The 56,407-nt window shown below is 64.5% G+C and carries 53 protein-coding genes and 1 tRNA gene (2 of these 54 cut by a window edge); 29 read left to right on the top strand and 25 right to left on the bottom strand.

What is annotated here, in order from left to right; translation table 11 throughout:
• Together ACX17K_RS01605 and ACX17K_RS01600 are read left to right on the top strand one after the other, a co-directional pair.
• Positions 1-1,007, top strand: the 3' portion of a protein-coding gene (locus ACX17K_RS01605; RefSeq protein ID WP_493773405.1) for a protein-disulfide reductase DsbD. The gene continues 784 nt to the left of window position 1, outside the view; only the last 1,007 of its 1,791 coding nucleotides appear in the window; its start codon lies off the left edge, out of view; its stop codon occupies positions 1,005-1,007.
• Between the two features lie 65 nt (positions 1,008-1,072).
• Positions 1,073-2,167, top strand: a complete 1,095-nt coding sequence (locus tag ACX17K_RS01600) for an AI-2E family transporter (RefSeq protein ID WP_493773404.1) — start codon at positions 1,073-1,075, stop codon at positions 2,165-2,167.
• A gap of 75 nt (positions 2,168-2,242) precedes the next feature.
• Here ACX17K_RS01600 and ACX17K_RS01595 read toward each other — a convergent pair whose 3' ends face one another.
• The 6 genes from ACX17K_RS01595 to ACX17K_RS01570 form a co-directional block, all read right to left on the bottom strand.
• A complete protein-coding gene (locus ACX17K_RS01595) occupies positions 2,243-2,578 on the bottom strand; it encodes a 2Fe-2S iron-sulfur cluster-binding protein (RefSeq protein WP_493773403.1) in 336 nt (111 codons plus the stop codon).
• A complete protein-coding gene (locus ACX17K_RS01590; RefSeq protein WP_493773402.1) occupies positions 2,575-3,750 on the bottom strand; it encodes a molybdopterin molybdotransferase MoeA in 1,176 nt (391 codons plus the stop codon). The genes ACX17K_RS01595 and ACX17K_RS01590 overlap by 4 nt, the downstream gene beginning before the upstream one ends.
• A 128-nt stretch (positions 3,751-3,878) precedes the next feature.
• Entirely contained in the window at positions 3,879-4,844 is a 966-nt protein-coding gene (locus ACX17K_RS01585) for an ABC transporter permease (protein ID WP_493773401.1), read from the bottom strand.
• Between the two features lies 1 nt (position 4,845).
• A complete protein-coding gene (locus tag ACX17K_RS01580) occupies positions 4,846-5,937 on the bottom strand; it encodes an ABC transporter permease (protein WP_231155192.1) in 1,092 nt (363 codons plus the stop codon).
• Positions 5,934-7,463 carry an ABC transporter ATP-binding protein gene (locus tag ACX17K_RS01575; RefSeq protein WP_493773400.1) on the bottom strand — a complete coding sequence of 510 codons (1,530 nt, stop codon included), beginning with the start codon at positions 7,461-7,463 and terminating at the stop codon, positions 5,934-5,936. Before ACX17K_RS01575 ends, ACX17K_RS01580 begins: the two co-directional genes overlap by 4 nt.
• Before the next feature lie 112 nt (positions 7,464-7,575).
• Positions 7,576-8,580 (bottom strand): BMP family lipoprotein, encoded by a 1,005-nt coding sequence (locus tag ACX17K_RS01570; RefSeq protein WP_021476813.1) that lies wholly within the window; start codon positions 8,578-8,580, stop codon positions 7,576-7,578.
• A 462-nt stretch (positions 8,581-9,042) separates the two neighbouring features.
• Here ACX17K_RS01570 and ACX17K_RS01565 point away from each other — a divergent pair, with 462 nt between their 5' ends.
• From ACX17K_RS01565 to ACX17K_RS01555, 3 genes are all read left to right on the top strand, one after another.
• Complete coding sequence (locus ACX17K_RS01565) at positions 9,043-9,792, top strand: tRNA pseudouridine(65) synthase TruC (protein ID WP_493773399.1); 750 nt, start codon at positions 9,043-9,045, stop codon at positions 9,790-9,792.
• Positions 9,793-9,804: 12 nt separating this feature from the next.
• Positions 9,805-10,653: a 23S rRNA (adenine(2030)-N(6))-methyltransferase RlmJ gene (locus ACX17K_RS01560; RefSeq protein ID WP_493773398.1), complete on the top strand. Its 849-nt coding sequence runs from the start codon at positions 9,805-9,807 to the stop codon at positions 10,651-10,653.
• Positions 10,654-10,967: 314 nt separating this feature from the next.
• Positions 10,968-11,657: a nitroreductase family protein gene (locus ACX17K_RS01555; RefSeq protein ID WP_493773397.1), complete on the top strand. Its 690-nt coding sequence runs from the start codon at positions 10,968-10,970 to the stop codon at positions 11,655-11,657.
• Positions 11,658-11,722: 65 nt separating this feature from the next.
• Here ACX17K_RS01555 and ACX17K_RS01550 read toward each other — a convergent pair whose 3' ends face one another.
• Positions 11,723-12,922, bottom strand: a complete 1,200-nt coding sequence (locus tag ACX17K_RS01550; RefSeq protein WP_493773396.1) for a dienelactone hydrolase family protein — start codon at positions 12,920-12,922, stop codon at positions 11,723-11,725.
• A gap of 42 nt (positions 12,923-12,964) precedes the next feature.
• Between ACX17K_RS01550 and ACX17K_RS01545 the strand changes: the two genes are divergently transcribed.
• Positions 12,965-13,561, top strand: coding sequence for a thymidine kinase (locus ACX17K_RS01545; RefSeq protein WP_493773395.1), 597 nt, complete (start codon positions 12,965-12,967; stop codon positions 13,559-13,561).
• A 48-nt stretch (positions 13,562-13,609) separates the two neighbouring features.
• Here the strand turns inward: ACX17K_RS01545 and ACX17K_RS01540 are convergent, their stop codons facing one another.
• Positions 13,610-13,978 carry a VOC family protein gene (locus tag ACX17K_RS01540; RefSeq protein WP_493773394.1) on the bottom strand — a complete coding sequence of 123 codons (369 nt, stop codon included), beginning with the start codon at positions 13,976-13,978 and terminating at the stop codon, positions 13,610-13,612.
• 353 nt (positions 13,979-14,331) lie between these two features.
• Between ACX17K_RS01540 and ACX17K_RS01535 the strand changes: the two genes are divergently transcribed.
• The 4 genes from ACX17K_RS01535 to ACX17K_RS01520 all read left to right on the top strand — a co-directional run bounded on the left by ACX17K_RS01535 (position 14,332) and on the right by ACX17K_RS01520 (position 16,575).
• On the top strand, positions 14,332-14,862 hold the full coding sequence (locus tag ACX17K_RS01535) for a GNAT family N-acetyltransferase (RefSeq protein WP_493773393.1): 531 nt from the start codon (positions 14,332-14,334) through the stop codon (positions 14,860-14,862).
• Between the two features lie 9 nt (positions 14,863-14,871).
• The gene (locus ACX17K_RS01530) at positions 14,872-15,297 is read left to right on the top strand and encodes a GNAT family N-acetyltransferase (RefSeq protein WP_493773392.1); all 426 of its coding nucleotides are present in this window, start codon (positions 14,872-14,874) and stop codon (positions 15,295-15,297) included.
• The gene (locus ACX17K_RS01525) at positions 15,290-15,853 is read left to right on the top strand and encodes a GrpB family protein (protein WP_493773391.1); all 564 of its coding nucleotides are present in this window, start codon (positions 15,290-15,292) and stop codon (positions 15,851-15,853) included. The genes ACX17K_RS01530 and ACX17K_RS01525 overlap by 8 nt, the downstream gene beginning before the upstream one ends.
• A 152-nt stretch (positions 15,854-16,005) precedes the next feature.
• The gene (locus ACX17K_RS01520) at positions 16,006-16,575 is read left to right on the top strand and encodes a type 1 glutamine amidotransferase family protein (RefSeq protein WP_493773390.1); all 570 of its coding nucleotides are present in this window, start codon (positions 16,006-16,008) and stop codon (positions 16,573-16,575) included.
• A 10-nt stretch (positions 16,576-16,585) separates the two neighbouring features.
• On the opposite strand, the gene ACX17K_RS01515 is transcribed toward ACX17K_RS01520, so the two are convergent.
• Genes ACX17K_RS01515 through ACX17K_RS01505 form a run of 3 tightly spaced genes read right to left on the bottom strand, consistent with a single transcriptional unit; the run spans position 16,586 to position 18,294 of the window.
• A complete protein-coding gene (locus ACX17K_RS01515) occupies positions 16,586-17,278 on the bottom strand; it encodes a helix-turn-helix transcriptional regulator (protein WP_493773389.1) in 693 nt (230 codons plus the stop codon).
• 3 nt (positions 17,279-17,281) lie between these two features.
• A complete protein-coding gene (gene map, locus ACX17K_RS01510) occupies positions 17,282-18,073 on the bottom strand; it encodes a type I methionyl aminopeptidase (RefSeq protein ID WP_493773388.1) in 792 nt (263 codons plus the stop codon).
• A complete protein-coding gene (locus tag ACX17K_RS01505; RefSeq protein ID WP_493773387.1) occupies positions 18,070-18,294 on the bottom strand; it encodes a ParD-like family protein in 225 nt (74 codons plus the stop codon). The genes map and ACX17K_RS01505 overlap by 4 nt, the downstream gene beginning before the upstream one ends.
• A 194-nt stretch (positions 18,295-18,488) precedes the next feature.
• On the opposite strand from ACX17K_RS01505, the gene ACX17K_RS01500 reads away from it, so the two are divergent.
• Genes ACX17K_RS01500 through ACX17K_RS01490 form a run of 3 tightly spaced genes read left to right on the top strand, consistent with a single transcriptional unit; the run spans position 18,489 to position 20,924 of the window.
• Positions 18,489-20,126 carry an ATP-binding cassette domain-containing protein gene (locus ACX17K_RS01500; protein ID WP_493773386.1) on the top strand — a complete coding sequence of 546 codons (1,638 nt, stop codon included), beginning with the start codon at positions 18,489-18,491 and terminating at the stop codon, positions 20,124-20,126.
• Between the two features lie 38 nt (positions 20,127-20,164).
• The gene (locus ACX17K_RS01495; protein WP_493773385.1) at positions 20,165-20,761 is read left to right on the top strand and encodes a LexA family protein; all 597 of its coding nucleotides are present in this window, start codon (positions 20,165-20,167) and stop codon (positions 20,759-20,761) included.
• A gap of 16 nt (positions 20,762-20,777) precedes the next feature.
• A complete protein-coding gene (locus tag ACX17K_RS01490) occupies positions 20,778-20,924 on the top strand; it encodes a hypothetical protein (RefSeq protein WP_493773384.1) in 147 nt (48 codons plus the stop codon).
• A gap of 209 nt (positions 20,925-21,133) precedes the next feature.
• Here the strand turns inward: ACX17K_RS01490 and ACX17K_RS01485 are convergent, their stop codons facing one another.
• A complete protein-coding gene (locus ACX17K_RS01485) occupies positions 21,134-22,666 on the bottom strand; it encodes a cyclic nucleotide-binding domain-containing protein (RefSeq protein WP_493773383.1) in 1,533 nt (510 codons plus the stop codon).
• Positions 22,667-22,869: 203 nt separating this feature from the next.
• A complete protein-coding gene (locus ACX17K_RS01480; RefSeq protein ID WP_493773382.1) occupies positions 22,870-23,817 on the bottom strand; it encodes a tRNA dihydrouridine synthase in 948 nt (315 codons plus the stop codon).
• 66 nt (positions 23,818-23,883) lie between these two features.
• Here ACX17K_RS01480 and ACX17K_RS01475 point away from each other — a divergent pair, with 66 nt between their 5' ends.
• The 10 genes from ACX17K_RS01475 (at position 23,884) to ACX17K_RS01430 (ending at position 33,870) form a co-directional block, all read left to right on the top strand.
• On the top strand, positions 23,884-24,339 hold the full coding sequence (locus tag ACX17K_RS01475; protein ID WP_493773381.1) for a GNAT family N-acetyltransferase: 456 nt from the start codon (positions 23,884-23,886) through the stop codon (positions 24,337-24,339).
• A 60-nt stretch (positions 24,340-24,399) separates the two neighbouring features.
• Positions 24,400-24,615: a DUF1653 domain-containing protein gene (locus tag ACX17K_RS01470; protein ID WP_021476789.1), complete on the top strand. Its 216-nt coding sequence runs from the start codon at positions 24,400-24,402 to the stop codon at positions 24,613-24,615.
• Between the two features lie 9 nt (positions 24,616-24,624).
• Positions 24,625-25,533 (top strand): histone deacetylase family protein, encoded by a 909-nt coding sequence (locus ACX17K_RS01465; protein ID WP_493773380.1) that lies wholly within the window; start codon positions 24,625-24,627, stop codon positions 25,531-25,533.
• A gap of 102 nt (positions 25,534-25,635) precedes the next feature.
• A complete protein-coding gene (gene msrA, locus ACX17K_RS01460; RefSeq protein WP_347372067.1) occupies positions 25,636-26,166 on the top strand; it encodes a peptide-methionine (S)-S-oxide reductase MsrA in 531 nt (176 codons plus the stop codon).
• An 84-nt stretch (positions 26,167-26,250) separates the two neighbouring features.
• The gene (locus ACX17K_RS01455; RefSeq protein WP_493773379.1) at positions 26,251-28,539 is read left to right on the top strand and encodes an ATP-binding protein; all 2,289 of its coding nucleotides are present in this window, start codon (positions 26,251-26,253) and stop codon (positions 28,537-28,539) included.
• The gene (locus ACX17K_RS01450; protein ID WP_021476785.1) at positions 28,539-29,213 is read left to right on the top strand and encodes a response regulator transcription factor; all 675 of its coding nucleotides are present in this window, start codon (positions 28,539-28,541) and stop codon (positions 29,211-29,213) included. Before ACX17K_RS01455 ends, ACX17K_RS01450 begins: the two co-directional genes overlap by 1 nt.
• A 9-nt stretch (positions 29,214-29,222) precedes the next feature.
• Positions 29,223-30,098, top strand: coding sequence for an NAD kinase (locus ACX17K_RS01445; RefSeq protein WP_021476784.1), 876 nt, complete (start codon positions 29,223-29,225; stop codon positions 30,096-30,098).
• Positions 30,099-30,117: 19 nt separating this feature from the next.
• Entirely contained in the window at positions 30,118-31,788 is a 1,671-nt protein-coding gene (gene recN, locus ACX17K_RS01440; RefSeq protein WP_343478770.1) for a DNA repair protein RecN, read from the top strand.
• A gap of 46 nt (positions 31,789-31,834) precedes the next feature.
• Positions 31,835-31,924 (top strand) — tRNA-Ser (locus tag ACX17K_RS01435).
• Positions 31,897-33,870 carry a peptidoglycan D,D-transpeptidase FtsI family protein gene (locus ACX17K_RS01430; RefSeq protein WP_493773378.1) on the top strand — a complete coding sequence of 658 codons (1,974 nt, stop codon included), beginning with the start codon at positions 31,897-31,899 and terminating at the stop codon, positions 33,868-33,870. The genes ACX17K_RS01435 and ACX17K_RS01430 overlap by 28 nt, the downstream gene beginning before the upstream one ends.
• A 37-nt stretch (positions 33,871-33,907) precedes the next feature.
• Here ACX17K_RS01430 and ACX17K_RS01425 read toward each other — a convergent pair whose 3' ends face one another.
• From ACX17K_RS01425 to ACX17K_RS01405, 5 genes are read right to left on the bottom strand one after another with little or no spacing between them, the layout of a single operon-like run.
• On the bottom strand, positions 33,908-34,726 hold the full coding sequence (locus tag ACX17K_RS01425) for a helix-turn-helix transcriptional regulator (protein ID WP_493773377.1): 819 nt from the start codon (positions 34,724-34,726) through the stop codon (positions 33,908-33,910).
• A 38-nt stretch (positions 34,727-34,764) separates the two neighbouring features.
• A complete protein-coding gene (gene manA, locus ACX17K_RS01420) occupies positions 34,765-35,958 on the bottom strand; it encodes a mannose-6-phosphate isomerase, class I (protein ID WP_493773376.1) in 1,194 nt (397 codons plus the stop codon).
• On the bottom strand, positions 35,955-38,447 hold the full coding sequence (gene ptsP, locus ACX17K_RS01415) for a phosphoenolpyruvate--protein phosphotransferase (protein ID WP_493773375.1): 2,493 nt from the start codon (positions 38,445-38,447) through the stop codon (positions 35,955-35,957). The genes manA and ptsP overlap by 4 nt, the downstream gene beginning before the upstream one ends.
• Positions 38,448-38,491: 44 nt before the next feature.
• Positions 38,492-38,785: a PTS fructose transporter subunit IIB gene (locus ACX17K_RS01410; protein WP_493773374.1), complete on the bottom strand. Its 294-nt coding sequence runs from the start codon at positions 38,783-38,785 to the stop codon at positions 38,492-38,494.
• Between the two features lie 33 nt (positions 38,786-38,818).
• Positions 38,819-39,856 carry a PTS fructose transporter subunit IIC gene (locus ACX17K_RS01405; RefSeq protein ID WP_493773373.1) on the bottom strand — a complete coding sequence of 346 codons (1,038 nt, stop codon included), beginning with the start codon at positions 39,854-39,856 and terminating at the stop codon, positions 38,819-38,821.
• Positions 39,857-40,071: 215 nt separating this feature from the next.
• On the opposite strand from ACX17K_RS01405, the gene ACX17K_RS01400 reads away from it, so the two are divergent.
• The gene (locus ACX17K_RS01400) at positions 40,072-42,192 is read left to right on the top strand and encodes a putative bifunctional diguanylate cyclase/phosphodiesterase (RefSeq protein WP_493773372.1); all 2,121 of its coding nucleotides are present in this window, start codon (positions 40,072-40,074) and stop codon (positions 42,190-42,192) included.
• 60 nt (positions 42,193-42,252) lie between these two features.
• On the opposite strand, the gene cysN is transcribed toward ACX17K_RS01400, so the two are convergent.
• On the bottom strand, positions 42,253-43,686 hold the full coding sequence (gene cysN / locus ACX17K_RS01395) for a sulfate adenylyltransferase subunit CysN (protein WP_493773371.1): 1,434 nt from the start codon (positions 43,684-43,686) through the stop codon (positions 42,253-42,255).
• A complete protein-coding gene (cysD, locus tag ACX17K_RS01390) occupies positions 43,686-44,612 on the bottom strand; it encodes a sulfate adenylyltransferase subunit CysD (RefSeq protein WP_493773370.1) in 927 nt (308 codons plus the stop codon). The genes cysN and cysD overlap by 1 nt, the downstream gene beginning before the upstream one ends.
• A gap of 346 nt (positions 44,613-44,958) precedes the next feature.
• On the opposite strand from cysD, the gene fliD reads away from it, so the two are divergent.
• From fliD to ACX17K_RS01365, 5 genes are all read left to right on the top strand, one after another.
• Positions 44,959-46,341: a flagellar filament capping protein FliD gene (gene fliD, locus ACX17K_RS01385; protein WP_493773369.1), complete on the top strand. Its 1,383-nt coding sequence runs from the start codon at positions 44,959-44,961 to the stop codon at positions 46,339-46,341.
• A 135-nt stretch (positions 46,342-46,476) separates the two neighbouring features.
• A complete protein-coding gene (locus tag ACX17K_RS01380) occupies positions 46,477-47,550 on the top strand; it encodes an LD-carboxypeptidase (protein ID WP_493773368.1) in 1,074 nt (357 codons plus the stop codon).
• Between the two features lie 86 nt (positions 47,551-47,636).
• Positions 47,637-50,084 (top strand): S9 family peptidase, encoded by a 2,448-nt coding sequence (locus tag ACX17K_RS01375; protein ID WP_493773367.1) that lies wholly within the window; start codon positions 47,637-47,639, stop codon positions 50,082-50,084.
• 35 nt (positions 50,085-50,119) lie between these two features.
• On the top strand, positions 50,120-50,335 hold the full coding sequence (locus tag ACX17K_RS01370; protein WP_493773366.1) for a hypothetical protein: 216 nt from the start codon (positions 50,120-50,122) through the stop codon (positions 50,333-50,335).
• Between the two features lie 56 nt (positions 50,336-50,391).
• On the top strand, positions 50,392-50,799 hold the full coding sequence (locus ACX17K_RS01365) for a hypothetical protein (RefSeq protein WP_493773365.1): 408 nt from the start codon (positions 50,392-50,394) through the stop codon (positions 50,797-50,799).
• Between the two features lie 120 nt (positions 50,800-50,919).
• Here the strand turns inward: ACX17K_RS01365 and serC are convergent, their stop codons facing one another.
• From serC to ACX17K_RS01340, 5 genes are all read right to left on the bottom strand, one after another.
• Entirely contained in the window at positions 50,920-52,008 is a 1,089-nt protein-coding gene (gene serC / locus ACX17K_RS01360; RefSeq protein ID WP_493773364.1) for a 3-phosphoserine/phosphohydroxythreonine transaminase, read from the bottom strand.
• Positions 52,009-52,138: 130 nt separating this feature from the next.
• Positions 52,139-52,579, bottom strand: a complete 441-nt coding sequence (locus ACX17K_RS01355; protein WP_166439266.1) for a PaaI family thioesterase — start codon at positions 52,577-52,579, stop codon at positions 52,139-52,141.
• Complete coding sequence (locus ACX17K_RS01350) at positions 52,576-53,043, bottom strand: PaaI family thioesterase (protein WP_231155159.1); 468 nt, start codon at positions 53,041-53,043, stop codon at positions 52,576-52,578. The genes ACX17K_RS01355 and ACX17K_RS01350 overlap by 4 nt, the downstream gene beginning before the upstream one ends.
• The gene (gene gyrA, locus ACX17K_RS01345) at positions 53,043-55,748 is read right to left on the bottom strand and encodes a DNA gyrase subunit A (protein WP_493773363.1); all 2,706 of its coding nucleotides are present in this window, start codon (positions 55,746-55,748) and stop codon (positions 53,043-53,045) included. The genes ACX17K_RS01350 and gyrA overlap by 1 nt, the downstream gene beginning before the upstream one ends.
• Positions 55,749-56,027: 279 nt before the next feature.
• Positions 56,028-56,407, bottom strand: the 3' end of a protein-coding gene (locus tag ACX17K_RS01340) for a MetQ/NlpA family ABC transporter substrate-binding protein (protein ID WP_347752645.1). 430 nt of this gene lie beyond the right edge of the window; only the last 380 of its 810 coding nucleotides appear in the window; the start codon falls outside the window, past its right edge; the stop codon is at positions 56,028-56,030.

Genomic DNA, 56,407 nt, shown 5'->3' with positions numbered 1-56,407 from the left:
TGGTGCTGTCCGCCAGCGCGCTGATGGTGCTGTTCGCGCTGTCGATGTTCGACCTGTTCACCATCCAGCTGCCGAACGCGCTGCAATCCCGGCTGGCCGACACCTCCAACCGTCTGAGCGGCGGCAAGGCCGTCACCGTGTTCCTGATGGGCGCGCTGTCGGCCTTGATCATCGGCCCCTGCGTGGCCCCCCCGCTGGCGCTGGCGCTGGGCTATATCGGCAGCACCGGCGACGCGCTGCTCGGCGGCGCGGCCTTGTATGCGATGGCCATGGGCCTGGGCCTGCCGCTGATCGCCATCGGCACCTTCGGCGGCCAAGTGCTGCCGCGCGCCGGCAATTGGATGAAGGCGGTAAAGTCCGCGTTCGGCGTGGTGATGCTGGGTCTGGCCATCTGGCTGGCGTCCCCGTTCCTGCCCGCCGCGCTGGTGATGCTGCTATGGGCGGCGCTGCTGATCGGCGCAGCCGTCTTCCTTGGCGCTTTCGACAGCCTGTCCAACACAACCAAAGCCAGCGCGCGCCTGGGCAAGGCGCTTGGGCTGCTGCTGTTCCTGCTGGGCGGCGCCCAGCTGGTCGGCCTGCTGTCCGGCGCAGATAATCCGCGCTATCCGCTGAAGCTGATCGCCGCCAGCAGCGCCGAGGGCGCCGCGCAGCAGCACTTCCAGCCGATTGGATCCATCGCGGAGCTCGACGCCAAGCTGGCCGAGGCCAAGGCCGCCGGCAAGCCGCTGCTGCTGGATTTCTACGCGGACTGGTGCGTGGCCTGCAAGGAAATGGAGGCGGATGTCTTCCCGCAGCCGCAGGTGGCGGCGCAGATGCAGCGTTTTGTCTTGCTGCGCGCCGACGTCACCGCCAACAGCCCCGAGCACCAGGCGCTGCTCAAGCGCTTCGGCCTGTTCGGCCCGCCGGGCATCATCCTGTTCGATAGCCAGTCCCGCGAGAGCAACCGGGTAGTCGGCTACACCCCCGCCGACGCATTTGCCGGCGAGCTGGGCAAGGTGGCAAACTAGCGCCGTATCCGGCCGGCGCCATCATGCGCCGGCCGCCATTTCCGCCACCTAGAACGGATGCCTTCATGCCTCCCCTGCCCAACGCTTTTCCCAATGTCAGCATCCTAGGCGCGTTCCGCGTCGCCATATTGGCCTTGTTGGTGGTCGCCTGCCTGAAAGTGCTGCAACCCTTCCTCGGCGCGCTGACCTGGGCCGCCATCATCGCCATTTCCGCCTGGCCGCTGTACAGCCGGTTGAAGCTGCGGCTGCGCGGCCGCCACAAGCTGGCGGCGCTGCTGATCGTGCTGGCGTTGTCCGCGGCGCTGGCCATCCCCATCGGGCTGATGGCGCTGACGCTGGCCGACACGCTGCCGCACCTGGCCAATCTGGCGCACGATCTGACCAGTTTCCGGCTGCCCGACGCGCCGGCCTGGCTGGTGAACCTGCCCGTGGTCGGCGACAGCCTGCAAAAGTTGTGGCAAAGCACTCAGGCCGATCTGCCCGGCTTTTTCGAAAAGATCCGCCCCGCGATCAACCAGGCGGCGCTGTGGCTGCTGTCCGGCGGCGCCAATCTGGGCCTGAGCCTGCTGGAGATCGTGCTGGCGATAGCCGTCGCCGGCCTGTTGCTGATCAACGGCGACAAACTGTGGGACCTGGTGGAGCGCATCGTGGTCAAGCTGGGCGGCGAGACCGCCAGCGACCTGCCTGAGGTGATCGCCCGCACCATACGCAGCGTCACCACCGGCGTGGTCGGCACCGCGCTGGCGCAGACCATCTTGTGCGTGATCGGCCTGCTGATCGCCGGCGTGCCCGGCGCGCTGGTGTTGGGCTTCCTGTGCTTCATCGTCGCGGTGGCGCAGATGCCGACGCTGGTCGTCTGGCTGCCGGCCGCCGCCTGGGTGTTCTACACCGGCCACACCGGTCTGGGCGTGTTCCTGCTGATCTGGGGCTTCCTGCTGATCAACACCATAGACAACATCCTGAAGCCGCTGTTGATCAGCCAGGGCGCGCAGATGCCGCTGTCGGTTATTTTCCTCGGCGTGATCGGCGGCCTGATCGCCTGGGGGGTGATCGGCCTGTTCATCGGCCCCACCCTGCTGGCGGTGGGCCTGACCATGCTGCGCCACTGGCTGCAGCGCGAGGACAACGAGGAACTGGCCTGCGAGGGCGAGCAAGGCTGAGCCTCGCCTCCAATGAAAAACGGCGCGATATCCGAAACAGGATGTCGCGCCGTTTTCGTTTCCGCCAACCGCCGCTCAATAATCCGGACAGCTCACCACCCAGTCACAGTCCTCCACCGCCAGATGGCAGGCCAGACGCCACGGTTCCGCTTCGTCCCATTCCTCGCTCGCCGCCAGCTCGGCTCCGATCGCGCCGGCGCGCAGCAATACATTGCGCTCCTTGCGGCCAAGCCGCTGCGGCGAGGCCATGCCGGCGATCCTGACCTTGCAGGTGCCGCAGGTGCCCTGGCCGCAGCGCCAATGCAGCGGCACGTCCGCCAGGCGGGCGATGTCGAGCAGATTGTCTCCCGGCATCGCTTCCGATTCGTTCAGCAAGGCTCCGCTCTCACTGACGAAGCGTATCCGGCTCACGTCAGTTCCAGGTAGGCCAGCTCGTCGCCCGGCTTTACCTGCTGGCCCGGTTGCAGCCAGACCAGACCGTCGGCCCAGGCGCAGGACATCAGCACGCCGGAGCCCTGCTGCGGATACAGTTGCAACGTCCCGCCGACTTTGCGCACCCGCAGGAACTCGCTGCGGCGCATGTCCGGCTTGTCCCAGGCGAAAGCAGCGGGCAGCCGCTGCGCCTCCGGCGGCGGCACCTCCAGGCCCATGCGTTTCAACAGGAAGGGCTTGATCAGCGTTTGCAGCGTCACGTAGCCGGACACCGGGTTGCCCGGCAAGCCGATGAAATCGGCCTCGCCCAGCTTGCCGTAAGCCAGCGGCTTGCCCGGCTTGATCGCCACTTTCCACAGCGTCAGTTCGCCCTCGGCTTCCACCGCGGCCTTGACGTGGTCCTCCTCGCCGACCGACACGCCGCCGCAGGTGATCACCACGTCGGCCACCGCCGCCGCGTCGCGCAGCAACTGCCGGGTGGGCTCCAGCGCATCGCCGACATGGCCCAGGTCTATCACTTCGCAACCCAGCTGCTGCAAGGCCGGCAGCAGCCAGTAGCGGTTGGAATTGTAGATCTGCCCTTCGCCCAGCGGCTGGCCCGGCTCCACCAGCTCGTCGCCGGTGAAGAAGGCCGCCACTCGCAGCCGCGGCAGCACCGGCAGCCGCGCCAGGCCGATCGATGCCGCCAGGCCCAGGTCGGCGGCGGACAGCACGCGGCCGGCCTCCAGGATGCGCTGGCCGCAGGCGATGTCCTCGCCGCGGCGGCGGATGTTCTGCCCCAGGCCAGGCTCGGCGCTGAAGCTCACGCGGCCTTCCCCGTCCACCTCCGCCTGTTCCTGCATGATCACCGCGTCCGCTCCCGGCGGAATCGGCGCGCCGGTGAAGATGCGCGCCGCGGTGCCTGCCGCCAGAGGCTCCGGCACGCTGCCGGCGGGCACTCGCTGCGACACCGCCATCGCCGGCGCCAGATCGGCGCAGCGCAGCGCGTAGCCGTCCATCGCGCTGTTGTCGTGCGGCGGCACGTCCACGCCGGCCACCACCGGCTCGGCCAGCACGCGGCCCAGCGCTTGCATCAGCGGCAATTCGTGATGAGTGTTCAGCGGCTTGGCGCGCTCCAGCAGCCAATCCCGCGCCTGTTGATAGCTCAGCATGCGGTGTTCCAATCCTGTCTTGCGATGGGCCAGGCCCATCCGTCACAAGCCCCCATCATAGCACGCGCGCCCATGCAAAAAGCCCGCCGGCGTTGAGCGGGCGGGCTTGGAGCGAAGCGGAAAACGTATCAGCGCGACTTGACGAAGGGCACGCCGATCGCCCTCGGCGCCAGCGCGCGGCCGACAAAGCCGGCCAGCAGCAGCACGGTCAGCACGTAAGGAATGACCGCGATCGCTTGCGACGGAATCTGGCCCACCACCGGCAGCGCCACGCCTTCCAGACGAATCTGGATAGCGTCGGCGAAGGCGAACAGCAGGCAGCCGATCACCGCCGGCACCGGACGCCACTTGCCGAAGATCAGCGCGGCCAGCGCCAGGAAGCCCTTGCCCGCGGTCATCTCCTTGATGAAGCTGCCGGTCTGGTAGACGGACAGGTAAGTGCCGGCCATGCCGCACAGCATGCCGCCCCAGAACAGCGCGGTGTAGCGCACCTTGGCCACCGAGATGCCGGCGGTGTCGGCGGCGTGCGGGTTCTCGCCCACCGCGCGCAAGCGCAGGCCGAAGCGGGTCTTGTACAGCACCCAGGTCACCAGCGGAATGACGATGAACACAGTCAGATACACCAGGATGCTGTGGCCGGATATCAGCTTGCTGTACACCAGGCCCACTACCGGCACGTCGCGCAAGGCGTCGGCGAACGGCAGCGCGATCTCGTGGAAGCGGCCCTCGTCCGGCAGCTGCGGCGTGTTGCCGCCCTGCTGGAACCAGGCCAGCGCCAGCACCGGCGTGATGCCGGAAGCGATGGTGTTGATCGCCATGCCGGAGATCAGCTGATTGCCGTTGTAGGTGACGGAGACAAAGGCGTGCACCATGGCCAGCGACACGGCGGCCATCATGCCGGCCAACAGGCCGATCCACGGGTTATGGGTGACGTAGGCCGCGGCGGCGGAGGCGAAGGCCGCCGCCAGCATCTTGCCTTCCAGGCTGATGTCCACCACGCCGGAGCGCTCGGAGAACATGCCGGCCAAGGCGGCCAGCACCAGCGGGGTGGCCACGCGCACGGTGGAATCGAGGAGACTGAAGAACATTTCCATATTACTTGTCCTTGCGCTTGAACAGGCCGGCGATGAACGGCTCGAACAGGTTTTCCAGCGCGCCGCAGAACAGGATGATCAGGCCCTGGATGAACAGGATCATCTCGCGGGTGATCATCGGTTTTTCGAACGACAGGTCGGAGCCGCCCTGGGTCAGCGCGCCGAACAGCAGCGCGGACAGGACGATGCCCACCGGGTGGTTGCGGCCCATCAGCGCCACGGCGATGCCGACGAAGCCTACGCCGTTGGTGAACAGCACGTTCATCCGGTGCGAGGAGCCCAAGAGGTCGTTGACCGAGGCCAGGCCCACCAGCGCGCCGGACACGCACATCGCCACGATGATGGTGCGGCTGACGCTCATGCCGGCGTAGCCGGCGGCGTGCTCGTTGGTGCCGACGGTGCGCAGCGTGAAGCCCCAGCGGCTATGCCAGACGATCAGGTAGAACAGGCCGGCGGCCAAGAGCGCGAAGACGAAGGACAGGTTCAGCGGCGAATTCGGCAGGGAGGAGAACAGCTCGTGCACCTGCGGAATCCAGCCGTTTTCGGCGAACAGGCGGGTGGTGGGGTTCTGCGAGCCGGCTTCGATCAGCTGGTGGCTGATCAGGTACAACATCAACGAGTAGGCGATGAAGTTGAACATGATCGTGGTCACCACGATGTGGCTGCCGCGCTTGGCCTGCAGATAGGCCGGGATGTAGGCCCAGGCCGCTCCGAAGCCCATCGCCGCCAGCATGGCCAGCGGAATCAGCACATAGGGCGGCAGCGTGTGGTCGAAGCCCAGCATCACCAGCGTCACGCCCAGGCCGGCCAGATAGGCCTGGCCTTCGCCGCCGATGTTGAACAGGCCGGCGTGGAAGGCGGTGGCCACCGACAGGCCGGCGAAGATGAAGCTGGTGGTGTAGAACAGCGTGTAGCCTATGCCCTCACCGTAGCCGAAGGCGCCGTGAATCAGCAGTTGCAGGCATTCCCAGGGGTTCTCGCCAATCATCCAGGTGACGAGGCCCGTCACCAGCAAGGCGGCCAGCAGATTGAGCGCCGGCAGGATGGTCAGCTGCGCCCAACGCGGCAGAGTGGATGGTTGTCCGAATTTCAATGCTTGTGCCCCCCCATGAGCAAGCCGAGGGAAATGGTGTCGGCGTCCTTGGCCGCCACTTCGCCAGTGATCTGGCCGCCGGCCATCACCAGGATGCGGTCGGACAAGGCCAGGATTTCTTCAAGTTCCACCGAGACCAGCAAGATGGCCTTGCCTTCGTCGCGCAGCTCGATCAGCCGCTTGTGGATGAATTCGATCGCGCCGATATCGACGCCGCGCGTCGGCTGGCCGATCAACAGCAGGTCCGGATTGGCGTGGATTTCCCGCGCCAGCACCACTTTCTGCTGATTGCCGCCGGAGAGCAGGCCCACGCGCAGCAGCGGATTGCCCGGACGGATGTCGAACTGGGCGATGAAATCGCGGGTGCGCTCCACCAGCTTCTTGCGGGAGTACAGCGGGCCGCTGTTCAGCGTCTTGTCGTCGTGATAGCCGAGGATGGCGTTCTCGTAGGTGGAGAAAGCCTTGACCAGGCCCTCGCGCGAGCGGTCTTCCGGGATGTGGCCGATGCCGCGCTGGCGGTAGACGGCGGCGCGCGGCTTGCGGCGGCACGACAGCTTCAGCAGATCCTCGCCTTTGTAGACCACAGCGCCGGCGCTGGGGTCGCGCATGCCGGCCAGCACTTCCAGCAACTCGGACTGGCCGTTGCCGGACACGCCGGCCACGCCGACGATCTCGCCTGCCCGCACCTGGAAGTTCAGACTATCCAGCAGCTTGACCTGGCGCTCGTCGATCAGGCTCAGGCCCTTGACGTCCAGCACGGCCGCGCCGGCCTGGCAGTCGGACTTGTCCACCTTCAGCGACACTTTGCGGCCCACCATCAGATCGGCCAGCTTTTCCTTGTCCACGTCGCAGGTGCGCACGTTGTCCACCACGGTGCCGGCGCGCATCACGCTGACGTTGTCGGTGATGTCCATCATTTCGCGCAGCTTGTGGGTGATCAGGATCACCGTCTTGCCCTGCGCCTTCAGCGAACGCAGGATGTGGAACAGGTGGTCGGCTTCCTGCGGGGTCAGCACCGCGGTCGGCTCGTCCAGGATCAGCACGTCGGCGCCGCGGTACAGCGCCTTCAGGATTTCCACCCGCTGCTGCAGGCCGACGCCCAGGTCGCCGACCAGCGCGTCAGGATCCACTTCCAGCGAGTAGTTCTTGTTCAGTTCTTTCAGATGCTCGCGGGCCTCGTCCATGCCGCCCTTGAGCAGCCGGCCGCCTTCGGCGCCCAGCACGATGTTTTCCAGCACAGTGAAGGTTTCCACCAGCATGAAGTGCTGATGGACCATGCCGATTCCCAGTCGGATGGCTTCCTGGCTGTTGCGGATGCGGACATCCTTGCCGTTCACGCGGATAGTGCCGCTGTCGGCGTGGTAATAGCCGTACAGAATGCTCATCAACGTGGACTTGCCGGCGCCGTTCTCGCCGATGATGCCGTGGATGCTTCCCTTCGGCACGCTCATCGTCACGTCGCGATTGGCCTTGACGGCACCAAAGCTCTTGTTGATGCCTGTCAGTTCAATGGCAAACTCGGTCATGCTTGATATGTTCCCGATTCTTCGATTCTTGTTTCCCCGGCGGCACGAACAAACAGCCGCGATGATGAATCACCGCGGCTGCGCCCCGCTTTCGGGGAAGTCGCTGCCTTCGTTATTGCGCCGGGCAGCTGTTGTTGGCGCGGTAATCCACCACCTTGATCTTGCCGCTGATGATCTCGGCCTTGGCGGCGGCGATCTTCTTTTCCATGTCCGGCGTGATCTGCGGACGGTTGTTCTTGTCCAGCGCCCAATCCACGGCTTGCTCCTTCAGGCCCAGCACTTTCACGCCGGACTTCCAGGAGCCGTCCTTGGCTTCCTTGAAGGTGTTGTAGACGGCGACGTCCACTTTTTTAACCATGGAAGTCAGCACCGAGCCCGGGAACAGGTAGTTCTGGTTGCTATCGACGCCGATGGAGAACTTGCCGGCGTTCTTGGCGGCCTGCAGCACGCCCATGCCGGTGCCGCCGGCGGCGACGAAGATCACGTCCGCGCCGCGGTCGAACTGGCTCTTGGCCAGCTCGGTGCCACGCGCCGGGTCATTGAAGGCCTGCGGAGTGGTGCCGGTCATGTTCTGCAGCACGGTCACGTTCTTGTTGGCGTACTTGGCGCCTTGCGCATAGCCGCAGCCGAAGGCGCGGATCATCGGAATGTCCATGCCGCCGATGTAGCCCACCTTGCCGGTCTTGGATTTCAGCGCGGCGGCCATGCCCACCAGGAAGGAGCCTTCCTGTTCCTTGAACACGATGCTCTGCACGTTCGGGCCCTTGGCCACGGCATCGATCAGCGCGAACTTGACCTTGGGGAATTCCTTGGCCACGGTTTCCACGGCCTGGGAGAAGTTGAAGCCGACGGCGACCACGATGTCGGTGTCGCGGCTGGCCATCTTGCGCAGCAGCTGTTCTTTCTGCGCGTCGGAGGAAATCTGGCCTTCGCGGTAGTTGACCTTGAAGTCCTTCTTGAAACGTTCCGCGCCGTTGTAGGCGGCTTCGCTGAAGCTCTTGTCGAACTTGCCGGCCGAATCGTAGATCACGGCGGGAGTGAAGTCTTTGGCGCACGCGGCAGCGGACAGAACTGCGGCGGCGACAGCGAAGCTGATACGTTTCAGTTGGATGGTCATCTCTATAACTCTTGGATTGAGTTGGTCAACGCGCCAGGCTCCATGCAGGCGCGGCGATTGCAACAGCGCGGACTATGAATGGTGACAACAAAAGTTGCGGTTGGCATGTAACCTGCCGACTACAGCTCCAGTTGTGCCGAAGCGGCCTGGACCGCCTCCTGCGCAATGCAAAAACCGGCTGCAGACACCACTTTGTCGTTCTTCTGAGCGCGGCGAATTGTAATGAGCGTTAACCTGGCTGTAAACAATTTCCTCTCGACTTTGAAATACCATGTCGCAAACATTTCTTCACCTAAAAATATTGACTCGCCCACAAACCGCGCCAGGCCTGGGTTACGCAAACAGCATGCCGCACTTGTCATGACTGTCTTTAATTGAATTGATCAAACACAAAACTTAACGGCTATATCCAAAGCAGCGTGCAAGCCCTACAATTCCGCCCTGCTCAAAACCTTTGTATCCATGCTGCAAATACTGTATCGGGACGATCAACTGATCGCCATCCAGAAGCCCGCCGGCCTGCTGGTGCACCGCACCGTGCTTGACCGCAACGAAACCCGCTTCGCCATCCAGCTGCTGCGCGACCAGATAGGCCAACGCGTCTACCCGGTGCACCGGCTGGACAAAGGCACCTCGGGCGTGCTGCTGTTCGCGCTGGACAAAGACGCCAGCCGCGAGATGAGCTGGCAGTTCGAACGCCAGCAAGTAGCCAAGCGCTACCTGGCCGTGGTGCGCGGCCACGCCGACGACGCCGGCCTTATCGACCACCCGCTCAGCCGCCGCCCGGACGACCTGGAATGGATAGGCGAAAAGGTGGAAACCGCGCCGCAGCCGGCCCAGACCGATTACCGCACGCTGGCCCGGATCGAGCTGCCGATAGCTGTGGAACGCTACCCCACCAGCCGCTACAGCCTGGTGGAGCTGGCGCCGCTGACTGGCCGCCGCCATCAACTGCGCCGCCATCTGAAGCACATCGCCCACCCCATCATCGGCGACTCCACCCATGGCAAGGGCCGCCACAACCGGATGTTCGCCGAACAACTGGACTGCGCGCGCATGCTGCTGGCCTGCGTGGAAATGCGGCTGACCCACCCCGTCACCGGCCAACCGCTGCGGCTGGACTGCCCGCTGGAAGAGAACTTCTCCGCGCTGCTGACTCGCCTGGGCTGGGCCGACGCCGCGCGCGCCGCCGGCATAGAACTAACCATCTGAAAGAAAACAATAATGCTCAGCTACCGCCACGCCTTCCACGCCGGCAACCACGCCGACGTGCTCAAGCATCTGATCGAGATCGAGCTGCTGAATTACCTGGGCCAAAAGGACAAGCCCTACTGGTATATCGACACCCACGCCGGCGCCGGCGCCTATTCGCTGACCGAGGGTTACGCCACCAAGAACGCCGAGTTCGAAACCGGCATCGCCCGCCTGTGGCAGCGCGACGATCTGCCCGAAGCCGTGCGCAACTACGTGGACGTGGTCAAACGGATGAATCCGGACGGCGAGCTGAAGTTCTACCCCGGCTCGCCGTGGTGCGCGGCCGATGTGATGCCGGAAAGCGACAAGCTGCGCCTGTTCGAATTGCATCCCAGCGACGCCCAGATCCTGCAGGAGAACTTTTCCGGCAGCGGCCGCCGGGTGCAGATCCAGCAGGCCAACGGCTTCGACGGCATCAAGGCCGTGCTGCCGCCGCCGCCGCGCCGCGCGCTGGTGCTGATCGATCCGCCTTACGAAGACAAACGCGACTACCACAACGTCGTCACCGGCTTGAAAGAAGGCCTGAAACGCTTCGCCACCGGCGTTTACGCGGTGTGGTACCCCTGCCTGCAGCGCGCGGAAATGAAAGAGATGATTCCCGAGCTGAAGAAGCTGCCGGCCAAGAGCTGGTTGCGGGCGGAACTGCACGTGCAAGGCCCGTCGGCGGACGGTTTCGGCATGCACGGCAGCGGCATGTTCATCCTCAACGCGCCGTGGACGCTGCCCCAAACCCTGAACGAAACGCTGCCCTATCTGGTACAGCACCTGGGCCTGGACGCCAAGGCCAGCTTCATTCTGGAAACCGGCGGCGATCTGTAAAGCTTTCCACCGTGCCGCGACAAGCGCCCTCCCCGGGCGCTTTTTTTACGTCCGCCGCCCGGCGCATGCCTGGCTGCATCTCCCTGTGCAAATTACTCCACGTAAAGTATCTTTATTTGAAATAAAACTACATGACAAGCGACTTCTCAAATGCATAATGCTGATTGCATTTCAATGAAAGCCGCTGCCATGATGTTCTTCGAAAGCGACGGAATCGTTTGTTCGCCGATTGCGCCTCGGCATGGAAAACCCCGCCGCCGCCCAAACCGCCGGCTCGAGCCCCGGCAACGCTACGTCCACCAACAGGAGCCGTCATGAGCAGATTGCCGTTCAACCAGGGCCAGCCGGCCTTCATCCCGCTCAGCACCTTCCAACGCTATCCGGAAGCGGAGATGGTGGAGCGCTCCCGCGCCTTCTACGCCGACATCCGCCGCCGCAAAACCGTGCGCGAATTCACCAGCCAACCGGTCCCGCGCGAAGTGATCGAGAACGCGCTGCGCGCCGCCGGCACCGCTCCGTCCGGCGCCAACCACCAGCCTTGGCATTTCGCCGTGGTCAGCGATCCGGAACTGAAGCGCAAGATACGGGAAGGCGCGGAAACCGAGGAGCGCGAATTCTATACACACCGCGCGCCTCAGGAATGGAAGGACGCGCTGGCCCCGCTGGGCACGGATTCCGACAAGCCTTTCCTGGAAACCGCGCCTTACCTGATCGCCATCTTCGGCCAGAAAAAGACCGTGCTGGACGACGGCGGCGAGATCAAGAACTACTACGTGCCGGAGTCGGTATCGATCGCCGCCGGTTTCCTGATCGCCGCGCTCCACCATGCCGGACTCGCCACCCTCACCCATACGCCCAGCCCGATGAATTTCCTCAATCAGCTGCTGAACCGCCCCTCCCACGAGAAGCCCTACATCCTGCTGGTGGTCGGCTATCCGGCAGACGATTGCATGGTGCCCAATATCGGCAAGAAGCCTTTGGACGAGATCGCCAGTTTCTTTTGATGGCACATGGACAAAAATTCGACTGACGGCCGCCCGCAGCGCCTCCAGTCGGCCAAATGCGGTCCCTATCGCTCTGCAGCAAACGCCGATTGCAGGAAGCTTGCGACCAGCGCTGGCGACTGTTCGCGCCCGACAGGGTCTCCGCCTATGGTGACGCCCCTGCTCAGACAGGCCTGCGCGGCGATCTTCGCCTCGCCTCCAGACACGATGCCAGCGCCGCTGGCCATGGTGAACCGTCCCGAGTCCAGATCGTATTCGCCATGGCACAGCCTGGCGCTGGTCGCGCTCGGAACAGTTCGAAGGGGCGTGAATCGGTCGAAGGCATGATAGGCGTCGGGATAGACCCGCACCGTCACCCGCGCGCCCTTGGCTTTCAAATCATCGGCATAAGCCATGCAAGGCGCGGCGGGCGTGTAGTCGTCCTTGCTGCCTAGCAGCATCAGGACGGGCGCTCCATCCAGATGATCCGACGCATAGTGGATGCCGCAGCTGGGGTAGAACGCGACATGCGCGGCGAAGCGCAGATCGTCATCGATGACGCCCTTTCGGAAGGGCTCCAACGACGAATAGAGCGCGGCGACGCCGCCGCGCGAAAACCCCATCACCGCGATCCGTCTGGGGTCGATCGCCGGATGCGTCGCCAGCAGCCGCAAGGCCGAGTAGGCGTCCGCGATATCCACCGCCATCGACAGCCGCGTCTGGTCTTTCTCGGTCTCCGCGATATTGCGCCCGGAGAAACTGTCGACCACGAAGCTGGCGTATCCCAGCGCGTTCATCCGCTTGGCCCACATCCACTCTCCCGGATTGATGCCGAGGCTGCCGTGGAGGATCACGACGGCGGGAACCGGGCCTTGCGCCTGTTGCGGCAAGGACAGCATGCCCGTCACCACCGCCTTCTCCGCAGGCGCGCGCTTCACGAAGTCCATGATCTGCCGCGGCGTGACGGATTCGAACGCTAAGGCGCCGGCGCGGCCGTCGGCCAGGCTAGAAACCGGCGCGGCGCTTACCGTGATGGCGGAAGCGCGGGCATCGCCGCTCCCCGCGAAGCAGGCGATCAATCCAATGAGAAAAACACGACCCAAGATGGCTGGCACTGCCGCCCCCCCCTTGTTCCGTAAACCCCGAATTGAAAAACACGCGTTGACCGCAAGATGCGGCGCGCCAAGCGTCAAATTTGCCGAATCATATTGCGATCTTTCCGTTGCGGATGGGCTGCGCTGAAGCAAAGATTCGTCAACAAACGTGAAGCGCAAGACAAAGGACACGCCTGCCCGCCGCCTTGCAGGGCCTCACAAGCCGGACGCGCCATGGTATGCTGCGCGCCCCGGCACCCGTTCCATACTTCTCGCATGGCCAAACTGTTTTTCCGATACGCCGCGATGAACAGCGGCAAAAGCACGCAGCTGCTGCAAATCGCCAACAACTACGAATCGATGGACAAAAAAGTGGCGCTGTACACCAGCGCCATCGACGACCGCTACGGCGTGGGCATGATCACCTCGCGGCTGAACATCCAGCGGGAATCCAATACCTTCGACGCCGGTTTCGACTTTCTGGCCCACGATTACGGCGACACCGCCTGCGTCCTGGTGGACGAAGCCCAGTTCATGACGCCTGAACAGGCGCAGCAGCTGCACCGGCTGGCCCACAACCGCAATATCCCGGTGATCTGCTTCGGCTTGCGCACCGACTTCCAGGGCCATCCCTTCCCCGGCTCCGCCTGGCTGCTGTCGCTGGCCGACGATGTGGAAGAGATCAAGACCATCTGCCATTGCGGCCGCAAGGCGACGATGCATATCCGCATCGATGGCGCGGGCCAACGGGTGAAGGAAGGCCCGCAAGTGGAAATCGGCGGCGAGGCGCGTTACCGCGCCGTGTGCGGCCGCTGCTTCCACAAGGACTGAGCCCTCGCGGCGCTCATCCTCCTCGGGCCGGCCAAGACCGGCCCGTTTTCATTCCGTCCGCACATAGGCCCGCAAGCGGTGGCCATCCGGGTCCAGCGCCGTGAAGGTGCGGCCAAAGTCCATGTCCGTGATGGGTTGCAGAATGCGCAGCCCTTGAGCCCGCCAATCAGCGAGGCAAGCATCCAGCGCGGCGAAGCCCTCTATCCGCACGACCACCTCCCCGCCTCCGCCCATCATCTCGGCGGCAGGCTCCGCAGTGTGGCGCGACCACAAGCCCAGCCTCATGCCGGACGCGAACTTGAACATCACAAAGGTGGGCGACGACTGGATAGGCTGCAGATCAAACAGCCGCGAATAGAAGTCCGCGCTGCGGGTCGGCTGATCCACGTACAAAATCACGAAGTCAGGGTGTTGCATGACGATTCTCCTGGTTGGCGCCGATTAGTTTCGGCATGTAGTCATGCTAACCCGCAATACTGTCAGTTTTTGTCAGTAGTGAGCACTCCGCAATTATGACAATATGATCATCACGACTGCAAAAAACAGTCAACTTGCAGACTACTCATTCCCCAATCGTTATATCTCCACGCCAAGCCTGCATGGCTTGGCACAGGATGAATAGCAGCCATCCACCGAAACCGCTCAAGGAAACTGCTGGCCTGCGACTGAAGCTTCCATTGCCATGCATGCCGATTACGAAAATGCATCCGCAATCCATATCCACCGCGGCCATGAAAATGATTTGCCCCTCACCACGGAAGGCAAAATACATGTTGTTCACTGAAATGCCGGCATTGGACCACCCTGATGCCATCCTGCGCCCGCTGTATCCGGACGATATCCTGGCTTGGTACGACTACCTGACCCTGCCGCAGGTGTTCGAGCACACCAGCTGGAACGTGCAGGCCCAATCCGAGCTGGAGCACTATGCCTGGCAGCCAGAGCAGTTCACCGAGGTCAGCGCGCTGCGCTTCGCCATCGCCGGCCGCGACAGCGACCGTCTGCTTGGGACCATAGGCTTTCATACCGTTTCCTCGGTCAATGCCAGCGCGGAAATGGCGTATGATCTGTCTCCCTCCGCCTGGGGCCGCGGCATCGCCACGGCTGCTTGCGCCAGCCTGCTGGAGTGGGGACACGGCCATATCGGCCTGGCCCGCATCCAGGCGACGGTGCTGCCGGAAAACACGCGCTCCATCTGTGTGCTGGAGCGCGTCGGCTTTCAGCGAGAAGGCTTGTTGCGCAGCTACCGCAAGGTGCGCGGCCCCTCGCGGGACTTCTGGATGTACAGCCATATCGGATAGGGAGAAACGATGATCCAACTCGCCCGGCAAGACCAGGACATAGCGCGCTGCTTCGCCGTGATGCGGCAATTGCGGCCGCATCTGCAAGCCGAAGCTTTCGTCGCGACGGTGCGCGCTCAAATGGCCGAAGGCTATCAGCTGGCCTACCTGCGGGACGGCGTCGCCGTCGCCTGCGTGGCGGGTTTCCGCATCCAGCGCACGCTGGTCGCCGGCAGAAGCCTGTATGTGGATGATCTGGCCACCGACGAAGCCTCGCGTTCTCGCGGCCACGGCGCGGCCATGATGGATTGGCTGCGCCAGCTGGCCGTGGCCGAAGGCTGCGGCGAAATCCACCTGGACTCCGGCGTGCAGCGCCACCGCGCCCACCGTTTCTATCTGAACCGTAATATGGACATCGTCGCCCATCACTTCTCTGAATTGCTCAAACATGACTGAAACGGTGACCATCATCGCGCATCAAGCCCGCTGGGCGGACGAGTTCGAAGCCGTCGCGGCGCGGCTGGGTGGCGCGATGGGAAGCCTGGCCCTGCGCATCGACCACATCGGCTCCACCTCGGTGCCCGGTTTGGCGGCAAAGGATGTGATCGACGTTCAGATCACGGTAGCGGAACTGGACGAAAACGTGTCCCAAAGCCTGAGCGACGCCGGCTTCGCCCTTAAGCCATTCAACCGCGACCACTTGCCGCCCGGATTCGAGGATGTCGGTGAGCAATGGCGCAAGTTCTTCTTCCGCGAGCAGGAGGGCGAACGCCGCGCCCACATCCATGTGCGGCGGGTGGGCGCGGCCAATCAGCGCTACGCTCTGCTGTTTCGCGACTATCTGCGCGCCCATCCGGCAAGCGCCGCGGCTTACGGCGAGCTGAAACGGCGCTTGGCGGCAGGCCTGGCCGATCCGGACAGCTACCCGGACGTGAAGGACCCCGCGGTGGACCTGATCTATCTCGCGGCCGAGCAATGGGCGGCTCAGACCGGCTGGCAGCCTGTCGCGTAGCCTGAAAATGCCGGCGCAGCCGCCATTCCAGGGCCGACAGTCGCGGCGGGAAAGACTACTGACAGGAACTGGCAGCGGCATCGATTACCTTTGGGCCACCCGCAAGACCCGCCGGGTCCGGGATTCATTTCCAAACCTACCAAGGCAATCCGATGAAACGCGCCATCACCATCATCACCGAAAATTTTTCCGACTGGGAAACCGCGCTGATCAATTCCTCAGCCCGCGGCTATTACGGCTTCGACATCAGCTTCGCCGCGCCAGGCGGCAAGCCCGTCATCTCCTCCAGCGGCCTGATGGTCACGCCCCATCTGGCGGTGGAGGCCATCCAGCTTGAGCGGCTGGACCTGCTGATCGTTTGCGGCGGCACCATCTGGCAAACCGCGCAGGCGCCGGACATCGCCGGCCTGGTTGCCGCCGCCCGCGCCAACGGCGCCGTCGTCGCCGGGATTTGCGACGGCACCCGCGTCTTGGCGCAGGCCGGCGTGCTGAACCGCGTGCGCCACACTTCCAATTCTGCGGCGAACCTGGCGCTGCCCGGCTATGCCGGCGCCAGCCTCTACCAGGATGTGCCCCATGCCGTCGGAGACCAGGGCGTCGTCACCGCGCCGGGCACCGCCCCGGTCAGCTTCATGGCGGAGATCCTGGCTGCCCTGGACATAGGCGGAGCCGACCTGGACGCCTATCTGGCTCAACACGCGGCCGAGCACCGCCGACGCTGAGCGCCTGGGGTCAAGACGCGTCTACGGCGATGCCCAGCTGGAGCCGCCACTCCTTCAGCAAGACCTGGCGGCGGCGCGGATAGCGTTCGTCCAGGCTGTCGCACCGCCGTATCCTGTCGCAGCGGAAATGGCGGAAGTCCTGGCGCAGTTCGCACCAGGCGGCCAGCACCTGCGTCTTCTCGAAAAAGCCTAGCGCGAACGGCCACACCACCCGCCGGCTGTCGCCGCCGTCGGCGTCCCGATACCGCAGTTCCAGCTTGCACTGGCGGCGGATGGCGTCGCGCAGCGCGGCCATGTCCACCTCGATGGCCGGCGCTGCGGCCGGGCCCACCAGAAGCGTCTCATCCTCCAGCCGCCGCCTCAGATCGTCGGGCAACACGGCCGCCACCTTGGCCAGCGCATTGCCGGCGGCGCGGGCAAGCCGGGAGTCGGCCCGCTTCTCCACCCAGCGCATGCCCAGCACCAGCGCCTCGATCTCTTCTTCGGCGAACATCAGAGGCGGCAGCAGGAAGCCCGGCCGCAGCAGATAGCCGATTCCCGGCTCGCCGGCGATGTCCGCGCCCTGCAGCTGCAGGCTGGCGATATCCCGGTAAACGGTGCGCACGCTGATGCCCAGCTCTTCAGCCAGCGTCTGCGCCGTGACCGGCCGGCGATGGCGGCGCAGCAGCTGCAGCAACGCCAGCAAGCGTTCCGAGCGCGCCATGGATCAAGCTATCGCCGGATAATCGCCCAGGCCGTCCGGCCACGGCGTCAGCACTTCGAAACCGTGGTCGGTCACCGCCACCATGTGCTCCCACTGCGCCGACCAGGACCCATCCTGCGTCACCACGGTCCAGCCGTCGCCCAATTGGCGGGTGCCGGCCTTGCCGGCGTTGATCATCGGCTCGATGGTGAACACCATGCCCGGCCTCAGTTTCAGTCCCGCCCCGGGCCTGCCGTAGTGCAGCACCTCGGGTTCTTCGTGGTAGACCTTGCCTATACCGTGGCCGCAATACTCGCGCACCACGCTGAAGCCTGCCGCCTCGGTGAGGGTCTGGATCGCATGGCCGACGTCGCCCAGCGTGGCGCCTGGTCGCACCGCTCGGATGCCGGCGCGAGTGGCGTCATAGCAGACGTCCACCAAGCGCTTCGCCTCGGGCGATGGCGCGCCGACGAAATACATCCGACTGCTGTCGCCATGCCAACCATTCTTGATCACCGCCACGTCGATATTGACGATGTCGCCGTCGCGCAGAACCTGCCTCTCCGACGGAATGCCGTGGCACACCACCTGATTGACCGATGAGCAGATGGTTTTGGGATAGCCGTAATAGCCGACATTGGCCGGCTTGGCTTTCTGCACCTTGACGATGTATTCGTGACAGCGCGCGTCCAGCTCCTCGGTGCTGACGCCGGGCTTCACGTGCTCGCCTATCATCGCCAGCAACTCCGCCACCAGCTTGCCGGCTTCGCGCGCCTTGGCCACTTCGGCCGGGGATTTGATCGTCACCTTGCTCATCGCGCCGCCTCCGCCTGTCGGCGCAAATCCAGGCCGCCGCCATCATGTCCCGCCTGCAGCAGCAACTGGCAGATCTCGCTGTAGCGCAGATCCGGATTCAGCTCGGCCAGCATGCCGATGCGCAGCCAGTGCTCGGCCTGAGAGTTGATCGAACGGCTCAGCGCCTCGCTCGCGGTGCGCAGATTGTCATGCATCCGCTCTGAAATCTTGACGATGCCCATGGTCGCCCCAATAAACGATTAATATATGAAACGTATATTAATAACCCTGAGCCGGCGTTGCAACCATGCTGGCGGGTCGACTAGAATGCCGCATCCACTCAGGAGCCCTCCTCCCATGCGCAATTGATGCCGCCGTGCCGCGCACGGCCTTGAAGTCCTTCGGACCCCAAGCCATGACCACATGGAGCATCCGCATGCCCTTGCTACAGATACAACAGCTGCAATACGCGCTGCCGGACGGCTGCCAGCCCTTTCCGGCCCTGAATCATGCCTTCCCCTTTCGCCGCACCGGCCTGGTAGGCCGCAACGGTTGCGGCAAATCGCTGCTGGGACAGCTACTGGCAGGCCAGCTCGCCCCGCATGCCGGACACGTGCTGCGCGAAGGCGGCATCCATCGTCTGCCGCAAGAGCTCGATCCCGACGCCCACCCCACCGTCGCGCATCTGGCGAGAATGGCGGAAACGCTGGCGGCGCTGCGGCGCGTCCGCGACGGCTCTCTGGATGAGCGCGACTACCAATTGCTTCAAGACCGCTGGGATTGCGAATCCTCGTTCCAACAATTGCTGTCCGACGCCGGCCTGAACGGAATGAGTCCGGATACTCCCAGCGCGGCGCTCAGCGGCGGCGAGCGCCAGCGCATCGCCCTGCTCGCTGCGCTGCGCTCCGGCGCAGACTGGCTGATTCTGGACGAGCCCAGCAATCACCTTGACCTGCCCCGCCGGGCCGCGCTGCGCGACAGCCTCCGTCACTGGACCGCCGGACTAGTGCTGATCAGCCATGACGCCAGCCTGCTGGAGTGGATGGACGATATCGCGGAGTTGTCGCGACACGGATTGCGCGGCTACGGTTGCGACTACGCCGGCTATCTGATCGAGCGGGATCGCATGCGCAGCCTGTCCCAGTCTCAACTGCAAGCGCAACGCCAGGCCGAGCGGCAACTCAAGCGGCGGCAGCAGCAAGAACGCGAACGCCAGCAAAAACGCGCCAGCCGCGGCGAGCGCCAAGCGGAGCAAGGCAATCAGAGCAAGCTGATCACCGATGCGCAAAAAGACCGCAGCCAGCAAAGCCAGGGCAAACTGCTGTTGCGCCAGCAGCATGCCCGCGAGCGGCAACGCGCCGTCCTGCTGGAGGCGCAAGCGCGGACGGATGACGCCGCGCTGCCGTCGTTCAGCGCGCCAGGCTGCGAGCTGCCCGCGACCAAGCCGGCGCTGGAGCTGGAGGGCGTGCGGCTGCCGCGCGGCGCGCGCGCCCCCATCGACCTGCTGCTCGCCGGCCCGGAGCGGCTGGCCATCGTCGGCGCGAACGGCAGCGGCAAATCGACGCTGCTGCGAGTCATCGCCGGCCAGCTGCAGCCCTCTTCGGGCCTGCTGCGCCGCCATGTCGCCGCAGGCTGGCTGGATCAGCACGCGGGCAGCACCCAGCCAGGACTATCGCCATGCCAGTGGCTGCAAAGCCTCAGCCCCGGAATGAGCGAAACCGATGCCCGTATCCGTTTGGCCCAGCTGGGTCTGAGCGCGGAACAAGCAAGCCGCCCCAGCGCGGCGCTCAGCGGCGGCGAAGCGATGCACGTGGCGCTGGCCGCCCGGCTTTGCACCACGCCTGCGCCGCAATTGCTGCTGCTTGACGAGCCCGACAACCATCTGGACCGCGACAGCCGCGACGCCCTGCTGTCCATGTTGGCGCCATACCGCGGCGCGCTGCTGGCCGTCTCCCATGATCTGGACTTCCTGGCGAAGTTGCGGCCTGATCGATGGCTGTGGCTGAAAACCGACAGCCCGCACGCCTGGTTTGACGGCGTTCCGCAAGAAATGCTCGCGACCCTTGGATGGTAATTCTTGCAATTCCAGTTGATATTGTACAGAATCAAATCATGGATACCGACAAGCCCAAACAGCACGGCGGAAAACGCTCAGGCGCCGGCCGCAAGTCCGTCTTCGGCGGCGACAAGACCGTCGCCCTGCGCGTGCCGGAACCGCTCAAGCCCATCCTTCAGCAATGGCTGGACGACTACCGCAGCTGGCGCACCGCCAACAGCGCGCAGGCATTCGACTTCCGCACGCTGGGCGCCCAGCTGAGCGAACTGTCTTTACCGCTGTTCGCCGGCAGCGTGCCCGCTGGCTCTCCGGTGGCGGCGGACGATCTGAAAGAAGCCGACATCGACCTCAACACCCATCTGGTCAGCCGCCCCGGCGACACCTTCATGGTCAAGGTCAAAGGCGATTCGATGCAGGGCGCCGGCATACATGATGGCGACCTGCTGCTGGTGGAACGCGGCCGCGAGCCGCGCAACGGCAAGGTGGTGGTAGCCGCCCTCAACGGCGAGTTGACGGTAAAGCGGCTGGAGCGCGGCTCCAATGGCGTGCGCCTGCTGCCGGAAAACCCGGCCTATCAGCCGATAGACGTGCCGGAAGACGCATCGTTTCATATCTGGGGCGTGGTGACCAATGTCATCCACAAAGTGGACTAGCGCGAAGGAGACCGCAATGGGAAAGTTCAACGACAGCATCAAGATGAAGTTCAACGACTGGAAGCGCCTGCCCCGTCCTTACCGCGCGATGATCGCTGGCCAGCCTCAGGTGCTGATCAGCCGCACCGGGCGGGACTTTTTCGTGCCGGTCCAGTTTGTCTGATGACATTCCTCGCCGAGCCGCGCCATGGCTCGCTGCTCGGCTCACTACGCTCTCACCCGCGTACTAGGCCTGCGTGACGCAAACTGTGGACGCGCCGCGCAAGGCAGCCTGACAAGCCAACGACAAGCTCTCACGCCAGGAAGGACTGCCGGCAACGGCACACAGGCTGGAGAAACCGCGTCGGTCAGGACTTCCCCATGCGGCGCGCTTCAATGCTTGTTCAGCCCGAAAAAGCTGCGGATGCGATCCACCAGCTCGGCCCGCCTTGGCGCATCGCCTTCCGCATCCAGCGCCGAGTCCGGCGCGCGATTGCGCTGTTCTTCCAGACGCTGCGCCAGAATGGCGGAAATGGTTTCAGCCAGTTCCTTGCGCGACACCAGGATGGATTGGAACGCATCCTTGTCCAGCCTCAGGCATTCGACATTGGAACGCGCGATCACCGTGCTGGAACGCGACTCGCCGGTCATCAATCCCATTTCGCCGAAAAAACTGCCAGACTTCAGCACATCCACCAGTTTGCGGCCGCTATCCGGCAGCTCCACCCACACCTCGACCTCGCCCGACAGCATGATGTAAAGCCAGTGCGCCACCGCCCCCTGATGCATGATGATGTCGCCGGTGACGAAGGGAGTGAATTTGAGCTGGTCGGCCAGCACCACCATTTCCTCGTCGTTCAAGCTGGACAGCAGCTCCACTTTTCTCAGCGCCAGCACTCGCTCCTCCAGGTGCCGCTTCATCCGCGCCTCGATGTATTTCTCGTTTTCCTTGATGGTCAGCACATTGTAATAAGGCGAGGCCATGCGCAGATTATGGCGCCGCAACGCGGCGTCGATATGGGTGCGGACAATGGAGTCGGTATAGTCGTCGGCGGCAAAATCGGTCAGCCAGTATCTGACCGCGTAGCGGGTATAGCCATTCTCGAAACCCATCAATATGCAATTGGGCGCCGGCGTCGCCGCCACGCCGGGCAATTGCGCCTCGCGCAGCGATTTCTCCACCACGCCGATGATCTGCGTCGGCAGCGTGTCCCAATTGATGTTGAACCAGACCCAGCGCCGCCACTGCTGCGGATTGCCGCGCCGCTTGCCGAGGATGGCGAAGTGGTTCTTCATCAACACGCTGTTGGGAATCACCACCGTCTCCCAATTGCGCGTCTCCACGGAGGTGGCGCGCCAGTTGATCTCCACCACCCGGCCCACCAGATCCCCGCTCTTGATCCAGTCGCCGATCTCCACCGAGTTGTCTATTTGCAGGGACAAGCCCGCCAGAATATTGCCCAGCGTGTCCTGCATCGCGAAAGCCAGCACGGCGGTGATGACGGCGGATGTCGTGACGATGTGGCTCAAATCCAGGCCCGCAAGCCTCAGCAGCACCAGGCCCCAGGCGATGTAGCCCAGCACCACCAGGATTTCCTCCAGGATGCGGGGCGGATGGATGCGCAGCACCGGCAGCATCAGGCGGAACAGCAGCATCGCCCACAGGCGGATCATGGCCAGGCCCAGCACGATCACCGCGGCCTGCCTCACCCACTGGCCTGATTCGGTCGGGGGGCTGATATTGACCACCAGCAAGCTGATCAGCGAGATCAACAGCGTGCTCAGCACGCGCTTGCGGCTGTCGGCATGGGTTATGTACAACAATATGGAGAGGGCCGCGGTAATAGCGACAAAGACTGTCAAGGAACCATACCAGACAGCGGGAATCAGCTTTTCCAGCCAACTGACAGCGGGTGGGGTGTCCATGCTCGCTCCGCCATGATTTTTTTTAATTATTAGTTCATGATCGCGGATAAAAAAAATCCCTCCCGTGAGGGAGGGGTGCAAGGTATCGGGGAAGTGTAAGATCTGCAGCCAGGCAGGCCGGCAGATGTTACAGCGCGCTGCTTTACCAAAGCAGCACGCGTTTTGATGTTAGCAACTGTTTCCGCATTGCGGTATGAGTATATTTACTTAACTTGCCTTGCAATCAGAATATTCTCTATCTTTTCAGAATCTTGCTCGCGCCTTACCGCTTCAAACAACTGTTCGGCTTCCGGCCAGGTGCGCTTGAGCAAGCCCAGCCACTGCTTGAGCCTGGCCGCCGGATAACGCTCCTCGCCGGATTTTTGCCGGCACATCCGGAAGAAGTCCAGCACCCACGGCATCATCTCGCTCCAAGGCATGGGCTCGGCTGGGCCGCCGGCCGCGATGCGCCGCGCCAGATCCGGGCAGGCCACCAGCCCGCGGCCTATCATCACCGTGTCGCAGCCGCTCTCCTCCCGGATCGCGCGGTAATCCGCCATCGTCCAGACTTCGCCATTGGCCGTCACCGGGATGTCCACGCTTTCGCGGATGCGCGCGATCCAGTCCCAATGCGCCGGCGGCTTGTATCCTTCCACCTTGGTACGGCCGTGAACGGTCAACTCGTCGGCGCCGGCGCTGGCTATCGCTTGCGCGCACTCGAGAGCCAGGCTCTTATCCTCGAACCCCAGCCGCATTTTGGCCGTCACCGGCACAGCCGACGGCACCGCGCGGCGAACCGCGGCTACAATCTGGTGCAGCAGTTCCGGCTCCTTGAGCAAAACCGCGCCGCCGCGGTGGCGGTTGACTGTAGGAGCGGGACAGCCGAAATTCAGATCTACGCCGGGCGCCCCCAGGCTCGCCGCCTTGGCTCCGTTCTCGGCCAGGCAAGAAACGTCGGAACCCAGCAACTGCACCCGCACCGGCACGCCGGCCCGGGTGTTGCCTTGATTGTCGAGCTCCGGCGCCAGGCGCATGAAGGTGCGCGTGGGCAGCAATACGGAGGTGACGCGCACGAATTCGGTCACGCATAGATCGATGCCGCCCACACGGGTCAGCACGTCGCGCATCACATCGTCAACCAGGCCCTCCATCGGGGCAAGCACCAGCTTCATTGTCTAACCTGCTGAAAAAGGGCGTTATTGTACCCCAGCGCCGCCCAGCCATCACGGAGATTGTAGATGGACATACAATTGAGCATCGCCACCCCGGAGTCGGTCTCCGACTGGCTGCCGCTATTCGCCGCCTACCTGGATTTCTACCAGGTCCATCAATCGCCGGGACAATGCCGCGAATACCTGAGCGAACGGCTGCGCCGCCGCCAGGCCGTGGCCTTTCTGGCCAGACGCGATGGCGCCGTCGTGGGCTTTGCGCTGATGTATGCCGGATTTTCCTCGCTGTCGCTGCGCCCCTGCTGGATGCTGCACGACCTTTACGTCTCTGCCGACGCGCGCCGACATGGCGTCGGCAAGCTGCTGATCCTGCGCTGCCAGCAATACGCGCGGGATATGGGCGGCGGCGAGATCATGCTCCAGACCGCGCATGACAATCTGAATGCGCAGCGCTTGTATGAAAACCTGGGCTTCGCGCCGGACCGCGACTTTCGAGTTTACAACTGGAGCAGCGGCGATTCTTGACGCTCCGGCCACGCTGCGGCATCCTCGCCCCCCGCCGGTCAATACACAGGACGAGCCCGCATGACAGCGCCAGGAATCTATCAGCATTATCGCAACCGCCAGCTTTATCAGGTCCTCGGCACTGCCGAACACTCGGAAACCCGGGAGCCGCTGGTGATGTACCGCGCGCTGTACGGCGACTACGGCCTGTGGGCCCGCCCCGCCGGGATGTTTGAGGAAATGGTGGAGCATGAAGGCCGCCAGATGCCCCGTTTCAGCCTGGTGAAGGCGCTGTAGGCAGGCGCGATGCGCATCTACCGGACCGACCAGTTTGCGCTGCCCCTGCCGGCAGGCCACCGTTTTCCCGCGGAGAAATACCGGCTGCTGGCCGAGCGGGTATCGGCCTTCGCCGCCGACCGAATGGAAACAGCGCCGGCGGCGACCCGCGGCGAGCTGCTGCACGCTCATCATCCGGACTATGTCGACGCGGTGCTGAACGGCACGCTGGACGCCGCCGGCCAACGGGAGATCGGCTTGCCCTGGTCTCCGGAGCTGGCCGAACGCAGCCGCCGCTCGGTCGGCGCCACCGTGGCGGCCAGCCGCGCGGCGCTGCTGGAAGGCTGCGGCGTCAACCTGGCCGGCGGCACTCATCATGCCGGCCCGAACCGCGGCAGCGGCTTTTGCGTGTTCAACGACATCGCCGTGGCGTCGATGCTGATGTTGGCGGAAGGCCGCGTCCGCCGCGTCCTGATTCTGGATCTTGACGTCCATCAGGGGGACGGCACCGCCGCCATCGCCGCCGGCGAGCCCCGCATCTTCACCTTTTCCATGCATGGCGCGCGCAACTTCCCCTTCAACCGCATAGACAGCGACTGGGACATCGACTTGCCGGACGGAACGGAAGACGGCGATTATCTTGGCGCGCTGGAGCGCGCGCTGCCGGACTTGTTCGCTCGCGCCAGGCCCGACCTGGTGTGCTATCTGGCCGGCGCCGACCCCTACCGCGGCGACCGCCTGGGCCGGCTGGCCCTAAGCCCCCAAGGCCTGGCCGAGCGCGACGGCATGGTGATGGACGCCTGCCGCCGCCGCGACGCGGCGCTGGTCGTGACCATGGCGGGAGGCTATGCGGTGCCGATCACGGACACCGTGACAATACAGGCCGAAACGGTCAGACTCGCGTGTGAGATTTTCGGCGCTGGTCCGACCAACCGCTGAGCGCCGCTGATCATGCGGCCAGCCCGGAGCCGTTCCGGATCGCGTGGCCGGCCGGCGTCAGCCGCGCCGCATTCCCATACCCAGTTGACACAGGAGTTCATCATGGAAAAAGCAATTCTGGGCGGCGGCTGCTTCTGGTGCCTGGAAGCGGCCTTCTCCCGGCTGAAAGGCGTGGAGCGGGTGGTTTCCGGCTACTGCGGCGGCCACACCGACAATCCGGATTATCGCCAGGTCTGCTCTGGCGATTCCGGCCACGTGGAAGTGGTGGAAATCGATTACGATCCGTCCCGCATCGACTACGCCACGCTGTTGCAGGTGTTTTTCGCCGTGCACGACCCCACCACCCTGAACCGCCAGGGCCACGACGTCGGCACCCAATACGCGTCGGCGATCTTCTATCAGGGCGACGCTCAACGCGAATGCGCCGAGCGCGTCATCGGGGAGCTGGTCCGCGAACAGGTGTTCGATGCCCCCATCGTCACTCGGCTGGAGCCCGCGCCCCGTTTTCACCCGGCCGAAGACCACCACCAGAACTACTACGCGCAAAACCAGCAGCAGAATTACTGCCAGCTGGTGATTTCTCCCAAACTGGCAAAAATCCGTAGTCGATTCTCTCATTTGTTGCAAAACTAACAGGCAGATCCGGGGCGCGGCCGGTATAATGGCACGCGCCCCGCGGCACGTGTTCCAAACCTTGCATCCACCAAAGTCCGAAGCATGTCCGATGTCGAAGTGCCCCGCCCCTCCCCATTCAACGCGCTCCGCACCCACCTGCATCTGTTGCGCCATGCCTCCGCCCGCAGCAAGGGACTGAGCGCGCTTTGCCTGCTGCTCGCCTTCAGCCTGCTGATGGCGCACGCGCTGCTGCTGGATATCCGCCAGCAACGCCATGAATTTCGCCAGACGGTGGAGCTGCTGCTGCAGAACGTCAACAGCCGCTTGCGCAGCAGCGAGCTGCTGCAGGATGAAGTGGGCGACATAGCCTCCAACGATCCCCCAGGCGGACGGGCGCGGATACGGGAGCTGGTGCAGATCGCCACGCAGACCCAGCCCCAGCTGTACTTCATCGGCTACCAGCCGCTGGTGGAGCAAGCCGAGCGGATCCGCTTCGAGCGCGAGCAGGCCCAACGGCTGGGCCAGCCTTACGCGATTCGCGATTACCTGCACAACCAGCTCAATACCTGGCGCGATCGGGCAGCCTGGCGCATCGCGCCGCAGCGGTCGCGCTATCTGCCGCTCAGCATGGCCGAGCCGGGACTCGCCTCGCCCGACTGGCGGGAAATGGGCCTGGACCTGTTGGACGATTCGGTGCTGTCCGCGGCGGTCAACCGCGCGCTGGGGCATCTGCAAGCTTCGTCGCCGACGCTGTTGCTGCGCAACGGCGAGTGGGGGCTAGCCTTGTTCCAGACCGTCTATCGCATCGCCCCGCCCTCGCCCGTTCCCATGGTGCGCATCGAACAAGCCGCCGGCGTGGTGATGCAGGTGTTGTGCCTGCGGCCGCTGCTGGCCCTGCCGCCCTCTCTCGAGGGCCGCTATACATTGCAGCTGCTGCGCCGCGACAATGCGAACGACCCCGGCGTCATTCAGTTGCAGAATCAGAAATCAGACCGGGCGGGCTCCCGGCTGGACTGGCTGCTGCCCCAGCTCAGCTACCGCGCCAATCTCAATCTGTCCGCCCTGCCTTACGACATGAGGCTCAGCCGCCAGCTGCGCCTGGAGCGCACCACGGCGGCGGAGGTCGCGCTGTGCCTGCTGATCGCGTTGCTGCCCTCCTATCTGCTCTGGGTGGTGCTGGCGTTGCTGGAGCACAACCGCCAATCGCGGGAACAGATCCAGGACGACATTTTCCGCGAGCGAGAATACGCCAGCGTCGCCCTGCGCGGCATCAGCGACGCGGTGATCAGCATAGACAACGAGCAAGTGATCCAGTACCTGAACCCGGCGGCTGAAACGCTGCTGGGCCTGCCCGCCGCCCAGTTGCTGCAGCGGCGGCTGAAACAGGTGGCGCCGCTGCACTACGAATTTTCCCGCCAGCCGGTGCTGGACCCGATAGAACAGGCCGTATCGACGCTGCAAGTGGTTCATCTGGCGCAAAACTGCTACCTGAAGCGGCATAACGGCGAAAAACTTCTGGTGGAGGGCGCCGTGGCGCCGTTGCTCGGGCGCAACGGCCAGCTGATCGGCAGCGTGCTGACCTTCCGCGACACCGCGCCCATCCGCCGCCGCATGCTGGCGGCGCTGGAAGCCAGCGAAAGCCGGCTGCGCCAGCACGAACTGGAACTAGCCCGCGTCACCCGCATCAACACCATGGGCGAGATGGCTTCCGGCATCGCCCATGAGATCAATCAGCCGCTTTCCGCCATCATGAGCTACTGCCAGGCAGGCCTCAGCTTGCTGGAGGACGACGAGCTGGACATCGCCATGCTGCGCCGCGCGCTGACCTCGTCGGTCAACCAGGCCGATCGCGCCGGCCGCATCATCCGCAGGCTGCGGGAATTCGTCACCCAAAAGAACCAGCAACTGACGCCGGTACAGTTGAATCAAGCTGTGCATAACGCATTGTCGCTGCTGGATTACGAATTGCACGACCACGACATTCATATCGAGCAAAACTTCGCGCCCGAGTTGCCGTTGGTATACGCTGACACTATCCAGTTGGAACAGGTGGTGCTGAACTTGGCGCGCAACGCGGTGGAGGCCATGGAGCAAACCCGGCCCTGGGGACGCCTGAGCATCACCACCCGCCGCCAGGGCGAGCGCGTGCAGCTCATCATCAGCGACAACGGCTGCGGCATCCCCTCGGACAAGCTGGACCGGATTTTCGACCCCTTCTTCAGCACCAAGCCCAACGGCATGGGGCTGGGACTGGCCATCTGCCAGACGGCGGTCGAAGCCTTCGGCGGCAAGTTGATAGCCGGCAACAAGCCCGGCTCGGGAGCGGAGTTCATCATTGACCTGCCATGCGCCCCGCGCGACATGGCCGTAACATCCGGAGTGGAAGCCTGATGCAAAACACGACCCCTACCGTATTCATCGTCGACGATGACCCGGCCGTACTGGACTCTCTGGCCATGCTGATCACCGCCCAGGGCATGAAAACCGTCGCCTTCCCCAATGCGATGGAGTTCTTGGACGGCTATCAGGGCAACCAGATCTGTTGCCTGGTGCTGGACATCCGCATGCCGCAAATCACCGGCCTCGCGCTGCAAGAGCAACTGATGGAGCGCGACATCAACATCCCCATCGTGTTCATCACCGGCCATGGCGACATCGAGCAGTGCCGGCGCGCCTTCCAGACCGGCGCCATCGACTTCCTGACCAAGCCCATCGATCAGAACCGCCTGATCGCCAGCCTGCGCCGCGGCATACGCATCAGCATCCAGCAGCACCAGCAGGAAGAGGAAACCCAGGAAGTGATGAGCCAGCTGGCCCGCATCAGCGGCCGCGAGCGCGAAGTGCTGGAACTGGTGGCCGACGGCCTGTCCAGCAAAGAAATCGCGCGCGAGCTCGACCTGTCTCCGCGCACCATCGAAGTGCACCGCGCCAACCTGTTCAGCAAGCTGGGCGTGGACTCGCTGGCCGACCTGGTCCGCTTCTATTTGAAAGCGCTGGAAGCCACCGGCAAGAAACAGCGGATAGACGAAGAGATTTTGCTCAACGAATTCCCGCCAAACCAGTAGAATCGCCGCATGGAAAGATTGTTCAAACACATCTGCCTGGTGGCGCGCCACAGCAAACCCGGCATCACTCCCGCGCTGATGCAGCTGGCCGACCACCTGGCCGGCGGCGGCGCCACGGTGCTGATCGACAAGGAAAGCGTCACGCCGGCCGAAGCCAACGGTTATCCGCTGATAGACCGCACCGACATGGGCAAGCTGGCCGATCTCTGCATCGTGCTGGGCGGCGACGGCACCATGCTCTCCATAGCCCGCCTGCTGGCGCCGTACCGCGTGCCGCTGGTCGGCATCAACCAGGGCCGGCTGGGCTTCATGACCGACATCCCGCTGCACGAGATGCTGGATTCGGTGGACGCCATCCTGCACGGCAAATTCGTGCCGGAAGACCGCATCCTGCTGCAAGCCTCCGTCGTCCGCGAAGACGCCGAAGTCGCCGGCGCGCTGGCCTTCAACGACGTGGTGTTCAGCCGCGGCGCGGTGGGTTCGATGATCGAATTCGAAATCTTCATCGACAACCAGTTCGTCTACAGCCAGCGCTCAGACGGCCTGATCGTGTCCACCCCCACCGGCTCCACCGCCTACGCGCTGGCCTCCGGCGGCCCCATCCTGCACCCCACGCTGCAGGCCATCGCCCTGGTGCCGATCTGCCCGCAATCGCTGTCCAACCGGCCGATCGCCGTCAACGATTCCTGCGAGGTGGAATTCATGCTGACCCGCGGCCTGGACGCGCGCGTGCACTTCGATGGCCAGTTGCACTGCGACCTGATGGAAATGGACCGGGTGCTGATCCGCCGCTACCGCAATCCGCTGCGCATCCTGCACCCCGAAGGCTACAACTACTACGACATGCTGCGCCACAAGCTGCACTGGGGCGAGCGCCTGATCTAACCGGAAACGACCACACACCATGCTTCTCTCGCTGACCGTCAAAGATTTCGTCATCGTCGACAGCATCGCGCTGGACTTTTCCGACGGTTTCACCGTGCTCACCGGCGAGACCGGCGCCGGCAAATCCATCATGCTGGACGCGCTGGGCCTGCTGCTGGGTGACCGCGCCGACGGTGCCCAAGTGCGCGAAGGCGCCGAGCGCGCCGAGATCACCGCGGAGTTCTCCACCGCCAACCGTCCCGAAGTGGACGCCTGGCTGGGGGACAACGAACTATCCGGCGACGAAGGCGTGCTGCTGCTGCGCCGGCTGATAGACCGCGGCGGCCGCTCCAAGAGCTTCGTCAACGGCCAGGCCGCCACGCTGGCCCAGCTGAAATCGCTGGGCGAGTTCCTGGTGGATATCCATGGCCAACACGCGCACCAGTCGCTGATGAAGAGCGAGACCCAGCGCCAGCTGCTGGACGCCTATGCCGGCTCCACCACACTGGCGCGCGACGCCAACAAGGCGTGGCAGGAATGGCAAGCGGCGCGCCAGGCGCGGCAGGACGCCGAGCGGATGTCGCGCGAATCCGAAGTGGAGCGCGAGCGCCTCACTTGGCAGATCGGCGAATTGACCGAACTCAATCTGCTGCCCGACGAATGGACCACGCTGAGCCAGAGCCACACCCGGCTGGCCAACTCCGCCGAACTGGTGCAAAGCGCGCAGCAGGCGGTGGACGTACTGTCCGAGAACGACGACAGCTGCCTGTCCCAGCTCGCCCACGTGCAGACCCGGCTGTCCAAGCTGTCCAACCTGGACCCGCGTCTGTCCGATACCCTGTCGCTGCTGGACTCGGTGGACGCCGAGCTGCGCGAGGTGGTGTACGGCCTGCGCGACTACGCCAGCGACATCGACCAGGACGCGAACCAGCTGGTGGAAATGGAACGCCGGCTGGACCTCTTGATGAGCACGGCGCGCAAATATCGCGTGCAGCCGGCCGACCTGGCAGACAAGCTGGCCGACTGGCAGCAGCAGCTATCCGCGCTGGAAGCCAGCGTGGACGTGGAAGCGCTGAGCGTGGCCGAGGCTGCCAGCCTGGCCCGCTACCGCGCGCTGGCGGAAGCTCTGTCAGGCAAGCGCCGCCAGGCCGCCAGCGAGCTGTCCGAACGCATCTCCGGCGAGATGGGCCGCCTGGCGATGGGCGGCGCCCGCTTCGCCATCGAGCTGTCCGCGCTGGCAGAGCCCGGCGCGCACGGCATGGAGTCGATCGAATACCTGGTGGCCGCCAATGCCGGCACCAGCTTGCGCCCGCTGGCCAAAGTGGCTTCCGGCGGCGAGCTGTCCCGCATCAGCCTGGCGATGCAGGTGGTGATCAGCCAGGTGGCCAGCGTGCCCACGCTGATCTTCGACGAAGTGGACGTGGGCATAGGCGGCCGCGTGGCCGAAGTGATCGGCCACATGCTGCGCGACCTGGGCCAACGCTACCAAGTGCTGTGCATCACCCACCTGCCCCAGGTGGCGTCCTGCGGCAAGCACCACTGGCAAGTCAGCAAGCGCGAGCGCAAGGGCCAGGTGCTCAGCAACATCGCGCCGCTGGACGCCGAACAGCGGGTGCTGGAAATCGCCCGCATGCTGGGCGGCGTCGAGCTCACCCAGACCACCCGCGAGCACGCGGCGGAAATGTTGGCCTCCAACGCCGCCGCCCTCTAGCCAAGCGCGGCGATTCTCGCTAGAATTGCCGGCTCATACCGAATGCGGAAGCGTGGCAGAGCGGTTTAATGCAACGGTCTTGAAAACCGTCGTGGGTGCGAGCCCACCGTGAGTTCGAATCTCACCGCTTCCGCCAATAAAAAAAGCCATTTTCAAAATGGCTTTTTTTATTGGCCCTCTCAACGCCAGCCCCAGGCAAGCTGGAGCTGGCCCGTCGCTTGTCCATACAGGCTCTTCATCACGCCCCCTGCGTTACATTCGTTACAGAAAGCCGCGTTTACGCCACCCCCTGCCTCGCCTAGCATTCGGAGATTCACTTCCAGCAAGGCTAAAGGTATCCGCGGCATGCTCGTCCGTCATCGCCAGCCCTCTTCGACGCGCGTCGGCGCGAAAATGTCGACTTCCCGCGCCCGCATGGTCGCCGGCCTGCTTGGCCTGGGCTTTCTCACGCTGCTGCTTCGCGCAGCCTACCTGCAATTCATTCAACAGGATTTTCTGCAAAAGCAGGGGGAAATCCGTTTCTTGCGCACGCTGACGCTCGAAGCCAGCCGCGGCGCCATCGTCGACCGCCATGGCCGGCTGTTGGCTTCCAGCAGCCCGGTGAAAAATATTTGGGCCAATCCGGAGATGCTTCCCGCGCTGGCTACCTCGCAGTTGCGCGATCTGGCCGAGTTGCTGGACCTTTCCCCGGAGTCGCTCCGCCGCAAACTCACCGACGACGGCCGCGACTTTGTCTACCTGAAGCGGCGGCTCGCCCCCCACGCGGCTGACAAGATCATGGCGTTGCGCATTCCAGGCATTTTCTCCGATCCCGAGTTCATGCGCTTTTACCCGGCAGGCGACGCGGCCGCCCATTTGGTGGGCTTGACCGATGCCGACGGCAAAGGGCAGGAGGGGATCGAACTGAGCCTGGAGCGCAAGCTCGCCGGCAAGGATGGGACGCGGCAGGTGCTGAAAGACCTGCGCGGCCAGATCATAGCGGACGCCTCACGCATTCAGCCCCCTACCGACGGCCAGACTGTCGCCCTGTCCATGGACGCCCGCATCCAGTATCAGGCGCACAAGGCGATAGCGTTTGCCGTGGCGGAGCACAAGGCCAGATCCGGCAGCGTAATCGTGTTGGACGCGCAGAACGGCGAGTTGCTGGCCGCCGCCAACTACCCTACGTTCAATCCCAACAATCGCCGATCGGCGCAGCCTGAGGCCATGCGCAACCGGGGCATGGTGGACGCGTTTGAAGCGGGATCGGTAATGAAACCGTTCGCGATGGCTCTGGCGCTGCAAGACGGCCATGTCACGCCGCAAACGGTGCTGGATACGCGAAGCTACAAGATAGGGCCCGCCCTGATCCGGGACGTGGCACCGCGCGCCAGCCTCGACATGCTGGGCATCCTGCAAAAATCCTCCAATGTCGGCACCAGCAAACTGGCCCTGATGTCCAAATCAGAGCGGTTCTGGCATTTCTACAACGACTTGGGATTCGGCAAGGCGCCCGGGACGGGCTTCCCGGGAGAGGCCCGGGGCACGCTGCGCGACTGGAGGAAATGGCGTCCGATAGACCAGGCGACGATGTCGTTCGGCTACGGCATTTCCGGCAGCCTGCTGCATCTGGCCCGCGCCTACACGGTCTTCACTACCGGTGGATTGCTGCTGCCGGTGTCGCTTCATCCCCGGGAAACATCCCCGCCGGCACAACGAGTCATCGATGAGCGCATCGCTGCGACCATGCGCGAATTGCTGGTCGCCAACAGTCAACCGGGCGGCGGCGCGCTGGCTGCGCGCGTGCCCGGCTACAGCATGGGCGGCAAGCCCGGCACTGCGCGCAAGCTGATCGAGGGCCGCTACGTGGCCGACAAGCACCGCGCTTCCTTCATAGGTTTCGCCCCTGGCCGGCATCCGCGCGTCATCGTCGCGGTGACCGTGGACGAGCCAAGCGCGGGAAAATACTACGGCGGCGCGGTGGCGGCCCCGATTTTCGCGCGCGTCGCCGGCGATGCGCTGCGCATCCTCAACGTGAAACTGGACGAGCCCGGCCAGCCCATCCTGGCGCCCGATCAACTGGAAATCGCGCCAGATGCCTGATATCCAACCCTCTGCGGCCCGATCCCAAGCAATGGCCTCAGGCGAACTCCCTCCGATACGCGCACGGCGTCATCGCGAAGCGTTGCTTGAATACACGGTGGAAATAGTTGACGTCGACGTAGCCGCAGCGGGCGGCGACGGCGTTCAGCGGCAGCTGGCCCTGCCGCAGCAGGGCCTTGGCAAGGTCCAGCCGGGCATGGGCCAGGAACTCGCAGAAACCGTGTCCCAGATGCTGGCGGAACAGCCGGGACAGGTGGGTGGTGGAGATGCCGAAACGCAGCGATACGTCCTCACGCGTCAGCGGCGCGTACAGATGCTCGCTGATGTACAGGCAGATGGCTCGGAACTGGTTGCCGCCCTGCTGCCACTGGCTGTCGCGCGCCTCGTCGTACAACGCTTGCAGCAAGGCCAGCAGCGCCTGGCCTTGCAGACGCAGCACCTCCGGCCCCGCGCCGTCGCGACATAAGCCGGCCAGCACATCCAACATGCCGTTCAGGCTGCCGCGCTGAGCCAGCACCATGCTTTCTTTATGGGTGCTGATCACCCCCTGCGGGCCTGAGCGCACTAGGCTGAAACCTATCCGCGCGTAATCGAACAGAATGTGCAACACCTCGCCGTTCGCGCACCAATTGGGCAGCGTCCAATGCTCGGCCGGAATGAACAGCGCCTCCTGCGCCGACAGGCATGCGTTTTCGCAGCCTTCGTGGCTGTAGTGGTAGCGGTTGGACAGCACCAGATCCAGCCGCGGGAAATGCACCTGGTAGGCGCCGGTCGGCATGTGCTTGCCGACCGGCGCATGGCACAGCCGCGTGAGCGCGGATGGCCAGCTCAGGCGAAAGGACGGGCGCGGCATCATGTCTTATCCGGCATCAATCTGGATTATCCGCCACCTTATCATTTGCCGGCCAGCGGACAAAACGCCCGGTAGGCCAGCGCCAAGCGGCCGGCTCGCGCCTCGCACTCCTGCCCCGGCAACAACAGGGCGCTCTGCCCCTGCTCCAGCGCCAGCTCGCCGCCGGAATGGCGCAGACTCAGGCTGCCGTCCACCACCAGCAGAACTTCCGGTCCTGCGCTTCGCCAGGCTTCGCCCTCGCCTTCGCCCAACAGCAGTTGGTCCAGGGCGAAATAATCGCCGCCGCAACGCGGATACCCTCTCAGTCCGCAGCCATCCGGCGCGGCCATCACCCTGGGACTGACCGGCGAATCGTCGATGACCTCCAGCAAGGCCTCGACGCCCACTGCCTTGTCGGTGAGGCCGGCCCGCAGCACATTGTCGGAATTGGCCATCAGCTCGATATTGCGGCCATGCAGATAAGCGTGCGGCAGGCGCGCCGGCTGGAAGATGGCCTCGCCCGGCCGCAGTCCTACCAGATTGAGCAGGTAGCAGCCGAACACGCCGCGGTCCTCTGCCCGGGCGCCGGCCAGCTGCCGCGCCCAGTGGTCGGGATCGTCCGCGCCGGCATCGCCGCCGGCCTCCAGCCTGCGCCACAGCGGGCGCAGCAACGCGGCGATCTCCTCCTGCGGCAATCTAAACAGATGGCGATGCAGCCCCGCGCCGCCTTCCCGCGCCAAGCGCTCCCGCAATGGGTGCCACTCCGGCTGGCGCGCCAGTAGCGCATCAATCTCCCGATCCGGCCTCAGGCCGTGCAGCAGCCAGAACGGCGACAGCGCCACCATCATTTCCGGCTTGGGATACGGATCGCGATAGTTGCGCCGGGCGTCGTCCATAGACAGGCCGGCGGCGTTGTCGCGGGCGAACCCCGCCCGTGCCTGCGCCTCGTCCGGATGCGCCTGAATGGACAAGGGAGCGTCCACATCCAACACCTTCAGCAGAAAAGGCAGGCGGCGGCCATGGCGGCGGATGACCGCCTCGCCCAGAAAGGCGGCTGGCTGATGGGCGATCGCGTAATGCAGCGGCTGCGGCCCCTGCGGCGTCGCGATCACCGACGGCGCGTCCTCGTGCGCGCCCAGCCACCACTCTGCGAAACGCTGCTGCTCGGCGTTGTCCAGGCCCAGCATGCCGGGAATGAAGCGGCGTCCGCCCCAGGCATAGTGCTGGGCCAGGCCATACAAGGGAAACGCGCTCATGCCGCGCCCTCCAGCCTGTCCCGCAGCAGCGCCAGCAAGCGTTCGGGATCGCGCTCGGCGCGTAAGGCCTGGCGGAAATCCTCATGCATCACCAACCGGGCCAGCCGCGAGAAGAATTTCAGATGCGAGGCGCCGGCGTCGGCGGCGTTGAACGCCAGCAGCAGCACCATGTCCACCGGCACTCCATCGCTGGCGCCCCAGTCCACCGGCTGCGCCAATCGGGCCAGGCACAGCGTGGGATGCCGCACGTGCTCGGACTTCGCATGCGGGATGGCGAAACCATGCCCCAGGCCGGTGGAGTAAGCCTGCTCGCGCAGCCACAGGTCTTCCTCCATGCCGTAGCGGTCGTCGCAGCGCTCCAGCAGCCACAATCTATCCACCATGCCCTTGATCGCCGCCGCCTTGCTGCGCCAAGCGACATCGGGAATCAGGCAATCGGCGGTCAGCATCGGCAATGCCGGCCGGGCCGCCGCTGCGGCCACCAGCGCCCTCACTTCGGCTCCATCCGCGCACGCCTGCGCCCTCGCCAACAGTTCGCGGCAGCGACCGGCATCCAGCTCGCGCAGACGCCGCCGACATTCCTGCAACGAGGGCGCGCTCATGCTCAACTCGTCCAGCCCCATGCCCAGGAACAGCGGCAGCGCGTGCGGTTCGGCGGCCGCCTCGCCACACAGGCCTATCCAGCGGCCATGGCGATGAATGACGGCCACCGCCTGGCTCAACGCCGCCAGAAAAGCCGGATGCAGGCTGTCGTACAGGCTGCCGACGCGTTCGTTGTCGCGGTCGGCGGCGAACAGATACTGCGTCAGGTCGTTGCTGCCCACGCTGAAGAAATCCACCTCGCGGCAGAAGGCATCCAGCTGGAACAGCACCGACGGCACTTCCAGCATGATGCCGAGCGGCACCGGCTCGGCCAGGCCCAGCGCGGCTCTCTCTTCCTCCAGCAGCCGCCGCGCCCAGCGCGCCTCGCTCAAAGTGGCGACCATCGGAATCATCACCTTGACCGGCCCCAGCGCGCTGGCGCGCAGGATCGCCCGGAGCTGGGCGCGGAACACCGCCTCCTGGTCCGGGTACATGCGGATGGCGCGGTAGCCGAGAAAGGGATTGCTCTCCTGCGGCGCGGGGAGGCAACGCGCGGGCTTGTCGCCGCCGATGTCGAAGGTTCGGATGATCACCGGCCGGCCGGCCGCCAGCCGCGCCACCTCGGCGTAGCATTGGAATTGTTCATCCTCGCCCGGCGGCTCGTCGGCGTCCATGAACAGCATCTCGGTGCGAAACAGCCCCACCCCGTCCGCGCCTTGGGCGAAGCCCAGCTGCGCCTCAGCGGCGGAGGCGATGTTCACCGCCAGCTCCAGCCGCTGGCCGTCGGCGCTGGGGGCGGCTTCATTGCTGGCTTGGGCCAGTCTTTTCCGCTGCGCCGACAGCAAGGCCTCTTCCTCCAGATAATAACCAAGCACCGATGCGTCGGGATCCTGAAACAAGGCGCCCAGACCGGCATCCAGCACCGCGGTCCGGCCAATGCCGCCCGCGATGGCGGCTTGCTGCACGCCGGTGAGCACCGGCAGCGAAAACGCCCGCGCCAAGATGATGGTGTGCGAGGTCAATCCGCCGCGCGCCAGCAACAGGCCTTTGACCTTGCCTCTATCCAACGCCAGCAATTCGCTGGGCGCCAGATCCTCCGCCCACAGCAGGGCCGCCGACGGCAGTTCGGCCTCGGCTCGCTCCGCTTCCGGCATCAGCACGCCCAGCAGCAGCCGGCCGACGTCGCGGATATCCATCTCCCGCTCGCGCAGGTATTCGCTGGCCGATCTGGCCAGTTGCTCGCGGTAATGGGCGACCGCGGCGGCCACCGCCCGCGCGGCGCCCGCGCCATCGCCCACAGCCCGCGCCAGCCGGGCGTGGAAGTCGGAGTCATGAAGGATGGCCAGGTGGGCGCGCGACACCGCCGCCGCCTCGCCGTCCTGCCTCTCCGCCTGCCGTCCCAGCCGCTCGGCCAGCGCCCGGCGCGCGGCGTCAAGCGCGGCGAGTTCGGCATCGCTATCCGCAGACAAAGGCAGCTCGGCGGGTTCCGGCATGCGGAAGCCGCGATGGACGCGCAGCTCGCCTATCGCCACGCCTTGCCCGGCGGGCTGGCCAAAGCAAGGCGAAGGCGAAAGTTCGGCCAGCCCCCGCGGCAGCGCCCGGCTGGCCGCAGGCGCGGCGGCCAGCGGCTCGTCGCAGTGCGGCAAGGTCTGTTGCAGGAAACGGCCTAATTCGGCGGCCACCCGCGCCGACTCTTCGCCATCGATTTCAATATCGACGACATCGTTGAACAGGATGTCCCCGCCGATCAGGCTGAGCACGCTCTTGGCATCGGCCAATTGGCCGTTGCGCTGGTTGCGCCATCGAATGGCGGCGCCGAAGCCGGCGCAAAATTCCGCTATCCGGCTGGCGGGACGGGCATGGATGCCATTGGGCAGCGGACAAATCAGGGTAAGGCTATGTGACATACGACTGCTTTCCTTATGCGCCGGACCCGGCGGCCCGGCCGGGTTCACAGGAGCGCGAAAACCGCATTGGCGTCCTTCAGCACGTTCTGGATCGGCACCCGCACCACCCGTTTGTCCTCGAAGCGCTCTTCTCCTTCTATGGCGATGTCCACCGCCAGCAGCACCACATCTGCCGCCTGGATGTCGCGGCTGGACAACTCGTTCTCTATGCCTATCGCGCCCTGGGTTTCCACCTTGACGTCGTAACCCAGCCGGCGGCCTGTGCTTTCCAGTTTTTCCGCGGCCATATAGGTATGGGCGATGCCGGTCGGGCAGGCGGTGATGGCGACAACTTTCATGATCGTTTTCCTTAATGACGGTTAAGCCGCGGTTCAAGCGGTGGGCGAGGAGGCAGGCGCGCCGCCCCTGGCTTTGAGCAGATTGATGACGATGGCCACCAGAAGCACGCCGGCGGCGATGGCCAGACCGAACATCAGCCGGTTGTCCACCACCGGCAGCACGATCGGACCGCCGTGAGGCGCATGATCGCCCACGCCGCCCAGCATCGCGATCATGCCGCCCAGCGCCGAGCCGGCGACGATGACGGGAATCACCCGCAGCGGATCGGCGGCGGCGAAAGGAATGGCGCCCTCGGTGATGCCTATCATCCCCATGCCCAGCGCGGCGGAACCCGCCTCCCTCTCCTGCTCGGTCCACAGCGACTTGCGCAGCTTGGTGGCCAGGCCCAGGCCTAGCGGGGGAATGCAGACGGCGGCGGCCACTGCGCCCATCACCTGATACTGGCCTTCCGCGATCATGCTGGCGCCGAAGAAGAAAGCCACCTTGTTGACTGGACCGCCCATGTCGAAAGCCACCATCGCGCCCAGCAAGGCGCCCAAAGCCATTGCGTTGGCGCCGCCCATTGATTTGAGCCAGGCGCCCATCGCCACCATCAGGTCGGCGATCGGTACGCCCAGCACCTCGAACATCAGCGCGCCTATCGCCAGCGACGACAGGATGGGAATGATCAGAATGGGCATCAGCGGTTTCAATGCCTTGATCACCGGCATCTTCTTCAACAGCTCCACTACCCAGCCGGCCAGCAGGCCGGCGATCAGCGCGCCCAGAAAGCCGGCATTGACGGTGTGGGCGATCTGACCTCCCACCATGCCGGCGACCAGCGCCGGCTTGCCGGAGCGGGCGTAGGCGATGTAGCCGGCCAGCACCGGCAACAGCAGCGCGAAAGCGCTGCCGCCTATGTCCAGGATCAGTTTGAGCAGAGGAGAATGGCTGAAATCCGGGCCTTTGCCGGTCATCGGCGCCAGCGAAATAGCCAGCGCGATCAGGATGCCGCCGCTGGCGATGAAGGGGATGACGTGCGACACCCCGGTGAGCAAGTACTGCTTCCAATGTTCCAGACGGGCCTGCATTTTATTCTCCTCCGCTTTATGGATCGGGAAAGGCTACAGCAGGCGCATCCGGCCGATATAGTAGCGAGATCAGTCCCGACTGGATTTTTGTGACATCGCGGCTTCGGCAAGCGCCGCCGGGAACATTCCACCCATGCGCCGATGCAAACCGGCCTCGGAATCGGGATTCGGAGTTCTAAACTGAATAAGCTCCACACCCAAAGAGAGCCCGCGCCATGCGCAACCTGTTCATATCCGGCCGGCCGTTCCGGCTGGTGCCCTACTTCTTCCTGTTGTCGCTGCTGCTGATGGCGGGAGCGACCATCCTGATGGCCGGCTACCTGCGCCACTACTCCAGCGAACAGCTGCTCAAGCTGGAGAAAAGCCGCGCCGCGTCGCTGGTGCAGATTTTCGAGAACTCGTTGTGGGCGGACTTCCGCCCTCTGCTGCCATTGGCGCGCGATCCAGCCAAGCTGAAGCAGGTGGCCAGCCAGCCGCATTTGCGCGAAGCCGTGATACGGCTGATGAGCGGCACGGACGTGATCCGGGTCAAAATGTACGCGCTCAACGGCGTCACCCTGTTTTCCACCGATCCCAAACAGATAGGCGAGGACGAAAACGACGATGAGGGCTACCGCTACGCGTCCGCCGGCACTCCTGCCAGCGAGCTGGTGCACAGCCACAGCATCGATGCCTTCGAACGCACGCTGACCGACCGCGACATCATCTCCACCTACGTGCCGGTGCACGATCCAGCCGGCAAGATAGAAGGCGTGCTGGAGATCTACCTGGACGCCACGCCCTTCGTCGTCGACAGCGACCGCCAGCTGCGCTGGGTGACGCTGGCCATTTGCGCATTGATGGCGGTGCTGTTCCTCGCCCAGATGCTGGTGGTGCGCTTGGCCGGCCGCATCATAGACCGCCAGGCGGCGGCCTTGTCCGAAACCAACCGCGAGCTGGACAGCCGCGTGGCGGCCCGCACCTGGGAGCTGGCCAACGCCAACACTCGCCTGGAGGGAGAAATCCAGGAACGCCGCCGCGCCGAGGAAAGACTGGACCACCTGGCCCACCACGACCCTCTGACCGGCCTGCCCAACCGGCTGCTGTTCCAGAAACGGCTGAGCCGCGCGCTGAGCGCTCCCGACCTGCTTCCCTATCAGCTAGCGATGTTGTTCATCGACCTGGACCGCTTCAAAGACGTGAACGACACGTTGGGGCACTACATCGGCGACCAGCTGCTGAACGCGGTGGCCGCCCGGCTGGCCGACGGCATGCGCGACGAAGACATGCTGGCCCGCCTGGGCGGGGACGAATTCATCTGCGTGCTGGAAAACATCGCGGACCGCGACATGGCCTCTGATGTGGCCGGCAAGCTGCTGGCGCTGTTCCAGCAGCCGTTTTGCATCAACGGCAACGATCTTTATCTGTCGGCGAGCATAGGCATCAGCTTCGCCAGCCGTGACGGCGCCGATGTGGACACCCTGCTGCGCCATGCCGACATCGCGATGTACGCGGCGAAGAACGCCGGCCGCAACCGCTGCCAGCATTACACCCCGCAAATGTCGGCCGACGCCGAGCAGCGGGTGGTGCTGGAACGGCAGTTGCGCCAGGCGCTGGAAAACGACGAGATCACGGCTCACTATCAGCCCCAGGTTGACGCTGCCACCGGAAAACTGGTCGGCGCCGAGGCGCTGGCGCGCTGGCATCACCCCGGCATGGGCATGGTGCCGCCATCGCGATTCATCCCGATCGCCGAGGAGTGCGGCCTCATCGTGCCTTTGGGCGACCAGATCCTGGAAAAATCGCTGCGCCAATTGGCGAGCTGGCGCCGGGACGGCTTCGAACTGCCATCGATTTCCGTCAATTTGTCGACCAGGCAACTGGAACAGCAAGACTTTCCGCAGCATGTCGCCAGGCTGCTGCAGCGTTATCAGTTGCAGCCCTGCGATCTGGAGCTGGAAATCACCGAAAGCGTCATCATGGAGGCGGAAAACGCCGTCAACATCCTGGCCGAGCTGCGCGCGCTGGGCATCCGCCTGTCGATCGACGATTTCGGCACCGGCTACTCTTCCCTCTCCTATCTGCGGCAGTTGCCGGTGCAAGTGCTGAAAATAGACCGCAGCTTCATACTCGGCATCGGCAAAGGGGGAGAGGCCATCGTGCACGCCATTCTGGCACTGTCCTCCAACCTGGGCCTGGAAACCGTGGCGGAAGGCGTGGAAGAGCCGTATCAGCTCGAGTTCCTGCGCGCCGCCGGCTGCCATGTCATCCAGGGCTTCCTCTACTCCCGGCCCTTGCACGAGGAGGCATTCGCCTCCGACTGGCGCGAGCGGCTGCATACGCCCGCCCATCCATAGCCGCCCAGCAAAAAAAACAGCCCCGGACCGGGGCTGTTTTTCATTCCGCGCGCGAACGGATCAGAGTTCGTCCTGCAAGCGCCGCGCCAGCTCGGCGCGCGTCATCTGCGGGAAGTGGCGCTGCAACAACTGGTCCAGCTCTTGCTCGAACAGCTGCCACGGCGACAGTGCGGCGGGAGACGATTCCTCGCTGCGGGCGACGATCATGCCGGCGGCCACCGTGCCGTTGCTGAGCCTGTCGATCAGGATCAGGCTGCCGCTGCCGCGGCAATCGCGGTACGGATCGAACGCCGCCGGGCTATTGAGGGAAATCCGGCACAGGCCGATCTCGTTCAGCGCCAGCGCGCCGGCCGGGCTGTCCTGCAGCGTGTTGACGTCGGTGCGATGCAGAATGGTTTCGATGCGGCCGGTCACGTACTTGCCGGCCAGCTTGAAGCCGTACTCCTTGCCCGGCCGCAGCGGCTCTTCCCCCATCGCCACCAGATGGGCGTCGAAGCTGCGCGACACTTGCGGCCGCGCCTCGTCGGCGCGCACCAGCATGTCGCCGCGGGAAATATCGATCTCGTCCTCCAGCGTCAGCGTCACCGCCTGACCGGCGCAGGCTCGGGACAGGCGGCCGTCGAAGGTGACGATGTCCTTGACCCGGCTTTCCTTGCCGGAAGGCAGCGCCACCACCGCGTCGCCCGGATGCACGGCGCCGCTGGCGATGGTGCCGCAGAAGCCGCGGAAATCCAGGTTGGGCCGATTCACGTACTGCACCGGCAGACGGAAGGCGGACAGCGGCGCGTCGTGGCCGATCTGTATCGTTTCCAGCAGATGCATCAGGGTCGCGCCCTTGTACCACGGCGCGGCCTCGGTGCGGCTGACCACATTGTCGCCGCGCAGCGCGGAGATCGGCACGAAATGGATGTCAGGGATGTCCAGGTGCTCGGCGAAGGTCAGGTATTCGTCGCGGATGCGGTTGTACACGTCCTCGCTGTAATCCACCAAGTCCATCTTGTTGACCGCGACGATCACGTGGCGGATGCCCAGCAGGCTGACGATGTAGCTATGGCGGCGGGTCTGCGTCTGCACGCCGCGCCGCGCGTCGATCAGGATGATGGCCAGGTTGCTGGTGGACGCGCCGGTGGCCATGTTGCGGGTGTACTGCTCGTGGCCCGGGCAGTCGGCAATGATGAATTTGCGCTTCTCGGTGCTGAAATAGCGGTAGGCGACATCGATGGTGATGCCCTGCTCGCGCTCGGCCTGCAGGCCATCCACCAGCAACGCCAGGTCGATCTCCTGGTCGGTGGTGTTGTACTTTTTCGAGTCGCGCTCGATCGCCGCCAGCTGGTCCTCGAAGATCAGCTTGGAATCGTGCAGCAGCCGGCCGATCAGCGTGGACTTGCCATCGTCCACGCTGCCACAGGTGATGAAGCGCAGCATGTCCTTGTTCTCATGCTGGCTCAGGTATTCCAGGATATCCCCGGCGATCAGTTCGGATTGGTGAGACATCAGAAATACCCTTCCATTTTCTTCTTTTCCATCGAGCCGGCGCTGTCGTGGTCGATCAGCCGGCCCTGCCGCTCGGAGGTTTTGGTCAGCAGCATCTCCTGGATGATTTCCGGCAGCGTGGCGGCCTCGGACTCCACCGCGCCGGTCAGCGGGTAGCAGCCCAGCGTGCGGAAGCGCACCTTGCGCGTCTGGATGCTGGCCTTTTCCTCCGGCGTCAGGTACTCGAGGATGCGGTCGTCGTCGATCATGATCAGCATGCCGTCGCGCTCCACCACCGGGCGCTCGGCGGCGAAATACAGCGGCACGATCTCGATGCCTTCCAGATAGATGTATTGCCAGATGTCCAGCTCGGTCCAGTTGGACAAGGGGAACACGCGGATGCTCTCGCCCTTGTCTATCTTGCCGTTGTAGATGTTCCACAGTTCCGGCCGCTGGCTTTTCGGGTCCCAGCGGTGGTTCTTGTCGCGGAACGAGTACACGCGCTCCTTGGCGCGGCTTTTCTCCTCGTCGCGGCGCGCGCCGCCGAAAGCCGCATCGAATTTGTGCTTGTTCAGCGCCTGCTTCAAACCCTCGGTCTTCATCACATCGGTATGCTTGGCGCTGCCGGCGGTGAACGGGTTGATGCCGGCATCCACGCCGTCCTGGTTGATGTGGACGATCAGGTCCCAGCCGTTTTCCTTGGCCTGCTTGTCGCGCAGCGCGATCATTTCGCGGAATTTCCAGGTGGTGTCGACGTGCATCAACGGGAACGGCGGCTTGCCGGGATAGAACGCCTTTTTCGCCAGATGCAGCATCACCGCGGAGTCTTTGCCGATGGAATACAGCATTACCGGGTTCTCGAATTCCGCCGCCACCTCGCGGATGATGTGGATGGACTCCGCCTCCAGTTGCTGGAGGTGGGTCAGCCTTGCTTGATCGATATCCATGCTTGCAGCCTGTTCTATGGTTGCAGCCAATCTACCGGAAATATTCGCAGGCATTCAAAACCGATTGGATATATCAATATAAGCTTAGCAAATCTTAAAAACTTCAAAGCTGGAATATGGATTTCGCACAAGCCCTCCATCCGATGACAGTGTAAGATCAATGCAGACAATCAATTAAAGTTTTCCAAGACGATGTCGATAAGAGCACCAAGTGGCCTCGCGCCACACCGTGCCATACCAAAAAGACCGCGGCGCAAGACCGCAACCGTGATGACAGCTTGGCAATCCGCCCTAAATAGCAACATGCCCGCCTGACGGCAGATCAGGCGGCTCGGGAGACAACGTCATGTCATCCACATCCATCAGCGCCAGCGCCGGTCCGCTTGACGTACAGTCCATCGTCAGCCAATTGATACAGGCCGACTCGCAGCCGCTTACCCAAAGCCAGCAGCGCGTCAGCAACTTCCAGTCCGAGCTCAGCACGCTGGGACAGGTCAGCTCGGCGCTGTCCAGCCTGCAGAGCGCCGCCACCACGCTGTCGTCCGGCACCTTCCTGCAACAGTTCTCAGCCACCTCGTCGGACACGACCGTGGCCAGCGTCGCGACCACCACCGGCGGCACAGCGGGCACTTACTCGCTGAACGTGACGCAGATGGCGCAGTCGCGGCAGCTGGTATTCGACCAAACCTCCGGCGGAGCCGCCATCACCGACCAGAACGCCACGCTGGCCGGCGCGCCGTCATCGCTGACCTTCAACGTCGGCGGCACCAGCAGCACGGTGCAGCTGGGCAGCAATGCATCGTTGGCATCCGTCGCCAGCAGCATCAACGGCGCCGGCATCGGCATCAACGCCTCCATCGTGCAGTACAACAACAATTATTCTCTGGTGCTGAGCTCCGCCCAAGGCGGCACCACCAACAGCTTCTCCATCACCTCCGGCGGCACAGACAGCAACGGCACCTCGGGCAATACGCTGGCCGGCCTGCAGCAAAGCAGCACCGCCGCCAGCGAATCGACCAATGCACAGAACGCGTTGATGACGGTAAACGGCGTCAACGTCTCGTCCAGCAGCAACAACGTGACCAATGTGGTCAACGGCGCCAGCATCACGTTGGAAAAGCTAGGACAGACCACCATCAATATGAGCCAGAACACGTCGGGCATCGCCTCGACGCTGCAGACGTTCATCACGGCATACAACCAAGTGGTCAGCACCACCAACTCGGCCACCACCAGCTCTACCACGGTAGGCAGCACGCCGGCCAATACCGACATCAGTTCCGACCTCACCGGCCTGCACGAGCAACTGGCCGGCCTGCTCGGCACCCCGGTGCCGGGCGTGGATCCGGTCAACTCCTACGCCTATCTGGCGCAGGTAGGCATCACCCAGAACGCCGACGGCACGCTGTCGCTGAACTCCACTACTTTCAACGCGGCGCTGGCGGCCAACCCGAACGCCGTCACCAATCTGTTCGGCAACGCCCAAAACAACGGCATCGGCAACGTGTTCAACTCCACCATCAACTCGCTACTGGGGCCAGGCGGCATGATCACCAGCGACCAGAACAATCTCAACACCCAGGTGACCTCCGAGCAGCAATTGCAGCAGCAGCTGCAAAGCCAGCTGAGCACCGAGCAGACCAACCTGTTGACCGAATACTCCAACCTCAACAGCGAACTGGCGCAAATGGAACAGTCCTCCACCAGCATGGCCAACCTCATCGGCTGATCCTGGCCGGCCATGCTGGACCTTGCAGGCGGCATCCCTTCTGGAGGCCGCCTTTTCTTTTGGCGTATACTCTTGCGAACCGGGCCGCTTTGAGCGGCACCCGGAACTCGAACCCCGCCAATCCGTCCGATTCCCATGACTCCCGACATCAATCCATCCCGCCGCCAGCTGCTGCAGATGCTCGCCCTCGGCGCCGGCGCCGGCATATTGCAAGGATGCAGCTCCATGTCCTCCCCCGCGCAGCCCTCTCAGGCCAGCCTCCGCCTTTATCTGACCGCCTGCTCCGGCATCGTGCCGGAAAAGCAGCGCCAGCTGGCCTTGCCGCGCCTGGCGCATGCAGGTTTTTCGCTGGAAAACGCCGCCGCGCTGGACCGCTCCTACCAACGCTTCGCCGGCACCGACGCCGAGCGGCTGTCCGACCTGCAGGCGCTGCTGAACCAGCCGCAATGGCCGCAACTGATCATGGCCGGCCGCGGCGGCTACGGCGCGATGCGCCTGCTGCCCCGGCTGGACCTGGCGCGGCTGGGCGCGCGGCTCAAAGAATCCCGCTCGCTGCTGATAGGCTACAGCGATTTCTGCGCGATCCAGCTGGCCCTGCTGGCCAAGACTGGCGCCGGCAGCTTTGCCGGGCCGATGCTGGGCGATTTCGGCAGCGCCGCGCCCAACGCCTACGCGATCAACGAATTCATCGCCGGCATCTCCACGCCGCAGCGCAGCCTGCGCATCGCCGGCTCTCAGCCTCAAGCCCGCGGCGAGGGCATTTTCTGGGGCGGCAATCTCAGCGTGCTCTCCAGCCTGGCCGGCACCCCCTACCTGCCCGACATCAAGGGCGGCCTGCTGTTCCTGGAGGATGTGGGCGAGCAGCCGTACCGTGTCGAGCGGATGCTGCAGCAGCTGCATCTGGCCGGCGTGCTTGGCAAGCAGAAAGCCATCTTCCTTGGCGATTTCTCGATGCAGCGGCATGTTGACGTCTACGATCCGCACTACAACTTCGACGCCGTGGTGGCAGAGCTGCGGCGCATCAGCGGCGTGCCGGTGTTCACCGGGCTGCCCTTCGGCCACATCGCCGCCAAAACCACCATGCCGCTGGGCTTCCCGGCTCGCTTCCAGGCCGAAGGCGACGGCGTGACGTTGCAGTTCCTCGACTACCCCACGGTGGACGCCTCCGCCATCCAGATTCCGGCGCTGCTGGCGGAGCGGCCCGTCTGAAAATGCCATTCGCTTGACCGGACGGCCAGGCTGGTGCAATTTGGCTGTCCGCGTCCCGCCCATCGCATGAATGATCAGGAAATCGCATGATCCGCAGCCAGAATCTCCTGGCCGGCCCCTTGCTGGCCGGTCTGCTCGTCCCGTTCGCCGCCCTTGCCGAAGGCTATCAGACCCCGCCGCCCGAGCTGGCGGCGCTGGTCGATGCCCCGCGCACGCCGCTGCAGTCGCTGAATCCCCGCAACGATACCGTGCTGCAGACGCACCGCCCCGGCCTGCCTGGCATCGCCGACGTCGCCCAGCCTGAGCTGAAGCTGGCGGGGCTGAGACTGAATCCCAAGATGCGCGCGGCCAGCCGCTTCGATTTCGGCAACGCGCTGTCGCTGCTCGACGTGGCCAGCGGCAAAAGCCGCGCCGTGACCGGCCTGCCGGCCAAGCCGCGCATCGCGGACAGCGCCTGGTCGCCGGACGGCAAGCAGGTGGCGCTGAGCCTGTGGGGCGAGCGCGGCGTGGAGCTATGGCTGCTGGACGCGGCCAGCGCCCGCGCGCGCCGGCTGGGCGATTTCCATCTGAACGCCGCCAGCGGCCGCGGCTTCGCCTGGATGGGGGGCCAACAGCTGCTGGTCAAACGGCTCCCAGCCGGACAAGGCCCGGCGCCGGAGAAACCAGCCGCGCCGGCCGGCCCCAACATCCAGCAAAGCGCCGGCGGCGCGCTGTCGCAAACACGGACTTATCCCGACCTGCTGAAAACGCCTTACGACGCCGACTTGCTGGACTACGAGCTGAACAGCCAGCTGGCGCTGGTGGACATGAGCGGCAAGATGAAGCTGATCGGCAAGCCCGACCGCTACCTGTCGGTGCAGGCCTCGCCCGACAGCCAATACCTGCTGGCGACGCGCTTGCTGCGCCCCTATTCCACCCTGGTGCCGATCAGCCGCTTCCCGCGGCTGGTCGAAGTGATCGACCTGCAGGGCCGCAGCGTGCGCCAGGTTGCCAAGCGCGCGTTGCTGGAACGGATGCCGTCCGGCAATGACGCGGTGGCGACCGGTCCTCGCGAAATCGGCTGGCGCGCCGACGCGCCGGCCACGCTGTTCTGGGCGGAAGCGCAGGATGGCGGCGATCCGTCGGTGGACGCCAAGGTGCGCGATGCCTTGTTCCTGCAGCCGGCGCCGTTCAAGCAAGCGCCGTTCAAGCTGCAGGAGTTGGCCAGCCGCTTCGCCGACGTCCAGTGGGGACGAAACGATCTGGCCTTGGTCAGCGAGTACTGGTGGAAAACGCGCGATTTGAAGGTCTGGCGCGTGCGTCCCGCCGAGCCGGGGCTGCCGCCGGCGCTGCTGAGCCAGCGCAGCTCCGAAGACCGCTACGCCGACCCAGGCAGCCCAGCCATGATCAGCAACGCCGACGGCTTGCCGGTGCTGCAGACCAGTCCGGATGGCGGCAGCCTGTACCTGCTGGGAGACGGCGCAAGCCCCGAGGGCGACCGCCCCTTCATCGACCGTCTGAGCCTCGCCGACAACAAGACCACCCGGCTATGGCGTTCGCAAGCGCCATGGTACGAAGCCCCGCTGGCGGTGTTGAACGGCGGCGAGCGCGCGCTGCTCAGCCGCGAGCAGGCCGACGCGCCGCCCAATTTGTACCTGAAAGCCCTGGACCAGACCGGCGGGCTGAGACAACTGACCTTCTTCCCGCACCCGACGCCCCAGCTCAAGAATGTGCAGAAGCGGCAGCTGCGCTACAAGCGCGCGGATGGCATAGACCTGACCGCCACGCTGTATTTGCCGCCCGGCTACGACGCCAAGCGCGACGGAGCCCTGCCGATGCTGATGTGGGCCTACCCCGCCGAGTTCAAGAGCGCCGACGCCGCCGGCCAGGTCACAGACTCGCCATACCGCTTCAACCGCGTCGGCTACTGGGGGCCCGAAGCGCTGCTGGCGCGCGGCTACGCGGTACTGGACGATCCCTCCATGCCGATTGTCGGCGCCGGCAAGCAGGAGCCCAACGACAGCTACCTGCCGCAGTTGAAGATGGACGCGCAGGCTGCGGTGGACGAGGTGGTGCGGCTGGGCGTGGCCGACCGCGACCGCATCGCCATCGGCGGGCACTCGTACGGCGCCTTCATGACCGCCAACCTGCTGGCGCACACCCGGTTGTTCCGCGCCGGCATCGCCCGCTCCGGCGCCTATAACCGCACGCTGACGCCATTCGGCTTCCAGTCGGAAGAACGCAATTTCTGGCAAGCCAAGGACGTGTACCAAGCCATGTCACCGTTCAACTACGCCGAGCAGATCAAGGACGCCCTGTTATTGATCCATGGCGAAGCGGACAACAATCCCGGCACCTTCCCGATCCAGAGCGAGCGGATGTACCAGGCGCTGCAAGGCCTGGGCGCCACGGTGCGGCTGGCGATGCTGCCGGCGGAAAGCCATGGCTACCGCGCCCGCGAATCCATCCTGCACATGCTGTGGGAAGAAGACCGCTGGCTGGATCAATACGTCAAGCATGCCAAACCGCGCGTTCAGGAAACCCGAGCGCAATAAATCCATCGACGCCGAACCGATAGGTTTTAACCGGTTTGGCTGATGCGAAGGCAAAACACCTGAAGCCCGGCAAGGCCGGGCTTCAGGATTTTCCACAAACAAAACCGGCGAATGCGGGCTATCTTTTCCTTCGTTATCCTATTTTCCGCCTTGGCAAACCTGAAAATCGGCAAAATGCCGCTCAGCCCGCGTTTTCCCTGCCGCACATGCATATTTCAGCTTGCGCTTTGATTCTGTGTGTACAAAATTGATTATGGCGAGCATTGCATTTCTTTAATAACGCTTGCCGGTAAAAGCGGAAAATCCCATGCACAAGGATAGCGGCCACCGCCTTCACATCGAACAGCCAGGCCGGCCCAGGCTGTATCAATTCGATGATCTGCCAGGTTACGAAGTGGTAGGCGTGATCACCCTCGCCGGCCGAAGCGGCGCCTTGGTCAGGAAATACAGCAACGGCATCTACAGCATCGCCAATTCAGGCATATTGCGGCCATTGGATCAGCGGCGGGTGAAAATGGCGCTGGGCATCGGCACCAATGCCGGCGCGCCTCCCAAAATGCAGGGCGGCGCGCGCCATAATGTTTATCTCGACGCCGAAAGCATCGATATCGCGATGGAACTGGGGGGCGGGAACATCAGCAAAGGCATCCGGCTGGCGCTGAGAATCCGCGCCGACGCCGACTGCGACGAATTGCCCAAGCCGGCGGCCGCTTAAGCCGAATGGCGAAATCCGGGCGCCGCGCGATGGCCGTTTGGCCAGCCGGCTACGCTATTTGGCAGGCAAAGAAATGGGCGCCCCGGTCAAACCGGCGCGCCCATCCTCTACCGTGTCGGATCAGCCGTATTGCCGGGCGAAATCCTGCATGAAGTTGACCAGCGACTTCACGCCCTCGATCGGCATCGCGTTGTAGATCGACGCGCGCATGCCGCCCACCGCGCGGTGGCCCTTCAATTGCGCCAGGCCGTTCTTGCGCGCCTCCAGCAGGAAGATCTCGTCCAGCGACTCGTCCTTCAGCTTGAACACCACGTTCATCTTGGAGCGGAACGGCTGCTCGATGTGGGTGGAGTAGAAGCCGCCGCTGCTGTCGATCACGTGGTACAGCAGCCCGGCTTTTTCCTCGTTGCGGGTGGCGATGCCCTTGACCCCGCCCTGCTCCTTCAACCACTTGAACACCAGGCCGGCGATGTAGATCGGGTAAGTGCCCGGCGTGTTGTACATCGAGTCGGCGTCAGCATGAACCTGGTAGTTGAGCATGGTCGGAATGTCGGCGCGCGCCTTGCCCAGCAGTTCCTCGCGGATCACCAGCACGGTCAGGCCGGACGGGCCGATGTTCTTCTGCGCGCCGGCATAGATCATGCCGAAGCGGCTGACGTCGATCTCGCGCGACAGGAAGTCGGACGACATGTCGCAGACCAGCGGCACGCCATGCTGCTCGGCCGGGATGTACGGAAACTGCAGGCCGCCGATGGTCTCGTTGGAGGTGTAGTGCAGGTAGGCGGCGTTCGGATCGCGCTGCCAGCTTGCCTCTTCCGGGATGTAACAGAAGTTGCGGTCCTCGCTGCTGGCGGCCACATTCACCTTGGCATAGCGCTTCGCTTCCTTGATGGCCAGCTTGGACCAGTGGCCGGTATTGACGATGTCGATGCGGTCCTTGTCGCCCAGCAGATTCAACGGCGCCATCGCGAACTGCAGCGACGCGCCGCCCTGCAGGAACAACACCTTGTAACCGGCCGGAATGCCCATCAACTGGCGCAGATCCTGTTCGGCGTCATGGATGATCTCCATGAACTCCTTGCCGCGATGGCTCATCTCCATCACGCTCATGCCGGAGCCGTGCCAATCCAGCAACTCGCTTTGCGCCTCGGCCAGCACCTGGTGCGGCAATACGGCGGGACCGGCGGAAAAGTTGTACACCTTGGCCATGTCTATCCTCTGTGTCTTTGCGTGTATCGGGTCAGCCAGCTCCGGGCTGCGTCGCTACGAGTGTATAAAAAAACCGGCGTCTCCCGCCAGGGATGCGCCGGTTTGTCTACGGACAGTACGAACAAACTGTTCAATTGGTCAGCAGGAAATGGGCTCGCGCCACCGCCACCGGCTTGGAGCGGTCGTCCTGCCAGGCCTCGATCAATACATGCGCCACCCGCTTGCCCTGCTTGGTGATCTCGCACTGGGCGAACAGCGTTTGCGGCCGGCCGGGCCGCAGATAATCCAGCGAAAAATCGACGATCTTCGGCGCTTCCAGCGATTCGCGGTTCCACATCAGATGTATCATCGCCGCGCTTTCCATGAAGCCGCCGATCAGCCCGCCGTGCAGCGCCGGCAACGTGGTGTTGCCGACATTGCGCGGGAGGAACGGCAGCTCGAAGCGCAGCTCGCCCTGCTCATCCTCGGCCATCACCGTGCCCATCAGCTTGACGTAGGGCAGCGCGTCCACGACCTCTGCGTAGGCCTTGCGGTCGCGCAGCCCGGCGAAGCGTTGCATGAATTCGCTCATTGCCCGCCCTCCTGCACCATCGGCGTACGGCTGGACTCGCGCATGAAAGTGGCCACGCCGTGCGCGATCGGGTCGGCCGGATCGTCGTGATAGCACACCGCGCGGGTGAAAGCGATCTGGCTGGCCAGCCGGTAGCACTCGGCGGTGCAATGGATGGCCTTGCCCGGCGTCGCCGATTTCAGATAGTCGATGCGCAGATCGAGCGTGGCGATGGTTTCCACCTCCGCCAGCTGCGCGGTGACGGCGATGGCGCTGCAGGTGTCCACCAGCGAGGTGATCACCCCGCCGTGCAGGATGCCGGTGGCCGGATTGCCGACCAAGTCCTCGCGCCACGCCAGCTTCAGCGTGGGCTTGCGCCCCTCGGTGCCGACATATTCGAAACCCAGGGTCGCGCAGTGCGGGAAGGAGACGAAGAGCTGGCTCATCATCTCCAATACACGGGGATTGGCCGGTGTCGGAATCATCACGCCTCGCCTTGCTCCGCCGCGGCGTCGCCGTCAACTTCGCTCTCGCCTTCCGCGCACTCGGCTTCGGATTCGGCCACGATCTCCAGGCCGATCAGCTTCTCGCCATCGTCCAGGTTGATCAGGCGAACGCCCTGGGCCGAGCGGCCGGTTTCGCGCACTTCCGCCACCTTGGTGCGGATCAGCACGCCGCCGGTGGTGATCAGCATGATGTCGTCGGTTTCCTCCACCAGGCTGGCCGCCACCAGCTTGAAGCCGGTCTTGTCGGTCAGGTCCATGGCGATCACGCCCTGGGTGCCGCGGCTGGTGCGGCGGAAATCGCCGACGCAGGTGCGCTTGCCGTAGCCGCCGTCGCTGGCGGTCAGCACCATCTGCTCTTCGGAGTTGGTCACCAGCAGGGAAATCAGCTTCTGGCCTTCGCCCAGCTTCATGCCGCGCACGCCGCGGGAGGTGCGGCCCATCGGACGCACCTGGCTTTCGCTGAAGCGCACCGACTTGCCGGCGTCGGAGAACAGCATCACCTGATCGCCCTCTACAGCCTGGGCGTCTTCGATCAGCTCGCCTTCGATGATGGTTTCGTCTTCGGACGCCACGTCATCTTCGTCATCGCCCTGGCCCGCCACGCTCTTGCCGCAGGTCAGCGCCACGCCCACCAGATAGTTGCCCTCATCCAGATTGATGGCGATGATGCCGGCCGCGCGCGGCTTGGAGAAGGCGCGCAGCGGCGTCTTCTTCACCGTGCCGTCGGCAGTGGCCATGAACACGTATTGATCGTCGCGGAACTCCTTGACCGGCAGCAGCGCGTTGATCTTCTCGCCCTCTTCCAGCGGCAGCACGTTGACCATGGGCTTGCCGCGGCTCTGGCGGCCGCCCTGCGGCAGGTCGTACACCTTGCGCCAGTAGCAGCGGCCGCGGCTGGAGAAGCACAGCACGTAGTCGTGGGTGTTGGCGACGAACAGCGTCTCGATGAAGTCGTCGTCCTTGGTGGCCGCCGCCTGCTTGCCGCGGCCGCCGCGGCGCTGCGAGCTGTAGTCGTCGATCGGCTGCGCCTTGATGTAGCCGGTGTGCGAGATGGTCACCACCATGTCCTGCGGGGTGATCAGGTCTTCGATATTGATGTCGCCGCCGTACGGCTCGATTTCCGAGCGGCGCGCGTCGCCGAACTGAGCGCGAATGGCGTTCAGCTCTTCACTGATGATCTGGCTGATGCGCTCCGGGCGGGCCAGGATGTCCAGCAGGTCCTGGATCACGTCCATGATCTCGCGGTATTCGCCGACGATCTTGTCCTGCTCCAGGCCGGTCAGGCGCTGCAGGCGCATGTCCAGAATGGCCTGGGCCTGGGTGTCGGACAGGTGATAGCCGTCGTCCTTCATGCCGAAGGACGGGTCGATGTTCTCCGGACGCGCCTTGTCGCCCTCGACGCGGGACAGCATGTCCTCCACCAGCGACGAGCGCCAGGCGCGCGCCATCAGCGAGGCCTTGGCTTGCGGCGGCGCTTCGGACGCCTTGATCAGCGCGATGATCTCGTCGACGTTGGACAGCGCGACGGCCAGGCCTTCCAGCACGTGGCCGCGTTCGCGCGCCTTCTTCAGTTCGAAGATGGTGCGGCGGGTGACCACTTCGCGGCGGTGGCGCAGGAATTCTTCCAGAATCTGCTTCAGGTTCAGCAGGCGCGGCTGGCCGTCGACCAGCGCCACCATGTTCATGCCGAAGCTGTCCTGCAGCTGGGTCATCTTGTAGAGGTGGTTGAGCACCACTTCCGGCATTTCGCCGCGCTTGAGCTCGATCACCACGCGCATGCCGGACTTGTCGGACTCGTCGCGCAGGTCGGAAATGCCCTCGATCTGCTTGTCGCGCACCAGTTCGCTGATGCGCTCCAGCAGGCGGGCCTTGTTCACCTGGTACGGAATCTCGTCGACGATGATCGCTTCGCGGTCGCCCTTGCCGATCGGCTCGGTGTGGGTGCGCGCGCGCATGATCACGCGGCCGCGGCCGGTGCGGTAGCCTTCCTTGACGCCGGCGGTGCCGTAGATGATGCCGGCGGTCGGGAAGTCCGGCGCCGGGATGATGTCGATCAGCTCGTCGATGGTCAGCTCGCTGTTGGCCAGCAGGGCCAGGCAGGCGTCCACCACCTCGTTCAGGTTGTGCGGCGGAATGTTGGTGGCCATGCCCACGGCGATGCCGGACGAGCCGTTGACCAGCAGGTTGGGGACCTTGGCCGGAAGGATCAGCGGCTCATGCTCGGAGCCGTCGTAGTTGGGGCCGAAATCCACGGTTTCTTTTTCGATGTCGGCCAAGAGCTCGTGCGCGATGCGCGCCATGCGGATTTCGGTGTAACGCATCGCGGCGGCGTTGTCGCCGTCCACGGAGCCGAAGTTGCCCTGGCCGTCCACCAGCGGGTAGCGCAGCGAGAAGTCCTGCGCCAGGCGCACGATGGTGTCGTACACGGCGGTGTCGCCGTGCGGGTGGTATTTACCGATCACATCGCCAACGATACGGGCCGATTTCTTATAGGCGCGGTTCCAGTCATTGGACAGCTCGTGCATCGCGAACAGCACGCGGCGGTGCACCGGCTTCAGGCCGTCGCGCACGTCCGGCAGCGCCCGGCCCACGATCACGCTCATCGCGTAATCCAGGTAAGAACGGCGCATCTCCTCTTCGAGGCTGATGGGAAGCGTTTCCTTGGCGAACAGGTTATCGGTCATAAGTATCTTGATTCGTAAGGATGATCCGGCCAGCGCGGCGGCGGCGCGCTTCGCATGTGCGATTTCGCGCCCGCACCGGCGCTAGCCGACGGATGTGACAATCTTTCCATTCTACCACGAAAGGCATGGCCTATGCCTGCGGCGCAAGCGCGGCGGGCCGCATGCGGCGCGGCGTCGGGCATATGCGAGGCATCGGGATGCGCGCCTTCGCGGCGGGCATAAAAAAGGAGGGCCGAAGCCCTCCGCAAGTCTTGTAGCCAGGAGTGTTACAAGAAAAACTCAGTTCCAGTTCTGCGGCAGCTTGTAGCCGGCGAACTTCTGTTTGGTGTAGGACTTGAACGCCGGCGAATTGTAAGCGGCGACCACGTCCTTGGCCCAGGGCTTGCCGGCGTCCGCCGCGCGCACCACGCCCCAGTTCACGTAGGCGTAGCTCTTCTCCTGGAAGACGGCGTCGGTCAGCTTGATGCCGGAGCTGGTGGCGTAGTTGCCGTTGATCACGGCGAAGTCCACGTCGCTGCGGGAGCGCGGCAGTTGGGCGGCTTCCAGCGGCACGATCTTCACTTTCTTCACGTTGTCGGCGATGTCGCGCTCGGAAGCGGTCAGCGGATTGATGCCCGGCTTCAGCTTCACCCAGCCCAGATCGCTCAGCATCACCAGCG

Source organism: Chromobacterium sp. INPA-IVC (assembly GCF_059047085.1).
This window is presented reverse-complemented; position numbering and strand designations above follow the sequence as displayed.

Excerpts from the sequence above, each read along its gene's own strand:
- ACX17K_RS01600 (WP_493773404.1), top strand. The coding sequence starts at position 1,073 with ATGCCTCCCCTGCCCAACGCTTTTCCCAATGTCAGCATCCTAGGCGCG.
- ACX17K_RS01590 (WP_493773402.1), bottom strand. The coding sequence starts at position 3,750 with ATGCTGAGCTATCAACAGGCGCGGGATTGGCTGCTGGAGCGCGCCAAG.
- ACX17K_RS01585 (WP_493773401.1), bottom strand. The coding sequence starts at position 4,844 with ATGGAAATGTTCTTCAGTCTCCTCGATTCCACCGTGCGCGTGGCCACC.
- ACX17K_RS01575 (WP_493773400.1), bottom strand. The coding sequence starts at position 7,463 with ATGACCGAGTTTGCCATTGAACTGACAGGCATCAACAAGAGCTTTGGT.
- ACX17K_RS01570 (WP_021476813.1), bottom strand. The coding sequence starts at position 8,580 with ATGACCATCCAACTGAAACGTATCAGCTTCGCTGTCGCCGCCGCAGTT.
- ACX17K_RS01565 (WP_493773399.1), top strand. The coding sequence starts at position 9,043 with ATGCTGCAAATACTGTATCGGGACGATCAACTGATCGCCATCCAGAAG.
- ACX17K_RS01560 (WP_493773398.1), top strand. The coding sequence starts at position 9,805 with ATGCTCAGCTACCGCCACGCCTTCCACGCCGGCAACCACGCCGACGTG.
- ACX17K_RS01555 (WP_493773397.1), top strand. The coding sequence starts at position 10,968 with ATGAGCAGATTGCCGTTCAACCAGGGCCAGCCGGCCTTCATCCCGCTC.
- ACX17K_RS01545 (WP_493773395.1), top strand. The coding sequence starts at position 12,965 with ATGGTATGCTGCGCGCCCCGGCACCCGTTCCATACTTCTCGCATGGCC.
- ACX17K_RS01540 (WP_493773394.1), bottom strand. The coding sequence starts at position 13,978 with ATGCAACACCCTGACTTCGTGATTTTGTACGTGGATCAGCCGACCCGC.
- ACX17K_RS01535 (WP_493773393.1), top strand. The coding sequence starts at position 14,332 with ATGTTGTTCACTGAAATGCCGGCATTGGACCACCCTGATGCCATCCTG.
- ACX17K_RS01530 (WP_493773392.1), top strand. The coding sequence starts at position 14,872 with ATGATCCAACTCGCCCGGCAAGACCAGGACATAGCGCGCTGCTTCGCC.
- ACX17K_RS01525 (WP_493773391.1), top strand. The coding sequence starts at position 15,290 with ATGACTGAAACGGTGACCATCATCGCGCATCAAGCCCGCTGGGCGGAC.
- ACX17K_RS01520 (WP_493773390.1), top strand. The coding sequence starts at position 16,006 with ATGAAACGCGCCATCACCATCATCACCGAAAATTTTTCCGACTGGGAA.
- ACX17K_RS01515 (WP_493773389.1), bottom strand. The coding sequence starts at position 17,278 with ATGGCGCGCTCGGAACGCTTGCTGGCGTTGCTGCAGCTGCTGCGCCGC.
- map (WP_493773388.1), bottom strand. The coding sequence starts at position 18,073 with ATGAGCAAGGTGACGATCAAATCCCCGGCCGAAGTGGCCAAGGCGCGC.
- ACX17K_RS01505 (WP_493773387.1), bottom strand. The coding sequence starts at position 18,294 with ATGGGCATCGTCAAGATTTCAGAGCGGATGCATGACAATCTGCGCACC.
- ACX17K_RS01500 (WP_493773386.1), top strand. The coding sequence starts at position 18,489 with ATGCCCTTGCTACAGATACAACAGCTGCAATACGCGCTGCCGGACGGC.
- ACX17K_RS01495 (WP_493773385.1), top strand. The coding sequence starts at position 20,165 with ATGGATACCGACAAGCCCAAACAGCACGGCGGAAAACGCTCAGGCGCC.
- ACX17K_RS01490 (WP_493773384.1), top strand. The coding sequence starts at position 20,778 with ATGGGAAAGTTCAACGACAGCATCAAGATGAAGTTCAACGACTGGAAG.
- ACX17K_RS01485 (WP_493773383.1), bottom strand. The coding sequence starts at position 22,666 with ATGGACACCCCACCCGCTGTCAGTTGGCTGGAAAAGCTGATTCCCGCT.
- ACX17K_RS01480 (WP_493773382.1), bottom strand. The coding sequence starts at position 23,817 with ATGAAGCTGGTGCTTGCCCCGATGGAGGGCCTGGTTGACGATGTGATG.
- ACX17K_RS01475 (WP_493773381.1), top strand. The coding sequence starts at position 23,884 with ATGGACATACAATTGAGCATCGCCACCCCGGAGTCGGTCTCCGACTGG.
- ACX17K_RS01470 (WP_021476789.1), top strand. The coding sequence starts at position 24,400 with ATGACAGCGCCAGGAATCTATCAGCATTATCGCAACCGCCAGCTTTAT.
- ACX17K_RS01465 (WP_493773380.1), top strand. The coding sequence starts at position 24,625 with ATGCGCATCTACCGGACCGACCAGTTTGCGCTGCCCCTGCCGGCAGGC.
- msrA (WP_347372067.1), top strand. The coding sequence starts at position 25,636 with ATGGAAAAAGCAATTCTGGGCGGCGGCTGCTTCTGGTGCCTGGAAGCG.
- ACX17K_RS01455 (WP_493773379.1), top strand. The coding sequence starts at position 26,251 with ATGTCCGATGTCGAAGTGCCCCGCCCCTCCCCATTCAACGCGCTCCGC.
- ACX17K_RS01450 (WP_021476785.1), top strand. The coding sequence starts at position 28,539 with ATGCAAAACACGACCCCTACCGTATTCATCGTCGACGATGACCCGGCC.
- ACX17K_RS01445 (WP_021476784.1), top strand. The coding sequence starts at position 29,223 with ATGGAAAGATTGTTCAAACACATCTGCCTGGTGGCGCGCCACAGCAAA.
- recN (WP_343478770.1), top strand. The coding sequence starts at position 30,118 with ATGCTTCTCTCGCTGACCGTCAAAGATTTCGTCATCGTCGACAGCATC.
- ACX17K_RS01425 (WP_493773377.1), bottom strand. The coding sequence starts at position 34,726 with ATGATGCCGCGCCCGTCCTTTCGCCTGAGCTGGCCATCCGCGCTCACG.
- manA (WP_493773376.1), bottom strand. The coding sequence starts at position 35,958 with ATGAGCGCGTTTCCCTTGTATGGCCTGGCCCAGCACTATGCCTGGGGC.
- ptsP (WP_493773375.1), bottom strand. The coding sequence starts at position 38,447 with ATGTCACATAGCCTTACCCTGATTTGTCCGCTGCCCAATGGCATCCAT.
- ACX17K_RS01410 (WP_493773374.1), bottom strand. The coding sequence starts at position 38,785 with ATGAAAGTTGTCGCCATCACCGCCTGCCCGACCGGCATCGCCCATACC.
- ACX17K_RS01405 (WP_493773373.1), bottom strand. The coding sequence starts at position 39,856 with ATGCAGGCCCGTCTGGAACATTGGAAGCAGTACTTGCTCACCGGGGTG.
- ACX17K_RS01400 (WP_493773372.1), top strand. The coding sequence starts at position 40,072 with ATGCGCAACCTGTTCATATCCGGCCGGCCGTTCCGGCTGGTGCCCTAC.
- cysN (WP_493773371.1), bottom strand. The coding sequence starts at position 43,686 with ATGTCTCACCAATCCGAACTGATCGCCGGGGATATCCTGGAATACCTG.
- cysD (WP_493773370.1), bottom strand. The coding sequence starts at position 44,612 with ATGGATATCGATCAAGCAAGGCTGACCCACCTCCAGCAACTGGAGGCG.
- fliD (WP_493773369.1), top strand. The coding sequence starts at position 44,959 with ATGTCATCCACATCCATCAGCGCCAGCGCCGGTCCGCTTGACGTACAG.
- ACX17K_RS01380 (WP_493773368.1), top strand. The coding sequence starts at position 46,477 with ATGACTCCCGACATCAATCCATCCCGCCGCCAGCTGCTGCAGATGCTC.
- ACX17K_RS01375 (WP_493773367.1), top strand. The coding sequence starts at position 47,637 with ATGATCCGCAGCCAGAATCTCCTGGCCGGCCCCTTGCTGGCCGGTCTG.
- ACX17K_RS01365 (WP_493773365.1), top strand. The coding sequence starts at position 50,392 with ATGCACAAGGATAGCGGCCACCGCCTTCACATCGAACAGCCAGGCCGG.
- serC (WP_493773364.1), bottom strand. The coding sequence starts at position 52,008 with ATGGCCAAGGTGTACAACTTTTCCGCCGGTCCCGCCGTATTGCCGCAC.
- ACX17K_RS01355 (WP_166439266.1), bottom strand. The coding sequence starts at position 52,579 with ATGAGCGAATTCATGCAACGCTTCGCCGGGCTGCGCGACCGCAAGGCC.
- ACX17K_RS01350 (WP_231155159.1), bottom strand. The coding sequence starts at position 53,043 with ATGATTCCGACACCGGCCAATCCCCGTGTATTGGAGATGATGAGCCAG.
- gyrA (WP_493773363.1), bottom strand. The coding sequence starts at position 55,748 with ATGACCGATAACCTGTTCGCCAAGGAAACGCTTCCCATCAGCCTCGAA.